At 71.9% G+C, this 57,671-nt stretch carries 38 protein-coding genes (2 of these 38 cut by a window edge); 8 read left to right on the top strand and 30 right to left on the bottom strand.

Annotation, left to right across the window (positions count from 1 at the left end):
- The 9 genes from ACIO1C_RS14990 to eccD all read right to left on the bottom strand — a co-directional run.
- A protein-coding gene (locus ACIO1C_RS14990; RefSeq protein WP_401862960.1) for a lonely Cys domain-containing protein crosses the window boundary here: on the bottom strand, window positions 1-1,840 show its beginning. It extends 17,039 nt beyond the left edge of the window; 1,840 of the gene's 18,879 nt are visible here — the first part of the coding sequence; it begins with the start codon at window positions 1,838-1,840; the stop codon falls past the left edge of the window.
- A gap of 148 nt (window positions 1,841-1,988) precedes the next feature.
- A complete protein-coding gene (locus tag ACIO1C_RS14985) occupies window positions 1,989-2,336 on the bottom strand; it encodes a hypothetical protein (RefSeq protein WP_401862958.1) in 348 nt (115 codons plus the stop codon).
- Window positions 2,337-2,338: 2 nt separating this feature from the next.
- Window positions 2,339-2,842, bottom strand: coding sequence for a YbaB/EbfC family nucleoid-associated protein (locus tag ACIO1C_RS14980; RefSeq protein WP_401862956.1), 504 nt, complete (start codon window positions 2,840-2,842; stop codon window positions 2,339-2,341).
- Window positions 2,843-2,885: 43 nt separating this feature from the next.
- Complete coding sequence (locus tag ACIO1C_RS14975) at window positions 2,886-6,284, bottom strand: AAWKG family protein (RefSeq protein ID WP_401862953.1); 3,399 nt, start codon at window positions 6,282-6,284, stop codon at window positions 2,886-2,888.
- A gap of 68 nt (window positions 6,285-6,352) precedes the next feature.
- On the bottom strand, window positions 6,353-6,787 hold the full coding sequence (locus tag ACIO1C_RS14970; RefSeq protein ID WP_401862952.1) for a type VII secretion system-associated protein: 435 nt from the start codon (window positions 6,785-6,787) through the stop codon (window positions 6,353-6,355).
- A 50-nt stretch (window positions 6,788-6,837) separates the two neighbouring features.
- Window positions 6,838-7,158 (bottom strand): WXG100 family type VII secretion target, encoded by a 321-nt coding sequence (locus tag ACIO1C_RS14965; RefSeq protein WP_401862949.1) that lies wholly within the window; start codon window positions 7,156-7,158, stop codon window positions 6,838-6,840.
- 79 nt (window positions 7,159-7,237) lie between these two features.
- Entirely contained in the window at window positions 7,238-7,618 is a 381-nt protein-coding gene (locus ACIO1C_RS14960; protein ID WP_401862947.1) for a hypothetical protein, read from the bottom strand.
- Between the two features lie 376 nt (window positions 7,619-7,994).
- Window positions 7,995-9,473 carry a type VII secretion protein EccB gene (eccB, locus tag ACIO1C_RS14955; RefSeq protein WP_401862944.1) on the bottom strand — a complete coding sequence of 493 codons (1,479 nt, stop codon included), beginning with the start codon at window positions 9,471-9,473 and terminating at the stop codon, window positions 7,995-7,997.
- Between the two features lie 27 nt (window positions 9,474-9,500).
- A complete protein-coding gene (eccD, locus tag ACIO1C_RS14950) occupies window positions 9,501-10,898 on the bottom strand; it encodes a type VII secretion integral membrane protein EccD (protein ID WP_401862941.1) in 1,398 nt (465 codons plus the stop codon).
- A gap of 271 nt (window positions 10,899-11,169) precedes the next feature.
- Between eccD and eccCa the strand changes: the two genes are divergently transcribed.
- Window positions 11,170-15,138, top strand: a complete 3,969-nt coding sequence (gene eccCa, locus ACIO1C_RS14945; RefSeq protein ID WP_401863208.1) for a type VII secretion protein EccCa — start codon at window positions 11,170-11,172, stop codon at window positions 15,136-15,138.
- Between the two features lie 74 nt (window positions 15,139-15,212).
- Here eccCa and ACIO1C_RS14940 read toward each other — a convergent pair whose 3' ends face one another.
- A complete protein-coding gene (locus ACIO1C_RS14940; RefSeq protein WP_401862939.1) occupies window positions 15,213-16,451 on the bottom strand; it encodes a S8 family serine peptidase in 1,239 nt (412 codons plus the stop codon).
- A gap of 95 nt (window positions 16,452-16,546) precedes the next feature.
- On the opposite strand from ACIO1C_RS14940, the gene ACIO1C_RS14935 reads away from it, so the two are divergent.
- A complete protein-coding gene (locus ACIO1C_RS14935; RefSeq protein ID WP_401862937.1) occupies window positions 16,547-19,882 on the top strand; it encodes a right-handed parallel beta-helix repeat-containing protein in 3,336 nt (1,111 codons plus the stop codon).
- Between the two features lie 134 nt (window positions 19,883-20,016).
- On the opposite strand, the gene ACIO1C_RS14930 is transcribed toward ACIO1C_RS14935, so the two are convergent.
- The 3 genes from ACIO1C_RS14930 to ACIO1C_RS14920 all read right to left on the bottom strand — a co-directional run bounded on the left by ACIO1C_RS14930 (window position 20,017) and on the right by ACIO1C_RS14920 (window position 26,183).
- Window positions 20,017-21,228, bottom strand: a complete 1,212-nt coding sequence (locus tag ACIO1C_RS14930) for a hypothetical protein (RefSeq protein WP_401862934.1) — start codon at window positions 21,226-21,228, stop codon at window positions 20,017-20,019.
- A 209-nt stretch (window positions 21,229-21,437) separates the two neighbouring features.
- Window positions 21,438-24,881 (bottom strand): hypothetical protein, encoded by a 3,444-nt coding sequence (locus tag ACIO1C_RS14925; protein ID WP_401862933.1) that lies wholly within the window; start codon window positions 24,879-24,881, stop codon window positions 21,438-21,440.
- A 252-nt stretch (window positions 24,882-25,133) separates the two neighbouring features.
- The gene (locus ACIO1C_RS14920; protein ID WP_401862930.1) at window positions 25,134-26,183 is read right to left on the bottom strand and encodes a sugar-binding transcriptional regulator; all 1,050 of its coding nucleotides are present in this window, start codon (window positions 26,181-26,183) and stop codon (window positions 25,134-25,136) included.
- A 592-nt stretch (window positions 26,184-26,775) separates the two neighbouring features.
- Between ACIO1C_RS14920 and ACIO1C_RS14915 the strand changes: the two genes are divergently transcribed.
- Window positions 26,776-28,911: an SMI1/KNR4 family protein gene (locus ACIO1C_RS14915; protein ID WP_401862928.1), complete on the top strand. Its 2,136-nt coding sequence runs from the start codon at window positions 26,776-26,778 to the stop codon at window positions 28,909-28,911.
- Window positions 28,912-28,938: 27 nt separating this feature from the next.
- Here ACIO1C_RS14915 and ACIO1C_RS14910 read toward each other — a convergent pair whose 3' ends face one another.
- Window positions 28,939-29,505, bottom strand: coding sequence for a TetR family transcriptional regulator (locus tag ACIO1C_RS14910; protein ID WP_401862925.1), 567 nt, complete (start codon window positions 29,503-29,505; stop codon window positions 28,939-28,941).
- A 100-nt stretch (window positions 29,506-29,605) separates the two neighbouring features.
- Here ACIO1C_RS14910 and ACIO1C_RS14905 point away from each other — a divergent pair, with 100 nt between their 5' ends.
- Window positions 29,606-31,039 carry an aldehyde dehydrogenase gene (locus ACIO1C_RS14905; protein WP_401862922.1) on the top strand — a complete coding sequence of 478 codons (1,434 nt, stop codon included), beginning with the start codon at window positions 29,606-29,608 and terminating at the stop codon, window positions 31,037-31,039.
- A 41-nt stretch (window positions 31,040-31,080) separates the two neighbouring features.
- Here the strand turns inward: ACIO1C_RS14905 and ACIO1C_RS14900 are convergent, their stop codons facing one another.
- On the bottom strand, window positions 31,081-31,845 hold the full coding sequence (locus ACIO1C_RS14900) for an enoyl-CoA hydratase/isomerase family protein (protein ID WP_401862920.1): 765 nt from the start codon (window positions 31,843-31,845) through the stop codon (window positions 31,081-31,083).
- 255 nt (window positions 31,846-32,100) lie between these two features.
- Between ACIO1C_RS14900 and ACIO1C_RS14895 the strand changes: the two genes are divergently transcribed.
- A complete protein-coding gene (locus ACIO1C_RS14895; RefSeq protein WP_401862917.1) occupies window positions 32,101-33,570 on the top strand; it encodes a dihydrolipoyl dehydrogenase family protein in 1,470 nt (489 codons plus the stop codon).
- A gap of 9 nt (window positions 33,571-33,579) precedes the next feature.
- Here ACIO1C_RS14895 and hppD read toward each other — a convergent pair whose 3' ends face one another.
- From hppD to ACIO1C_RS14865, 6 genes are all read right to left on the bottom strand, one after another.
- Window positions 33,580-34,680: a 4-hydroxyphenylpyruvate dioxygenase gene (hppD, locus tag ACIO1C_RS14890; RefSeq protein ID WP_401862914.1), complete on the bottom strand. Its 1,101-nt coding sequence runs from the start codon at window positions 34,678-34,680 to the stop codon at window positions 33,580-33,582.
- A complete protein-coding gene (locus tag ACIO1C_RS14885; RefSeq protein WP_401862912.1) occupies window positions 34,677-36,002 on the bottom strand; it encodes a cytochrome P450 in 1,326 nt (441 codons plus the stop codon). The genes hppD and ACIO1C_RS14885 overlap by 4 nt, the downstream gene beginning before the upstream one ends.
- 98 nt (window positions 36,003-36,100) lie before the next feature.
- Window positions 36,101-37,051, bottom strand: a complete 951-nt coding sequence (locus tag ACIO1C_RS14880) for an aromatic prenyltransferase (protein WP_401862909.1) — start codon at window positions 37,049-37,051, stop codon at window positions 36,101-36,103.
- A gap of 74 nt (window positions 37,052-37,125) precedes the next feature.
- Window positions 37,126-38,136, bottom strand: a complete 1,011-nt coding sequence (locus ACIO1C_RS14875) for a methyltransferase (RefSeq protein ID WP_401862907.1) — start codon at window positions 38,134-38,136, stop codon at window positions 37,126-37,128.
- A 144-nt stretch (window positions 38,137-38,280) separates the two neighbouring features.
- Complete coding sequence (locus ACIO1C_RS14870; RefSeq protein ID WP_401863207.1) at window positions 38,281-39,456, bottom strand: cytochrome P450; 1,176 nt, start codon at window positions 39,454-39,456, stop codon at window positions 38,281-38,283.
- 139 nt (window positions 39,457-39,595) lie between these two features.
- Entirely contained in the window at window positions 39,596-41,248 is a 1,653-nt protein-coding gene (locus tag ACIO1C_RS14865) for a GMC family oxidoreductase (RefSeq protein WP_401862904.1), read from the bottom strand.
- A 214-nt stretch (window positions 41,249-41,462) separates the two neighbouring features.
- Here ACIO1C_RS14865 and ACIO1C_RS14860 point away from each other — a divergent pair, with 214 nt between their 5' ends.
- On the top strand, window positions 41,463-42,014 hold the full coding sequence (locus ACIO1C_RS14860) for an EF-hand domain-containing protein (protein ID WP_401862901.1): 552 nt from the start codon (window positions 41,463-41,465) through the stop codon (window positions 42,012-42,014).
- Window positions 42,015-42,063: 49 nt separating this feature from the next.
- Here ACIO1C_RS14860 and ACIO1C_RS14855 read toward each other — a convergent pair whose 3' ends face one another.
- From ACIO1C_RS14855 to ACIO1C_RS14840, 4 genes are all read right to left on the bottom strand, one after another.
- Window positions 42,064-44,868: an ATP-binding protein gene (locus ACIO1C_RS14855; RefSeq protein ID WP_401862899.1), complete on the bottom strand. Its 2,805-nt coding sequence runs from the start codon at window positions 44,866-44,868 to the stop codon at window positions 42,064-42,066.
- A 166-nt stretch (window positions 44,869-45,034) separates the two neighbouring features.
- Entirely contained in the window at window positions 45,035-47,821 is a 2,787-nt protein-coding gene (locus tag ACIO1C_RS14850; RefSeq protein WP_401862896.1) for an ATP-binding protein, read from the bottom strand.
- Between the two features lie 221 nt (window positions 47,822-48,042).
- On the bottom strand, window positions 48,043-49,551 hold the full coding sequence (locus ACIO1C_RS14845) for a GMC family oxidoreductase (protein ID WP_401862893.1): 1,509 nt from the start codon (window positions 49,549-49,551) through the stop codon (window positions 48,043-48,045).
- A 14-nt stretch (window positions 49,552-49,565) separates the two neighbouring features.
- Window positions 49,566-50,435, bottom strand: coding sequence for an alpha/beta fold hydrolase (locus ACIO1C_RS14840; protein WP_401862890.1), 870 nt, complete (start codon window positions 50,433-50,435; stop codon window positions 49,566-49,568).
- A 252-nt stretch (window positions 50,436-50,687) separates the two neighbouring features.
- Between ACIO1C_RS14840 and ACIO1C_RS14835 the strand changes: the two genes are divergently transcribed.
- Window positions 50,688-51,449 (top strand): SDR family NAD(P)-dependent oxidoreductase, encoded by a 762-nt coding sequence (locus ACIO1C_RS14835; RefSeq protein WP_401862887.1) that lies wholly within the window; start codon window positions 50,688-50,690, stop codon window positions 51,447-51,449.
- A gap of 101 nt (window positions 51,450-51,550) precedes the next feature.
- On the opposite strand, the gene ACIO1C_RS14830 is transcribed toward ACIO1C_RS14835, so the two are convergent.
- On the bottom strand, window positions 51,551-52,381 hold the full coding sequence (locus tag ACIO1C_RS14830) for an alpha/beta hydrolase (RefSeq protein ID WP_401862885.1): 831 nt from the start codon (window positions 52,379-52,381) through the stop codon (window positions 51,551-51,553).
- A gap of 195 nt (window positions 52,382-52,576) precedes the next feature.
- A complete protein-coding gene (locus ACIO1C_RS14825; RefSeq protein WP_401862883.1) occupies window positions 52,577-53,371 on the bottom strand; it encodes an SDR family NAD(P)-dependent oxidoreductase in 795 nt (264 codons plus the stop codon).
- Between the two features lie 124 nt (window positions 53,372-53,495).
- On the opposite strand from ACIO1C_RS14825, the gene ACIO1C_RS14820 reads away from it, so the two are divergent.
- Window positions 53,496-53,972, top strand: coding sequence for a winged helix-turn-helix transcriptional regulator (locus tag ACIO1C_RS14820; protein ID WP_401862880.1), 477 nt, complete (start codon window positions 53,496-53,498; stop codon window positions 53,970-53,972).
- Between the two features lie 18 nt (window positions 53,973-53,990).
- On the opposite strand, the gene ACIO1C_RS14815 is transcribed toward ACIO1C_RS14820, so the two are convergent.
- The 3 genes from ACIO1C_RS14815 to ACIO1C_RS14805 form a co-directional block, all read right to left on the bottom strand.
- Window positions 53,991-54,845, bottom strand: coding sequence for an alpha/beta fold hydrolase (locus tag ACIO1C_RS14815; protein ID WP_401862878.1), 855 nt, complete (start codon window positions 54,843-54,845; stop codon window positions 53,991-53,993).
- A 224-nt stretch (window positions 54,846-55,069) separates the two neighbouring features.
- Window positions 55,070-56,497: a pyridoxal phosphate-dependent decarboxylase family protein gene (locus ACIO1C_RS14810; RefSeq protein WP_401862876.1), complete on the bottom strand. Its 1,428-nt coding sequence runs from the start codon at window positions 56,495-56,497 to the stop codon at window positions 55,070-55,072.
- A 177-nt stretch (window positions 56,498-56,674) separates the two neighbouring features.
- A protein-coding gene (locus tag ACIO1C_RS14805; RefSeq protein WP_401862873.1) for a hypothetical protein crosses the window boundary here: on the bottom strand, window positions 56,675-57,671 show its 3' portion. 926 nt of this gene lie beyond the right edge of the window; 997 of the gene's 1,923 nt are visible here — the last part of the coding sequence; its start codon lies beyond the right edge, outside the window; it ends in the stop codon at window positions 56,675-56,677.

Raw genomic sequence — 57,671 nt, 5'->3', positions numbered from 1 at the left:
CCCGGAACGGCGGCGGGGCATCCGCACCGGTCCGCGGCGGCGTCGAACGCTGCGCCGATTCCTCCGGGGACGGAGGGGTACGGGAGTCGGAGGCGTCGTGCTGCGCGGGCAACGGCGACACCTCGGCGGTGTCGGGCGGCCCGTCGGTGGCGGGGACATCGGCGTGGGCGGCGGGCGCGAGGGGAGCCGCCGGTGTGGTGCCGCCGGTGCCCCCTTCCTCGTCGGCGATGAACCTCTCGGCGTCCTGGTCGTCGGGAACGGCCTGCCGGCCCGCCGGAGTGAACGCGGGCAGGGGAGCGGAAGCACCCGCCGGGGGCGGGAGGGTGGGCAGCGCGCCGATGCCCAGGTCCCCGGGCGTCCCGCTCCCCTGCGGGTTGAGCGTGGAGAAGACGGAATCGGCGTTCAGGTCCACCGGTAAGGGCAGCGCGCTCTCCCCGGTGACGGGTTCCGGGTCGGCGATCTCGTGGTCCGGACGCACGGGGGTGCTGTACGGGTACGGCGGCTTCGCCACGTGGCCCGTGCCCGCGCCGATCGGCGGCCCCTGCTGCTCGTACTCGTCGAGGCCGTAGTCCGAGACGGACGAGACATCGTCAAAGTCGCCGCCGTCACTGAAAACTGACGAGACATCACTGAAGTCGCCGACCGACGACGCGTAGTCTTCGGGGTCGGAATCGAGGTCGGGGCCACGGCCGGGGTCGTACGGCGGTACGTAGGCGTCGTCGGCGGAAGCCGTGGAGGGGCGCGGCACGGGGTCGAGGCCGTAGTCGGCCGGGGGGTCGTACAGATCGACACTCCCGTCAGGACCGGTGTCGGCGGTCCTCCAGGGAGGCGGTGTGTCATCGCCGGCCCCACTCCCCCCACGGCCGCCCGGCCGCAGGTCGTTGACGCCCTGGCCGAAGTCGAGATCCTGGAAGAACTTGTGGTTCAGCCACTTCCCCCCGTACTCGACGACGGTGGAAGCGGCCTCGGTGAGAAGCCCACTCGTTCCGGCGTTCACGAACGTGCCGGGGTTGATGGTGAACGTGCCCTGGTAGATGAGCTTGGTGAAGGCCTCCGCGAAGGTCTCGGCCTGTCCTTCGTTGACAAAGGCGGCCGGAAGCTCGAACAGGTCCTTCCACGGCGAGTTCTTCTTGAAGAGGTCGCGGAAGAACGGCGCCGTCACACTGGAGAAGATCCCGCTGAAGGCGCCCGCCAGCGCGCCCGCGACCGCCGACTGCCCGATGTCGCCCCAGTCGAAGTCCGGACGCCGACGCCTCGGATCGTCCGGCGTGACCATCGAGATCACCTGGGACGCGAACGTGACGAACGCTTCCTGGATCGCTTCGAGCAACGCCGACAGCGGAGTCGGCACCGCGTGCCCCAACCGCTGGAGGATCAGCAGGATCGACAGCGCGGTACGTGACCTCACCGCCGCGATCTCGGCCAGCGACGTACCGCCGGTGAACACGGCGAGCGCCGCGATCAGGGCGAGTTCGAGATTCATCAGGATGAACTCGAGAAGAATCTGGTACTTCGCTTCACTGAGCTTGATCGACCGGTCCACCTGCCGGTCACCGATCGTCCGGACCTCCTTGGCGAAGTCCGCGAGATGGTTCCGCCCGCCGTCGTCCACGAACAGCTTCAGCGCGGCGACGAACTCCGTGGCCACCGCGGGCGGAAGTGAGTCCCCCGACGTCAGGATCGCCGACTTCATCGCGTCGGACATCGTCCCGATGTCGTCCGACAACCGGTAATAGGGCCCGCTGCTGTCGAACCCCTCACGCGCGTTGCCGCTCGCGACGCTCGCACCGACCCAGACCTGGAGGAACTCCCGCAGAGCGGGAGGGAAGTTGATGTCCATCTCTGCGGCCAGTCCACCCCGGCCAGATGACAAGCGCGGGGCGCGGCCGGGTGGCCATCAGATGACAAACAGAAGAAGGAAGGGGAGAACCCCCCAAGTTCCCTGTCAGGGATGGGGGGTTCGGGCGCTGGCTACGCCTCGTCCGCGCCTACCGCCTGGTCTCGCTCTCGGCGCCGTACGTCTGGATGTCGTCCATGGCGAGCGTCTGCGGCCTTCGTACGTTCTCCGCCTCCGCGTCGACCGCGTCCACCAGGGCCCGGTAGCCGCTCGTGATGCTGAGGAGCGTCTCGAGGACCATCTCCCGCTCCTTCCGGGCCTGAGGGCCGACCTGGTTGGCGAATTCGTCGTCGCCGCCCTCCTCGCCCCAGCAGTTCTCGTACGCGCCGCTGGCGGCGTCGAACCTCGGCCCGAGCTCCTCGCCCGTCCTGGAGGCGTCCGCGATATGCCTCGAAAGGCCCCGGATGCCCTCGTAGTTGCCCGAATACGAACCCGACATCGCTAGACGCCCCCCTGCCGCTCGTTCCCCGCGCCACGACCGCCGGGCGGCGGGGCGGCCGGGGCCGGTTCGTCCTCATGGATCTCGTCACGCAGCCGGCTCATCGCCGTCGGCCCCCGGTCTACGGAGGTTTCTTCGAGCAGCGATCCGAAGAGCGAGCCCCAGTCGACGCCCGCCCGTTCCGGCGCGGGGCCCCGCGCGGTCATCCGGGTGAGGGGGTCCAGCAGGTCGACGACCCGGCGCGCCATCTCGGCGCGCGCCGTGTTCGCGGCCTCCAGCACCGAGGCGGAGAGCTGCGAGGCGGCCATGGAGCGGTACTTGCCGTCGAGGAACTCCACACTGGTCAGCTCCCCCTTCGAGCCGACGGCCACCCGCACCGACCTGTCCGCGGAACGCGCGGTCGCCGACGCCGCGTCCAGCTCGCCCCGCGCCTTCGCCGCCGCCTCTTCCGTCGCCTTCAGGTGGGCCATCGCCTGGGCCACCCGGTCATCCATCGACTGACTCAAGCCGGTCTCCTCACTGGGTAACGCGCTTACGCGCGGCGGGCGGTCATCGTCCCAGGGCCTGGGGCGCGCCCCCCTCGTCGGTGCCCCAGACGTCCTCGTCCTCCACCACCCACGTGGTGCGCTCGCGGTCGCCGCTCTCCGTCTGCTGCCCTCCCCCGCCGCCGGGCGCGCCGCCACCCATCGGCGGCATGAACGGCGTCTGGCTGCTGGTCTGCGTGCCGCGCGGGACGACGCGGTGTTCCTCGTCCTCGACGGTCGACACACCGCCGCCCGCCCTGGCGGAGCGGCCGAGGCCGGGCTCGATGACGTTACGGGTGCGCTCGCCGGAGGACCCGGACTCGCCGCCGCCACCGGCGCCCCGCATCATCGGCGGGGACATCCCCGGCGAACCGGCCGCCCCACTGGAGCCGTCGGCGGCGGCCGCCATGGCGCCGCTCCCCTCGGGGCGTCCCAGCGCGGACGTCAGATCGTCCTGGTTGTAGAGGTTGTCGTTGAACACGGAGGAGTACGCCGAGCCCGCGCCGGCCGACGCGAGGTCGGACGCGAAGTCGGGGGGCTGCGGGAGATCCGCGATGCGCTGGCGGATCTGCTCCTCGATGTCCTTGTCGCCGGCCCCGATGCGGTCCTGCTCGGCCTGGATGTCGCCCATGCGCCGGTCGTACTCGGCCCTGGCGTCCCGCCGCGCCTGCTGCGCGTCCTCGCGGGCCTCCTCCCGGACGTCCTGGGCGGCCTCCTTCTGCTGCTCGTACTCCTTCTTCGCGTCCGCCTCGGCGGCGTTGGCGTCCTGGACGGCGTCCCGCTCGGTGGCGTCGATCTCGGCGATCCGGCGGTCGTACTCCTCGCGGGCCTTCTGCTCGTCGCCACCGCCCGCCACCTCGCGGTCGTAGTCGCGCCGTGCCTCCGCCCGGTCCTGGTCCGCCTCCTGCTTGGCCTCGTCGCGCTGCTCCTGCGCCTCGGCCTTCTCGTGCTCGTACTCCTGCTTCGCCGCCGCCTCCTGGCGATCGGCCTGCTGCTCAGTGGCCTCGCGCTCCGCGCGCGCGTCGGCCTTGTCCCGCTCATAGTCAGCTTGTGCTTCGGTCTTGGCCTGCTCGGCCTCCAGCCGGGCCTGCTGCTTCTCCCGTACGGCCTCGCTCCGGGCCTGCTCCTGCGCGTTCCCCGCCTCGCCCCGGGCGGCGGCCTGCTCCTCCTTGACGGCGGCCTTCTCGGCGTCCGCCTCCTTCTTGGCCTCCTCCTGGGCCTTCTCCGCCTCGGCCCTCGCCGCGGCCTGCTCCGCCTTCGCGGCGGCCTTCTCCTCGTCGGCCTCCTTCTTGGCCTCCTCCTGAGCCTGCTCGGCCTTCGCGCGGTCTTCGGCGTTCTGGGCCTTGACCTCGTCCCTCTCCTTGTCCGCCTCGGCCTTCGCCGCGGCCTGCTCCGCCTTCGCCTCCTCCTTCTCCTGTCGCGCTTCTGCCTTCGCCTGTTCCTGCTCGGCCTTGGCCTCGGCCTTCTCGGCGGCCTGTTCCGCCTTCGCGGCGGCCTTCTCCTCGTCGGCCTCCTTCTTGGCCTCGTCCTGAGCCTGCTTGGCCTCGGCCCGCTGCCTCTCCGCCAGGGCGAGGGCGACCCCCTGCTGCGCCGCCGCCTCGGCCTTCGCCTCTTCCTGCGCCTTCTTGGCCTCGGCGCGGTCCTCGGCGTTCTGGGCCTTGACCTCTTCCCTGTCCTTGTCGGCCTCCGCCTTCGCGGCGGCCTGTTCCGTCTTGGCCTCCTGCTTCTCCTTGTCCGCCTCGGCCTTGGCTTCTTCCTTCTCCTTGTCCGCCTCGGCCTTTTCCGCGTCCCGCTCGGCTTTCGCCTCTTCTTTCTCCTTCGCGGCCTCGGCTTTCGCCTCTTCCTTCTCCTTCGCGGCCTCGACCTTGGCCTCTTCCCTGTCCTTGTCGGCCTCCGCCTTCTCCGCGTCCCGCTCCTTCTTGGCCTCCTCCTTGTCCTTGTCGGCCTCCGCCTTCTCGGCGTCCCGCTCCTTCTTCGCTTCTTCCTTGTCCTTGTCGGCCTCCGCCTTCTCGGCGTCCCGCTCCTTCTTCGCTTCTTCCTTGTCCTTGTCAGCTTCCGCCTTGTCGGCGTCCCGCTCTTTCTTCGCGTCCTCCTTCTCCTTCTCGGCGTCAGCCTTCTCCGCGTTCGACTCCTCCTTCGCGGCGATGTCCGAGAGGGACTTCTTGTCCTTGTCCGTAATGGTGGGGTCGAAAGCCTTCTCAGCCGCGGCGAACGCCTTTTCGATGGCGAGGATCGCCTCGGCTCCTGCCGGACCGAGCCAATTCTTCACCCCCAGTTCCCAGCGGTGTATGGCCTCCTCGCCTATCTTCTTCCACGTCGTCATCTCGGTGGGCGGACCGTACTTCACACCGTTGATCGTGATCTCGCCCGAGAAAGCCTTGCCGGCGACCATGTTGCTCGAGTAGTCGTAACGGTTGGTGGACGCCTGGTATTCGACCTGGTGGAACTGATTGTCGAGGATGTCCATCCGGGCGTCCCCCAACAAGTCGAACAGATGCTGCTGCGGACTGCTGTCGGGCCTCCACGCGTCCCAGGCCGCGATGAGATTCTGTGCCTGGGTTGCCAGAACCCACTGGACATCCGCGAGGGCACGCGCGGGCTCGGAGGACACCGGGTCACCCTCGATGGTGACGTAGCTGGTCGCCTCCCCGCCCTCTTCCCCCGCGATCTGCTCGGCGTATCCCTCGTAATTTCTCGCCAGTTTGTGGATGAGCCCCTTGAAAATGGCCGCCGAGGTGCCGTCCCAGGATTTACTGCCCTCGCCGATGTCCTCGTTGTCCCATTTCCCGACGGCGGCGGCACTTTCCTTGAAGAAGTTGACCACCCGGTCGAACGCCCTGGCCGTGACCGAGAAGGATTTGAGGTCGACATAGAGGGAGTCCGTCACCTCGACGTCGCTGTGCTTGAACCCGTGGGTGGAATACGGGGGCAGCGCGATCAGCTCGAGGGCGGCCCTGGTGCCATGGATGTACGCGGCGAGTTTTGTGGTGTCCCAGGAAACGGCCTTGCCGTCCTTGTTCCAGCCGCCCTCGTCCTTCAGCACCTTGCTCGTGTACTCAAATGCCCCGATCACGTCCATTCCGCTCGGCGGCGCGTCGCCGACGGTCGCCAGGATGGTGATGTACGCCCGGTACTGATCGAGCTTCGTTCCCTCCGACGTTTTGTCCGCGTCGTGGTAGGACCGCAGGAACGGAATGGTGTAGTCGGTGTTCTTGGTGTGCCAACCGCCCGAGCTGACGAAGCCGGACGAGTAGGAACTGCCCACGTGGTCCAGCCGGACATGCATCAGCGGGATGCCGTCGTTGCCCTTCATCTTCTCGAACAACATGGAACGCGGGTCCACCGCGTACCCGGTGAGCCTCTTGACCGCCGTGGCCCAGTCGTCGTCGTTGTTGTCCTTGGGGCTGGCCTCGGACTCTGCCATCACCGTGCTCCGGGAGGTAGTTGTTGTCGTGGAGGGGCAACTGAGGGAGAGAGCTGGGGGAAGGAGCCCTAGTCCTCCTCGCCACCGGATCCACCGAGGTCACTGTCGACGTCTTCGAACACGTCCATGAACTCTTCCGGGGTGATGCCTTGCAGGGTGGAACCCTGGTTCTTCTCCAGCTCTTTGATCGTTTCCCGCAGCGCTTCCTCGAAGTCCTTGAAGAGCACGGTCTGCTCTTCGATGATGCGCGCGATCTCGGCCGCCTCCGCCTGGATGGCCGCGTTGACCTTGCCCCCGGCGGCCTTCTCTCCGGCCATGTTGCCGATGATGAGCGGTATCGTGGTGCTGAGCGAGGTCGTCTCCCTTTCGACGACGTCCGAGATCGCCTCACCGTCGGTCGGGCTGTACTTGACGATCTCCTCCAGGGTCCCCGCGAACGGCTCGATGTGGTCGCTGATGAACTTCTTCAGAAACGCGGTGTCAAGGACCGTGACCTCGGCCATGTCGCCCTTCCCCTCCCCTTGTCCCTACCTGCCGTCCGGTCGGCGACCGGTCAGCGACCGCCGATCCTGATGTCCGACCACCTCTGCGAGAGGTTCTGCTCGGTGTGCCGGTAGCTGCCGGAGATGTCCGTGAGCAGGGTGGAGTGATTGGCGAGCAGCGTCCGGATGTTCGTGACGGCCGCGTCCCACTTCGCCTGCACGTCCTGGTAGACCTCCCGGTCGTCACCGATCCAGCTGTTCTTCAGCTCGGTCAGCTCCGCTTCCAGGTTCTCGAGGACGCTCATGATCGACTGGGACTGGGTGACCATGTTGTCCGCCGCGCCCTCGGCGTGGTTGTAGTCGATGTAGATGTAACCGTCGGTGAAATCCATCAGAAACCCTCGATTCGCCGTGTGTACGGTGAGTGTGCGGTGCGTGTGCGATCACGGCCGGTGGGCCGGCCCGTGACGGTCAGGCGTTGGGGTTGGTGCCGCCCGCGACGCCGTTCGGGCCGCTGTTGTACCCGTTGAGCTCGTCGAACACGGCCGTGGACCGGGAGTACTCCTGGTCGATCGCCTCGCTCGAAGAGCCCTGCGCCAGGCCGTGTTCCGTGAGGGTGGAGTTGAGCTCGTCCACCATCCGGTCCAGATTGAGCAGGATCGTGTCGACGTGCCCGTCCCACTGTTCGAGCAACCGCTTGAAGCCTCCGCCGTCCGAACCACCGTAGTTGGAGGCGAGCGTGCCCGCCGTGGTCTGGACGTCCTGCTGACACCGCTGGACACCACTGAACGCCGTCTCCAGCGCCATGATTCCGTTGCGTGTCGCGTGCTCTTCCGACTGCTGCATGGCCATGAGAGAACTTCCTTCCGGCGAAATTCACCGACGGTGGGCCCCCACACCTGTGGGCAGACAAGGCGGCCCCGTGAACACACCCCGGTTCACAGGGACATGGGGTGGCCCGATGCTAAGCAGGCGGCAAGTTGTTTGGCAATTGCCTCCCAACCCGCCACGGCGGCCCGGCCCTTGCCCCCGAATGCTCGATTGAGCAAGGGACCGGAATGGGGGCCGCTCACCTGAGCGACGGCGGGATTCCGGCCGGAGATAACGGTCATTGCCGCCGTTTCCGCGACGCGGCCGGACACCCGGACTTCACACGGGACCACTGCGGAGAATCCAAAAGTTTGCCCGTACGAACAGTCGCTTCGGGGCGACTTTTCCGCTATAGCCCCTACATCTCCGGACACCGCAGTGTCACGCGTCCTTCTCCCGAGGAAGCCGCCTCAGGAGTGAGGTCGGGGCCGCTCGGCAGCATGGCCAGCAGCGGCGACGGCATCGTCCGCTCCTCGGCGCCCTCGTACCCGAGCGCCTTCACCCCTTCCTGGGACAGCAGCCGGTACTTCACGCCCTCGTCCGTCACCAGGTACGTGGTGTCGCCCAGCGCGCTGCCGCCCGCGCCCACCACCCTGACCAGCGCACCCTTTCCGGCCCGTACGGCGATGGCGTCGACCTCCAGGCAGGCGGGCACGATCTCGGGGGCCGGTGGCTGCACGACCTGCGGCAGCGCGTGCTCGGGCAGGACGGACGTACCCACCCGTACGCCGCCCGGGGTGGAGTCGACGTCCGCGCACGCGACGGACCCGACGGCGATCTCGACCGTCTCCGGCGGCTTCTCTGGCAGCCGCGCCGGGTTCACGACGGCGTCCTCGGAGCGCGGGGCGAGGTTCCCGGTCAGCGCGTCGGCCCCGAGCGTCGCGACCCGTACGGCGTTGCCTTCGTACGCCTTCGCGCGGGTCTCCGGGTCACCCATGAGAAGCGCGGCGCCGGTGGCCGTGAGCGGGACCAGGCCGTCCTTCTGGAGCAGGTGGTAGCGGGCGGCGGAGCCCGGTACGTCGACGAGGAAGAGCTGCCCGATCCTGGTGGCGCGGCCCGCCAGATCGGGCCCCTTGGCGCCCCTGTCCGGCACCTCGGCGGCCGCCAGATCGGGTCCCTGGGGGAAGGCGTCGAGGAACGCGGCGGCGACCGGGCGGGGCGTGACGTTCCCGTACCCGAGAGCCTGCGCCGCGTGTCCCCGGCCGTCGAGGCGCAGCCGGCTTCCCTGCCACAGCAGGTAGGTGGTGGAGCCGGGCCCGGCGACCAACAGGCCGTCGTGGTCGGCCAGCCGGCGCCCGCCCGGTACGTCCCCGGGCTCGTCGGTGCCGACGGCGAGCGTGGTGGTCGCCGTGGTGCCGCCCGTCGTGCCCGGGAGGAGGCCGGAACACACCAGCCACGGCTTGGTGTCCAGGTCGCCGGTTCCGGGCAGCGCCTCGGGGCCCTCCGGGATGCCGATGGGCGTGCCGTGCGGGGTGCCGGCGAGGGAGCCGGTGCCGACGGTCGTGACGGTGAGACCGCCGCCGGTGATCAGCTGGGCGGACGCGTAGTTCCGTACGGGACGGAGCCGTCCGTCCAGGTACAGGTAGCGGGCGCCCGTCTGCTTGTCGACGATCAGGTTCTGCGCGGTGCGCCAGGAGTCGTTCCCGCCCGGCTTGATGAGCCCGAAGACAAAGGCCCCGGCACACACCAGCAGGGCGATGAGCACGCCTATCGCGGCGCCGCGGTTGGTCCGGCCCAGGGGGCTCTCCGGATCGTCGGGTTCGGCCCGCAGCATGGCCGAGGCGAGCCTGCCCATCACGAAGAGATGCGCCTGTACTTGGTCCCGTTTGCTGTGCATGGTTGCCCGTTCTTCCGATCAGCCGGATCAGCCGTTGATGCCGCGCAGCGTGCCGTACACGCCCATCGCCCAGAGCATCAGCGGCAGCATGCTGATGGCGGCGAGTGAGTGCAGCAGCTCGGCCGCGCGTCCCCAGTACGGCAGGAGGCGCCGCCCGGGCACGGTCCAGGAGGCGATGGTGATCGTGGCCGCCAGGGCCAGCAGACCGGCCGTCAGGGTCAGCCGGTCCGCCGGGCCGAGGGCCTGGGCCGCCCCGTACAGCAGCAGGGCCGCGCCCCAGGCACCGGCGGTGGTCAGCGCGAGCCGCTGCCAGACGTTGCCCAGACCCCTGCTGTGGAGCAGCAACAGCAGTGACAGGGCGACGACGGTGAGGATTCCCGGGAGGTCGGGATCGGCCACGAGCATCGCGAGGCACGGCAGGCAGATCAGGCCGATGGCCGCGTAGAAGGCGGTCATCCAGCCGTCCGCGAGGGTGGCGCGGGTCTCCACGTCGGAGGCGGGGTAGGGGTCGATGCCCTGCTGCAACTGCTGGACGTTGGTGGGCAGCGGGGGCATCCGCATGCCGGAGAGCCGGAACGACAGCGAGGGGACGAAGCCGCCGAACAGCACCACCACGACGGCCACCACACTGGCCGCCTGGTCCGGCGCCAGGTCCATGATGATCAGGGTGGCCCCGAGCGCGCCCGCGACGGCGACGGAGGCCGTGCCGAGGAACAGCGCCGGGTACACGCCGACCGCCGCCAGCGCGAGCACGACCGCGCCACCACCGGCGGCGGAGGCCGCCAACAGCCGTGCGCCCAGCACCGCGTCACCCCCGGCCCCGCCCAGCTCCCCGCCGGGCAGCAGCCAGCCGGCCAGCGCGAAGTACGGGGCCGCCATGAGGCCGAGCACCGAGCCCGCCCCGGAGTCGCCGACGGCCCGGGCGGCCGAGCCGGCCCCGGCGATCAGCAGCAGCCCCGCGGCCCCGGCCGCCAGCGCCCGCAGCCAGCCGGGGGAGCCCGGCAGGCCCAGGAGCACGAGGCCCAGCGTGAGGGTGGCGACGGCCAGGGCGAGCAGCAGGCGCCGTCCCGCCGCCGGGCTCCACCCGTGCGGGCGGTTCTGCATGGTGGTGGATATGCCGTCGACCAGGTCGTCGAGGTGGACCTCGGGGAGCGCCTCGGCGCGCGGCCGCAGACTGAGTACCTCACCGTCACGCAGGCCGAGGGAGTCCAAGGTACTCTCGGGGTCGAGCGGTGGGCCGCCGAGTCGTTGCAGCACCCAACCGCCGTGCTCCAGGCCGGATTCCTCCAGGTCCTCGCCTCCGTAACTGATGACTGTGGGCAGCAGGTCGGCTACGGAGACGTCGGAGGGCACCGCCAGGTCGATGATCCTCGTCGGAGCGCGTACGGTGACGCGGCACAGATTCGCCGTCTGGGTTTCTGTCATGGGCTTGGGTTTCACGCTTTCCGCTGAATGTGACGGGAAGTCGGGCGTGTGGGTGCCGACGAGCCCATTGGGGAAACCGGCGGCATCGCGCGAGACTCTACTTCATCCGCATTGCGAGGCAACTCGCCCTTCCGGCAGCCGACTTCGAATGCCTTAGGGGCGGCCGTTGTTCCGGTGAACCCCGGTATCGGGTGAACTCCGGTAAAGGCGGGCCGTCCCGCACTGTTGTCATGGAATTGTTCGGAATCGCACAGGAGGCCATTCGTTGAGCGTGATCCTGTTCCGCAGGCCGGCACGCCGTAGAGGTCCGGAATCGCCGTCGGGAGACCTGAGCCTTCAGGAGCCGCCGACCCTTCCCGAAGTGGTCCCGGACAGTTCCGCGGTGTGGACCTACTTGCCGATGGCCCTGATGTCCGTCTCCATGATGCTGATGTTCATGCGGCCGGGCATGGCCAAGTCGAGCGGCGGATTCATCTATATCGCGCTCGGTGTGATGGTGGTCGCCTCCGCGGGCATGATGATCGGTCAGGTGATGAAGCGCAACGCCGACCGCAAGCAGCGGATGAAGGGCGAACGCCGCGACTACCTGCGTTATCTGCGGCAGACGCGGCGCAAGGTGCGCGCCTCCATCGTCGATCAGCAGCACGCCCTCGCCTGGCGTCATCCCGAGCCCGACGCGCTGTCCTCCTTCGTGCGCACGTCGCGGCTGTGGGAGCGCCGGACGTCCGACGAGGACTTCGCGGAGGTCCGGATGGCCGTCGGTGACCAGCGGCTGGCGATGAAGCTGATCCCGCTGTCCACCAAGCCCGTCGAGGATCTGGAACCGCTGTCCGCGCACGCGCTGCGCAGTTTCACCCGGGCCTATTCGACCGTACGGGACCAGCCCATCGCGATCTATCTGCGCGCCTGGTCGAAGGTGCTCTTCCGGGGTGACGAGGAGCGGATACGCGGCCTGGTGCGCGGCCTGCTCGGCCAGTTGGCGGTCTTCCACTCCCCCGACGACCTGTGGATAGCGCTGTGCGTGTCCGACGAGCGGCGGTCGGAGTGGGAGTGGGCGAAGTGGCTCCCGCACAGCCTGCACCGGTACGAGGAGGACGGCGCGGGCCCGACCCGTATGATCACCTCCGCCTTCAACGAGCTGGAGAACCTGCTCGGCGTCGAGTTCCAGGAGCGTCCGGGCGCCGACCCCGACGCGGCCCCGGGGCGGGAGGAGCCGTACACGGTCATCGTGATCGACGGCTGCGCCCTGCCGGCGGGCCACCGATTCGACGGCCCCGGGTTCCGCAACGCCGTCGTCCTCGACCTCACGGGGGCCCTCACCTGGAAGCCCGGGCGCACCACACTGCGCCTGGAGGTGGAGGAGGACAGCGTCGCGCTGGTACGCACCGACCGCGACCGCAAGGAGCAGTCGACGGTGCTGGGCAGGCCCGACAAGTTCGGGCCCGTGGGAGCGCGGGCGCTCGCCCGGCTGCTCGCCCCCTACCGGATGAGCATGGGCGGCGACGACTCCAAGCCGTTCTCCGACGACGTCGAGCTGACCGCGCTGCTGAACATCCCCGACCTGCACCAGCACGAGCCGTCGACCCTCTGGGAGCGGTACACGGGCAGCGCCCGGCTCCGCGTCCCCATCGCGGTCAGTGGCGAGGGCAGGCCCGTGGAGCTGGACATCAAGGAGTCCGCGCAGGGCGGTACGGGCCCCCACGGCATGCTCATCGGCGCCACGGGTTCCGGCAAGAGCGAGCTGCTGCGCACCCTGGTCCTGTCCCTCGCCCTCACCAACTCCTCGGAGACACTGAACTTCATCCTGGTCGACTTCAAGGGTGGCGCCACCTTCCTCGGTCTGGACGAACTGCCGCACACCTCCGCGGTCATCACCAACCTCGCCGACGAGGTGTCACTGGTCGCCCGCATGCAGGACGCCCTGCACGGTGAGCTGATACGCCGTCAGGAGCTGCTGCGCGCCGCCGGGAACTACACCTCGGCCCTGGAGTACGAGAAGGCGCGGCAGTCCGGTGTGCCGCTGGCGCCGCTGCCGAGCCTGTTCGTCGTGGTGGACGAGTTCAGCGAACTGCTGTCCGCGCACCGCGACTTCATGGAGCTGTTTGTCATGATCGGCCGCCTCGGGCGCTCGCTCGGGGTGCACCTGCTGCTCGCGTCGCAGCGGCTGGACGAGGGCCGCATGCACCAGTTGGAGAGCCATCTCTCGTACCGGATCGGCCTGCGTACCTTCTCCGCGATGGAGAGCCGGGGTGTGCTGGGTGTGCCGGACGCCTACGAACTGCCGGCCCAGCCCGGCGCCGGTTTCCTGAAGAGCGGTGTGGACGCGCTGACGCGGTTCCGTGCCGCGTACGTCTCGGGGCCGTACCAGCGGCGCCGGGCCGTCGTCCAGGCGCAGGTGGCCCGTCAGGTGGTGCCGTGGACGGCGGAGTGGGTGGTGCCGCGCGCGCCCGCGGACCCGGACGTCTCGGGTGGCGAGGAGGAGCCGGAGGGCGACGAGGAGAACGGCGAGACGCTGTTGTCGGTGGCGCTGGACCGGCTGCGCGGTTCGGGGCCGCCCGCCCACCAGGTGTGGCTGCCGCCGCTGTCGGCGCCGGCCAGCCTGGACCAGATCCTGCCTCCGCTGGCGCCCGACCCGCGCTTCGGCCTCACCACGGCCGACTGGCCGCAGCGGGGCCGGCTCACCGTCCCGGTGGGTGTGGTGGACCGTCCGTTCGACCAGCTCCGTGATCTGCTGACGGTGGACCTGTCGGCGGCCGGGGGCCATGTGGCCATCGCGGGCGGGCCGCAGAGCGGCAAGAGCACCCTGCTGAGGACCCTCATCACCGCCCTCGCCCTCACCCACACTCCGAGGGAAGTGCAGTTCTACTGCCTGGACTTCGGTGGTGGCACCCTCGCCGCCCTGGACGAACTGCCGCACATGGGCGGGGTGGCGGCGCGGGTGGACGCCGAGCGGGTGGGCCGGACGATCGCCGAGGTCAGCACACTGCTCAGCAAGCGGGAGCGGTTCTTCCTCGAACAGGGCATCGACTCCATGCCCACGTACCGCAGGCGGCGGGCGGCGGGCGAGTTCCCCGACGAGCCGCACGGCGACATCTTCCTGGTGGTCGACGGCTGGTCCACGGTCCGCCAGGACTTCGACCGGCACCTTCCCACCTTCAACGCGCTGGCCGCCCGCGGCCTCAACTACGGTGTCCACCTGATGATCACCACGGGCCGGTGGGTGGAGCTGTCGTCGTCCGTACGGGACCAGACCGGCACCCGTCTTGAACTGCGCATGGGTGACGCGATGGACTCCCAGATCGACTCCCGCAAGGCGGCGACGATCCCGCGCAGCCCCGGCCGGGGCCTGACCCCCGACAAGCTGCACTACCTGTCGGCGCTGCCGCGCGTCGACGGGGTCGAGGACGCCGACGACCTCGCCGACGGTGTCTCCGGCCTGGTCGCCGCGATCAGCGAGAACTGGACGGGCCCGCCGGCGCCCCGGGTACGGATGCTGCCGACCGCCCTGCCCGTCGCCGACCTCCCGGCGCCCGTGGGCGAGAACGGGCTGCGGATCGCCATCGGCCTGGACGAGAACGAACTCGCCCCGGTGTGGCACGACTTCTCCGAGAATCCGCACATGATCGTGGTGGGCGACAGCGAGTGCGGCAAGACCAACCTGCTGCGGGTGATCGCCAAGGGCATCACCGAGCGGTACACACCGGCCGAGGCCCGCATCATGACGGTGGACTACCGGCGGGAGCTGGTGGAGGCCGTTCCGGAGGCGTACCGCCTCGGTCACGCGGTGTCCATGGACATCCTCAAGGACCTCGTGGACGGGGTGGCGAGGGCGGTCAGGCAGCGCGTTCCGGGGGAGGACATCGCCCCGTCGCGGATGAGGCTGGCCGACTGGTGGTCGGGGCCTCGGCTGTTCATCCTGGTCGACGACTACGACATGATCGGCAGCGGTCCCATGGCCCAGCCGTTCGCCCCGCTGCTCGACCATCTCGCGCTCGGCCACGAGGTGGGCCTGCACATGGTGGTGGCACGCTCCTCGGCCGGCGCGGGGCGCGGCCTCAACGAGGCTTTGCTGCGGCGGCTGTTGGAGGTCAACACACCGGGCCTGCTGATGTCGTGCCCGCCGAGCGAGGGGTATCTCTTCGGCAGTGTGAAGGGGCGGGAGCTGATCCCCGGCCGGGCCGTGCGCATCGCGCGGCGCAAGACGCTCCAGATCCAGACCCCGCTGGGGGACGAGCGCTGATGTCCCCCAGACGGGTCGCGGCGGCCGGCGGCCGGCTCCCTTCGGGGGGCCGGGCCGCCGGAGCCGTACGGACGTTACTGTCCCGGCGGGGTGCTGTCCGGGCGGCGGCCGGGCGGCAGCCAACTCCTGGCCCTGCCACGGGGGATCACCGCGGCCGCGCCTCCCACCAGCAGGACGAGCGCCAGTCCCCCGCCCGCGATCGCCAGCGCGCGGTTCCGGGGGCCCGGGTCCGCGGGCTCGGGCAGCCGCGCGAGCACGGCCTTCGCCGGGGCTGCCTCCGCGGAGGTGCCCTGTTCCTGTACGAGGGACAGGGCGGCGTAGGGGTCGAGCCGGGGGGTGTCCGACGGATAGGCGGTCGCGAGCAGGCGGCGCGCGACCTCCTGGGCGGTCAACTCCGGCCGGTAGGCCCGTACGAGAGCGGCGGCCCCCGCCGTACCCGCCGCGGCGAGCGAGGCGCCGGACCCGATGTAGTGGCCCGGTCCGCCCGGCCCGGCGCTGACCATGGAACTGCCCGGCGCCGACAGGTCCGGCTCGTGGGCGGGCGGCGCGTTCTCCTGCCGTACGCCAGTGGGCCCGAAGTCCACCACGGCCAGCACGCCCGGCGCGGCGGCCGGCCAATAGGGGCCCCGCGGCATCGCGTTGTCGGGCCCCCGCTCCTCCTTGGGCACGGCGTCCGGGGCGGCGGGGGCGACCACCAGCGCGTCGTGCTCCGTGGCGTAGGCGACGGCGTCGGTGATCTCCTCGCTTCCGGTCCGCAGGGCGTGCCCGACGTAGATGACGCGCGCGTCCCGGTCCACGGCCGTACGGATGCCGAGGGCGACCAGCTCCGCCGACGGCACCCCCCGGTCGTCGGTCCCCAGCAGCGCGAGGAGGTCGGCCTTCGGGGCAACTCCCGTGATTCCGCTGCCCTTTTGCGGGGCGGCGGCGATGAGACCGGCGACGAAGGTGCCGTGTCCCACGCAGTCCTCCCCCGCGCCGTCGACCGCCGTCACCCGTCCGGACAGGCTGGGCACACCGGAGGCGACCCCGGTGTCGACCACCGCGACGGTCACCCCGGCCCCCTCGGAGATCCGCTGGGCCCTCGGCAGCCCGAGCGCCTTCTGCGACCAGGCCGCCCCGGCGGCGGTCTCCTTGGACGGCTCGGTGCAGGGGTTGCCCTCGCCGAGGCGCAGCGGCAGCGGGGGCAGCAGCGTGGCGACCGGCTCGTCTGCGCCGGGACCGAACGACCCGCCCGGCGCGGCGAAGGCGGGCCCGCAGGTGACTGGCAGGATGACCGCGACAGCCAGCACAAGGCCCGCATACCTGTATTTCATGGTGCTTCGCATTATCACATGGTATGCGCATGCCATACTCAGGCGCACGCACAGGGCAGGCCAAAGACCCAGCAATACCAGGAGGTTCGAGGCGCGTGGCACGGCACATACTCACGGTCTGCCCGGAACGGCCGGACTGTTTCCCGACGATCGGTGAGGCACTGGCCCAGGCGCGCACCGGGGCGGTGATCCATGTGCGCCCCGGGCGGTACGCCGAGAACCTGGTCATCAGGAACCGGGTGACGATCGTCGCCGAGGGCGAGCCGGGAACGGTCGAGATCTGCCCGCGCGCGGGCAGCGCCGTCAGCCTCATGGCGGACGCCGTCATGCTCAGCGGTCTGACCCTGCGCGGACGGGACAAGGAACTGCCCGTCGTGGACATACCGGCCGGGCAGGCAGCTCTCGACGGCTGCACCGTGAGCGGCGCGGGATGGGCGGCGCTGCTGGTCCGCGGCAAGGGCTCGCTGGCCGCCCGCGGCTGCCGGGTGAGCAATCCCGGCGGCGCCGGGGTGGTCGACTCCTCGGAGACCGAAAGCATCATCGAGGACTGCGTGTTCGAGAACTTCGGCACTTCCGCCGTGGTGATCGGCGAGAGCGCGCGGCCCCTCGTCCGCGACTGCCGGATCCGCGGGGCACGCGCCAACGGGATCCTCGCCAGCGGCGAGGCCGGCGGCACCGTCGACAGCTGTGACATCTCCGGCACCGACAAGCCCGCCATCGCCCTGGAGGGCCACAGCTCGACCCGGGTCCTGCGCTCCACCGTGCACCACACCTCGGTGGGCCTGCTCGTGAGCAGCCTGTCCCGGCCCGAGATCGAGGACACGGCCTTTGAATCGATCACCCAGAGCGCCATCGTCATCTCCGGCGGCGCCGACCCCCTGCTGCGGCGGTGTGTCACCCGGCGTACCAAGCACAGCGGACTCCTCGTCCTCGACCGCTCGCGCGGAAACCTGGAGGGGTGCGCGTTCCACACCTCGACGCAGTCCGCCGTGCGGGTCGTGGAGGGAAGCTCCCCGCTGCTCAGGGACACGGTGGTGAGCGACTGCGCCGACACCTCCGGAGCGGTGTTCCTCAGCGACAACTCCACGGCCGAGTTCGAGCGCCTGGACGTCCTGGACGCGGCCGGGGTCGGCATCCACGTCCGCGCTTCCGCCAACCCCCTGCTGCGGCACACCCGGGTCATCGGCGCGGGCGGCAACGGCATCGAGATCACCGACGACGGCCGGGGCCGTCTGGAGCACTGCGAGGTGGAGTCCGCGGGCGGCTCCGGGCTGAGCGTGGACGACGACGCCGACCCCGAGATCAGCGACACCGCGCTGCGCTCCTCCGCCCGCTCGGGGGTGGTCATCGGCGAGCGCGGGCGCGGAACCCTGCGCGACTGCGAGATCAGCAACAGCGCCGACGCGGGGATCACCGTGGGGGACGAGGGCGAACTCGCCCTGGACCGGGTGCGGGTGAGCGGTTCGAAGGCCCACGGCGTCCAGGTGGCGCACGGCGGCCGGGCCTCGCTCACCTCCTGCGAGATCACCGGGAACACGGGCGACGGCATACGGGTCGACAGCGCCGAGCCCGTCCAGCTCAACCGGTGTGTGGTGCGCGACAACCGCGGGGCGGGCCTGCGGCAGAGCCGGGGCAGCGAGCGCCTCTCGGTCGAGTACCTGACCAGCGCGGACAACGGAACGGCGGACAGCTGGGGCGAGACCGCCGAGGTGACGGGCGAGAGCGGGGCCCCGGGCGGGTCCGAGAAGGGGGCTGCGCCGCGCACCCCGATGGACGACCTGGAGGCGCTCATCGGCCTGGAGAACGTCAAGCACCAGGTCAACACCCTGGTCAACCTCAACCAGCTCGCCGAACGCCGCCGCAAGCTCGGCATGCCGGTCCCCTCGATGAGCCGGCACCTGATCTTCTCCGGACCGCCCGGCACCGGAAAGACCACCGTGGCCCGGCTGTACGGGAGCATCCTCGCCGACCTGGGAATCCTGCGCAGCGGCCATCTGGTCGAGGTCGCCCGGGCCGATCTGGTGGCCCAGATCATCGGTGGTACGGCCATCAAGACCACCGAGGCCTTCACCAGCGCGCTGGGCGGGGTGCTGTTCATCGACGAGGCGTACACCCTCACCCCCGAGGGATCCTCCAACGACTTCGGACGGGAGGCCGTCGACACCCTCCTCAAGCTCATGGAGGACCACCGCGACGACGTGGTCGTGGTCGCGGCCGGCTACTCCGAGCAGATGGAGTCGTTCCTGTCCGCCAACCCGGGGATGGCCTCCCGGTTCACCCGTACCATCGAGTTCGGCAACTACGCGGTGGAAGAACTGGTCACCATCACCGAATCCATGTGCAACCGGCACCAGTTCGAGCTGGGACCGCTGACGCGCGAGGCGCTGGCCGTACGGTTCGAGGGGATGACGCGCGACGCGTCCTTCGGCAACGGCCGGGCGGCGCGCGGGGTGTTCGAGGACATGGTGGACCGTCAGTCCTTCCGTCTCGCGTCCATGGCCGACCCGGACGAGAGCGACCTGACGCTGCTGCTGCCGCAGGACGTCGGGGACGCGGAGGCGGCGGCGGTCGACGGCACCCCGCGCGGCGGGGACGACGCGCCCGACCCGATGGCCGAGCTGACGGCCATGGTGGGCCTCGGGGCGGTGAAGCGCGAAGTGACCGATCTGGTCAGCCTGTTGTCCAACGCCCGGCAGCGGGTCGCCGCCGGGCTGCCCAGCCCCAGGATCAGCAACCACCTGGTCTTCACCGGGCCACCCGGCACCGGAAAGACGACCGTTGCCCGGCTGTACGCCAAACTCCTGCACTCGCTGGGGGTGTTGCCCCGCGCCGGCCTGGTCGAGGTGGCCAGGGCCGACCTGGTGGGCCAGTACGTCGGACACACCGCCCAGCGCACCAAGGAGGTCTTCACCAGCGCGCTGGGAGGGGTGCTGTTCATCGACGAGGCGTACACCCTCACCCCCGAGGGGTCCTCCAACGACTTCGGGCGCGAGGCCGTCGACACGATCCTCAAGCTCATGGAGGACCACCGCGACGAGGTCGTGGTCATCGTCGCCGGGTACACCGAGGAGATGGAGCGCTTCCTCGCCTCCAACCCCGGACTGGCCTCGCGGTTCTCCAAATACGTGCAGTTCGAGGACTACAGCACGGACGAACTGGTCACCATCGTCTCCCGGCACGCCACCGCGTCCGGCTACGAGTGCGGCCCCGACACCCTCGCGATGCTGCGCGCCCATGTGGACGCGATCCCCCGGGACCGGTCCTTCGGCAACGCCCGGCTCGCCCGCCAGCTGCTGGAGACCATGATGACCAGCCAGGCGCGCCGGCTCGGCGGACTCCGGTCCCCCAGCCTCGCCGACCTGACCACACTGCTGCCCGAGGACCTGCCGTACGGGGGCCGCCCGGCGCGGCACGAAGAAGCGGCCCGCTGAGTCGCCGTACCGCTTCGAAAAGAGCCGTACCGCTGTGAAAAGAAGCGCCCGCCGGGGAGGTTCACCCGGCGGGCGCTTCCTTCGCGGTCACGTGCGCGGCGTTCCGCCACACGCCCGCCGGGTGGCGGTCCGCCTCACACGGTGAGCCTGATGGCCTGGAGCGCGAGGGTCTTCTCCAGGGTCCCGGCGAAGATGAGATTCTCGCCGCCGGGGTTGTCGCACCTCAGACCCAGCCATGCGCGGTCGGTGACAAACGCGTTCACGCACACCAGGGGCTGACCGATGTTGATCCCGAAGCCGCCCAGGGCCGGGGCGCTGCTCGACGCGACCCCGATGTACAGGTCGCCGCCGTCGGCCGCGCCCTTCCAGGGCGCCTTGTAGCCCTCCCCCATGGTCCAGGGGGTGGCGTTCACGCCGTTGGTCGAGGACACGGCGATGTTGAGGGCGGTGATGGGCCGGTTCTGCCCCTGCGTGCCCGCCTCCGCTCCGTCACACACCGGGGCCTGCCAGCCGATGCCCTTGACGTAGGCCCGGTAGCAGATGTGCCGGCCCGCGTTCTGGGTGGCCAGCTTCATGACGGCGAGCGACGCGGTGTTGGCCGGCGGCTTGGCCTTGACCACCGCCTTCTTCTTCGGCGCCTTCGTCGCCGCCGCGGACTTCTCCGCCGTCGGCGACGGCAGCGGTGGCGGACTCAGCGGCTCGGCCGGGGTCTTGGCCTTCGCCTTGGCCTTGACGGAGGGCTTCGCGGTCGTCGGCTTCGCCGTGGGCGAGGCCGGCGCGTAGTCGCCCGGCGGCGCGTTCAGCGCCTGGTCGTCGAGGATGGTGTCGGACTCGGCGACCACCGACGTCTTGTCCGTCTTCTTGTCGGAGTCGTCCGTGGCCCAGATCAGCAGCGGCACCGCCAGGAGGATCACACCCGCGAGGCCCGCGGCCGCGAGGAGGGGCTTCTTCGGGTTCCCGGAGGGCGGCTCGCCGTCCCCCCGCCCGGCTCCCTCACCGGAGGCCTCACCCGAGGCCGCGGCGGAGGCGGAGGCGGAGGCGGAGGCGTCCGGAACGGTCGCGGACGCGGCCGATCCCGTACGGGCCGCCTGGGTCCGCCTGCCCGTGCCGGCCGACGCCTCCGGCCCGGACTGCTGCCGCGTGGCCGCCGCGCCGGTGGCCGCACCCGCTGCCGCCTCCGCTTCGGCCGTACCGCTCGTGGTGCTCGGCTGTACGGGAGCGGTCGCCGCCCCGTCCGGCGAGGCACCCGGTCGCGGCGCCGCCGCGGCCTCCTCGTCCGCGCCCCGCCCGGCGGGGGCGGACGGCGACGCGGCGGGCGTCGGCAGCCTGCCCGGGTCCGCTCCCACGGACCGCAGGGTGACGGCCCGGCGGATGGACGGGCCGCCCGTGGCGGCTGACGGGTCCCCGTTGCCGGCGGCGGAGGACCCTCGCGATGGTTCGTCCGGTGACGATCGATTTTGACGATTTGTCATATTCTTCCTTTGCTGTCGTACGTGATCGGTGGTGCGGACCCCGGAGACCGGGGTGGTCTTGGAGCGCCCCTGGAACGCACGCCCTACCCGGCGTGGCCCACGGGGCCGGCGCAGCGCTCCGGCCAGCCCCGGCCCTCACCGACGGGCAGTTCGGTGGCGAGCGCCGCTTCGAGGTGCGCGAGCGCCTTGAGGTCCAGCCCGCTCAGTTCCTCCGCCCCGTCCATGTAGGCGGTCGCGTTGCCGGGGAGTTCCCGCAGCAGCACGACGGAGGAACCGGCGGGCACGGTCCGTACGCCCAGCACCCGGAAACCGGTCCCCGGCACGAAGACGATCTCGTCGTACGCCTCCGGGGATCCGGCCGGCCGGTCCAGCAGCTGACGCACCTTGCGCCCGGTGATGGACCAGATCGCGTACCGCACGACGGCCCCGGCCGGAAGCGCGGACGGCTTGGCCAGCGCGCTGATCGGCCCCGGCTCCTGCAACAGCGCGCCCACGGTGAGTTCGGAGGGGCCGGGCGCGGCCACGTCCCCGCCGCGCAGCGCCACGCCGCGGTAGGAGGGCAGCCGCCGCAGCGCGGACGCCAGGCACCCGGCGTAGGGCAGCAGGCGCCCTTCGCCGGTGCGCAGGTCCCGGATCAGCTCGCGCGGGTGCAACGGCCCTTCCTCGGTGGTCAGATACGCGTGCGCGGCGATGAGGTCGGTCCGCGCGGCGTCCAGTTCGTGACCGCGCAGCGCGGGCATCCGGGTGAGCACCCGGGAGACGGCGGCCGCGTGCACTTCCCAGGCGGACGCGGCGAAGTCACGGAACGCGGCGCGTTCGCCGACGGCGCTGACGTGCCCCGGGGAGAAGGGCATGGGCACGGCGGATCGCGCCGGGGCGGTCGCGGCCGGTGCCGCGCGGATCGGTGCCGGTGGGGCCGCCGTTACGGGATCCGGGGCGGCCGGAACCGAATGGTCCGGTCCCGGGTCGGCCGGGCCGGACGCGGTCGGAGCCGACGTGGTCCGAGCCGGTGCGGCCGGGGCCACCGGATCCGGCGCCCGCACCCGCGCCGGTGGAACCGGAACATCGGGTCCCGGTACGGCGGGTCCCACTGCGGCCGGGTCGGGTGCGACCGGACCGGACGCCACCGGAGCCGAGGGGGTCCGAGCCGGTGCGGCCGGGATGACGGGATCCGGCGCCTGGGGCCATGCCGGTGGAACCGGAACGTCCCGGCCCGGTGTGGCGGGTCCTGGTGTGGCCGGGTCGGACGCGGCCAGACCCGGACCCGCCGGACCCGTACCCGCCGGAGCCGGTGCGGCCGGGACCGCGGAGGGCCGCTCGCCCGCGGGCGCCTCACGTTCGGGGCGCTCCCGCCCGCCGCCTTCGGCGCGTGCGGGGTCCCCACCGGCCGTACCGGCGACCGACCCGCCGGGTACGTGCCCCAACGCCCCCACAACCGCCTCGCCGTCGCCGGATCCGGCGACGGGTTCCGTGCCCGCCCGTGGTGTGGCGGCGTGCCCTTCCCGACGACCGCCACCGGCGGGGTCCGCCCGCTCACCGGCCGATGCGCCGGAGAGCGGGGGACGGCCGGGCAAGGGCCGGCCGGGTGGCGTAGGACCTGTCGAGGTGTCCCCCGGCGCCCGCGTCGTCGCGCCGACGACCGGGCCATGTCCCGGCGTCCGGTCACGTCCTTCGCCGGCCTCCGCGCCACGCGGCGGCGAGGGACGGCCCGGCGGGGTGCCTCCGGCGCCCCGCGCCGTCACGCCCGCGAGCGTTCCGCCGGGCGCTCCGCCCCCCGCCGCGCCTTCAGCCGACGCACCGGCGACCGCGCCGGTACGGCGCCCGGCCGGCGTGCCGCCACCGGTGGCCGCTACCCCCTCAGCCGCGCTCCGGACCACCGGTCCGGCAGGCTCGCCGGACGGGCCGCTCCCGGCACCCACCGCCTGTCCCGCCGGCCCGGACGAGGAGGAGACCCGTACAGGAGGCGCCGGTGGTCCGGCCCACGCCGGCGTCCCGCCCTCCGGCCGGGCCGGCACCTCCGGCCGGGCCGGCACGGGAGCCGCGCCCGCCACCGGGCGCGGCGCGGGAGCGGGCCGCCGCGCGGGCCCGGGGACCCGGGGCGGCCCCGCGGTGACGTAACGGATGCCCGGTACGCCGTGTTCGGCGGCCAGGCGGCGCAGTTCACCCTCCCCGTTCATGAGCTTGCCGCGCACCAACAGCGTCGTCCTCGCGCGGAGGTCGGACCCCAGGCCGGCCAGCAGCCGGGAGAGGGCGGGCAGGACGGAGTTGTCCAACGGCCTGCCCGGCGCGCCCAGTTCGACGGCGCACCGGTCCGGGTCCACGGCCAGCGCCGCCAACGGCGGCCGGGGGCCGTCCCGTTCCCACAGGGCCAGCCCGGCCCGGGTCACCGTGGCCTGCCAGCGGTCCGTCAGCAGGACGGTCCCCGGCTGGGTGCCGCGCGGGATCCACGCGGGCGGATGGCTTCCCATCAGGCGCGGGGCGGGCACCTTCCCCTCCGCGTCGGCGGGCCCACACGTCACGGAGGACACGAACGGCTGCCAGCTCGGCCTGCCGTCGGCGCCCACCAGGGTCGGCCGGGGAGCCGTTCCCGGCGGCGCGTGGTCGGCGAGCAGCGGCAGACCGGTGAGGACTTCCACCTCGCCGCCCAGCAGACCGGCGACCGCGTGGCCGAGCCGCAGCAGATCGCGCCGGCCGCCCGGCGCGAGGCGGACGCGGGACCGCTGCCCCACGGGCAACGCCGAGAGCACGGCGGCCACTTCGTCGGCCGCCACGTCCTCCGCGTGGGGAGCGCCGACCACCACGGTGGGGCGCTCGAAGTCGGCGGGCACCGCGAAGCACAGGTCGTCGAGGTCCGGCAGGGGGGCGCCCGCCGGGCGCATCACCACGCCCGCCGGTATCTGCTCCACCACACAGCCGCCCGTCGTGCGCACCGGCACCCGGCCGAGCGCCTCCTGCCACGCGGGGGCCGGAGCGCGCGGGCCCAGTTTCCTGGGCGCCTCGCCGGGCACGAAGCTCCACCACCCGCCGCCGCTCCGGGAGTCGCCGTGGACGAAGAGCCCGCCCCCGGGGGTGATCAGGACGGACCCGTCGGGCGCCAGCACCTCCAGCTCCCAGGCGTCGGCGATCCTGCGGGCCACGGACGGGCGGCCCGGCTGGTCGTCACCGGCACCGGACATGACGAGCCGGACCCGGCCGACACCCCTCGACCGGAGGGAGTCGAGGAGGGCGCCCAGCCGGGACCAGAGGTCGTCGTCCGCGGGGCCGCCGCCGGGGGCGGAGCCGACCATCACCGTGACGATGTCCGCGTCCACGCCCACGGCATGGGCGACTTCGGCCAGGGTGGCGAGCGGGAACGAGTCGTCCTCGACGGAACGCACCAGCAGGAGACCGTCGATGTCCTCGACGGGCGGGGCGCCGACGGCCCCCTGGCGCCCGGCGCCACTCGGCTCCGCGGCCGGATTCCGGGGAGCGCGCTCCGGGGCGGACCTGCCGCGCCGGCGGTGGATGGCGGATGACCAACGGCTCACGCTTCCGTCCCCCGTGACCGAGGGCCGGCCTCGCGGATCTCGGCGGGAACGGGGGGAAGCCCGTCGTCCGGGCCGTCGCTCTGGGGCATCGCTGTCCTTACTCGTTGGTTCGGCGGTGGGTCGGTCACACGACGTGGGCGGCGGCCGTCGTACGGCGGGAGGAGCGAAGGCGGAGGCCCCCGCGGCGGGTCTCCCCGGGGGGCGGCTCGCGAACGGCCGTACGCGAGAACCCGGTTGTCCGGTACGGCGTTCTCATGTGGCCGTCTCCACCACGCGGGCGTCCTTCGTCCGCGCCGGGCCGTCCGGGCCGTCGGCCCACAGGAGGCGGCGCGCGGTGGCCGCGTCCGTGACCACGCGGGTGAGAAGCCCGGATTTCAGGACGGCGCGAATGGCCTCGGCCCTCCGCACCCCGCCCGAGACCCCGATCAGCTCGGGGATCTCCCGGAGCTGGCCGGCGCTCAGGGCGATCGTGCGGGCGTCCAGCTCCTGGGGAAGCGGGTGGCCGTCCCGGTCGAAGAGGTGGCCGGCCACCTCGGCGCACGCCCCGAGTGTGCGGTACGTGTCACGCTCCCGCTCCGTCAGGGCGTCGTACACCGCCGAGAGCGAGGCGTCCCACGCACCGATGCCGACCACGGCCTTGGTGACCCGGCCGAACCGGCCCAGCGTCTCGGCCGTGTCCGGCTGGCTCCTGAGGAGGGCGGCCGTCGGGGCGTTGGGCAGGACGAACGGGGCGTGGAGCGCAAAGGCCCTGCCCCGGCCGGCCGCGGCGGTACGGTGGACCGCCGCGATCGCGGCGTCGTGGGCCAGGTCAGGACCGCGCACCCCGGTCAACTGGACGACCTCGCGGGAGCGCAGCCGCCCGACCGCCTCGCTGAGCGCCTCCACCGAGCGGCTCGCGTCCAGCCCGAGGACATCGCCCTCCTCGCTGATCTCCGAGATCAGCCGGGCCGCCGCCGTCCCCAGCCAGCGGCCGGCGCGGCGCGTGTCCCCCGGGGCCACCTCGTCGCCCTCGCTCCGGGTCAGATCGACCACCACGGCCTGGCGGAGCCCGAAGCGCTCGGCCAGGGCGTGCGAGAGCGGGGCGTCGATCTCGGCGGGGACGGTGATGTCGATCCTGACGATGTCGTGGGCCACCGCGGCATCGAGGAGACGCGCCACTTTGAACCGGCTGATCCTGAATTCCTTTGCGATGTCGACCTTCGACTGGTTCTCGAGATAGAAACGCCGGGCGACGGACGCGGCGAGCAGTTTGTCGACCGCGGCGAAGGGGGCCTCCGCCTCGCGGTCTTCGCCCAGGCTCATGAGGTGCCGACCGCCGTCCGTGACAAGCCCGGGCGGATCGCCGCCGGCGGCGCGTGCCGCGTCCCGTGCCACGGCTCACGGGCGTGCGCGCCTGGCGTACTGTCCGCTGCTAACACGTCTCTCCTCCTCCGGGAATGCCGTATTCCGCGGGACGCGCCGCACCGGAGAACGGTTCCGGGGCTCGGCACGGACGACTCCCCGCCTTCGGACCGGCACGCGGAGCGGTGGTCACGACGGGGGCGGGCGCGTCCTCGGCGGGCCTGTGCGGGCCTGTGCGGGCAGACTTCCGGGACCCGGAGGTCCGGGTCCGTCTCCCGCCCCGTGCGATCCACAGACAACTCCCGCCCCACGGTCACCAGTTCGATGCTACGCACCCGGTGTTACGCCAGGGGTACAGGGGCACCACATGAGGCGGAAATCTCGCCGTCGGGGGGACGTCTTCGGCGCGACGGCCCCGCCGCCGCGCCGCGCACCCCGTTGTCAGTGGGCCTGTCTAGCATCGGTGAAGGCAGGTCGGCGGCTCAACTCCGCCGCCATTCATCCCACTTCGACACTGCGACGGCCGTTCTGGCCGTCATCCCGGGAGCACAGCGTGCGAGCGACCTTCGCGGACTTCACCACCGATCCGCCCCGGCCGGGCCCCGGCACGGCCCGGTTCGACCACTGCCACCCCGCGCCGGACCATCTCGCGGTCGACGCGGGCGGCGGCGTGACGTTCGACTTCGTGCCGGCCGACGTCTTCCCGCCGGGCGAGGGCGGGACGCCCGGGGAGCTGACCCTCACGGTCACCGCGCTGGTTCCCCCGACCGGCGGGTCCCCGGGGGACACGCCGTTCGAGATCACCGTCAACGGCCGTGCTGTCGTGGGCGACTTCGCCGTGCCGGACGGAGTCCTGCCCGGGGAGACGGTGTTCGCGGTGCCCGGCGCGCTTCTGGTGCCGCACACCAACACCCTGCGCCTGCGCCACCCCGCCGGGGCGCGGGGCGGCCTCCGGCTGTACCGGATCGCCCTGGACCCGTCCCGTACGACCGGCGACCCGTCCCGTACGACCAGCGGCGCGGATCGTACGACCGGCGGCGCGGATCGCACGACGGCGGAAGTGGCCGCCGGAGAGGCGGTGTTCACCTTCCGCACCGAGCGGCGCGCCCACCCGTCCGCGAGCTGGCGGCCCGCTCCACGGCTGACCGTCCTCCTCGACCGGGACGAGCGCGCACTCCCGGAACAGCTCGCCTGGCGCGGCGGGGACGGCGCGGAGGCGGCGGTCGCCTTCCCGCCGGCGAGGACGGAGTTCTACGGACACCACCGCGCCGCCGACGGCTCGCTCACGGAGTACCGCGGGGTGCGGGAGGAGCACGGGGCGCTCCCCGGGGGCACGTACGCGCGCACGTACCCCGGCCCGTACGCGGGCACGGCCCCGCACCGGTTCCGGACGGAGGAGGACCGGGGCGAGGGCGACTGGCACGCCTCCGGCGAGCTTCGGCTGCTGATCGAGGACGGGGGCGCACCCGTCGAGCGGGTGACGTGGCACGACCGGGCGGGCGATTCGGGCTCGCTGGCGCTGCGGGCGGCCGGGCCCGACCCACGGGAGGAGGTCACCGATCTGGTGACCGGCGTCCGGGCGAGTGATGAGTTCACGGAGGCCGACGAGGTCGCCCGGAACCTCCTCGACACCACCTGGCACAAGTGGCTGGGCGATGGGCACACCGCCTGGCTGGAGTTCTCCCTGAGCCGGCCGGTCGCCGTCCTCCACTACGTGCTGGCCTCGGCGAACGACTGCGACGACCGTGACCCCGAGGAGTGGACCCTCCAGGGTTCGCACGACGGCGAGCGGTGGGTCACGCTCGACACCCGCGCCGGGGAGCGCTTCCCCGAACGCCACCAGTCGCGGGGCTTCACCGTGTCCGCGGGTACGGCCGCGGCCTACGGTCACTACCGCCTTGAGATCACCCGCAACGCGGGGGCCTGCCACGTCCAGCTCTCCCAGGTGCGCTTCTTCGCGTCCGCCCCCGGACCGCGGGGGTTTGTCGGCTACCACCAGCCCGTGAACGAGGGACCGGCCGGCTACCGGGGCACCTCGGTGTCCGCCGCCCCGGAGCGGGAGCCGGCGCCCGGGCACCGGCCCCCCACCGACCCGGACCCTGACCCGGACCCGGAGCCACGGCCCACGTCCGGCCCGGCGGCGGCACTGCGTACCGTCGAGAAGTGGCGGGGCTACCTCGCCGAGCACAGCGCCGCCCTGATGCACGTGCCGGACGACGAGGAGCCGGACGGCGTCGCCGCCCAGCGGCGAGCCGTCGGCCGGCTCCTCTACGGAGGCGCCGACGACGAGCGGATAGCGGCCCTGGAGGAACGGCTCGGCATCCGGCTCCCGCCGAGCTATCGGGCGTTCCTCGCCACCTCGGACGTCCGGCTGAACATCAGTCCGTTCATGTGGGAGATGCGGACGACCGAGACCGTCGACTGGTTCCGCGCCGAGTCCGGCCTGTGGGAGATGCTCCGGATGGGCGGCGAGGAAGACTTCGAGGAGCAGACCGCGATGATGGACCGCGCGCTGCTGATCTCCGAGGACGGCGACGCCCAGTACTGGCTGCTGGACCCGGGGGACGTGTCCGAGGACGGCGAGTGGGCCGCGTACATCTGGGCGAGCTGGTACCCGGGCCTGGGCGAGAGGTACACGTCCTTCGCCGAGTTGGTCATCGAGGAGCACACCGGGTCCGAGGACGAGTGACCTGAGGCCTCGGGACACCCCCGGCGCTCAGCCGGAAGGACCGGACCGGGCTTCCAGGAGGGCGCGGGCCGCCGCCACGACGGTCGCGCGCCGCAGGGCGGGGTCGCCGCCCAGGGCCGGGGCCAGCGGCCCGTTGGAGAGGGACAGGAGGACCATCAGATCGCGCAGTTCCTCGGCGGGGAGGTCCCCGGGGATCCGCCCTTCCTTCTGGGCCCGGGCGATCCTCTCGGCCTTCTGGGCCTGCGCGTCGTGCACGGTCTGGGGGGGCGTGTGATCGGGCCGCTCCAGCTGGTGCCAGGCCGCCAGGCGTACGACGTGGGGGTGCGCCTGGTAGTAGTCGTAGAGCCGCCCGACGTATCCGGGCAGGTCGTCGGGGTCCAGGTCCACGGCCTCGACGATCTCGACGACATGGCGGCTGTACACGACGTCGAACAGCTCCAGCTTGCCGCCGAAGTAGCGGTACAGCAGGGCGTTGTTGACGCCCGCCGTGGTGGTGATGCGGTCGACGCGCGCCCCGGCGATGCCGTACCGGGCGAATTCGTCCGCCGCGGCGTCCAGGATCTTGCGCCGGGTCTCTTCCGCGCTGCGTGCCATGGACCCAGGATATGTAGGTAAACACCTACTTGACAAGCCTGCGGGGGCGTCCTAGCGTCGAAGTAGGTAACTACCTACCTTCCCGTGGACCGGAGAGATCATGATCGTCTACGACAAGCTCTACATCGGCGGCCACTGGGCGCCCTCGTCTCTCGACGAGCGGATAGAGGTCCTTTCCCCGCACGACCAGTCCCCCGTCGGCCACGCCGCCCAGGCCGCGCCCGCCGACGTGGACGCGGCCGTGGCCCTCGCGCGTGAGGCCTTCGACCACGGACCGTGGCCCCGGCTGACCCCCGGGGAGCGCCGGGCCACGGTGGCCCGGTTCAACGCCCTGCACGCCGCGCGGGCCGAGGAGATCGCCGACCTCATCACGGCCGAGAACGGCTCGGCGAGCTGGTTCACCCGCAGCCTCCAGACCGCCCTGGCGGGGCAGACCGACGCGTATCTGCGCGCCTCCGAGGCCCTGCCGTGGGAGGAGGAGGTACGGTCCCCCGCGGGCGCCCGTTCCCTGGTGCGCCGCGAGCCCGTCGGAGTGGTCGCGGCGGTCATCCCCTGGAACGCGCCGCACCAGTCCGCCCTGGCCAAGATGGTTCCCGCGCTCCTCGCGGGCTGCGCGGTCATCCTGAAGGCCTCGCCCGAGACCGCCCTGGACGCGCTCCTGCTGGCCGGGGTCTTCGACGAGGCCGGATTCCCCGAGGGCGTGGTCTCCGTGCTGCCCGCCGGCCGGGAGACCAGCGAGTACCTCGTCTCCCACCCGGGCGTCGACAAGATCGCCTTCACCGGCTCGACCGCCGCGGGCCGCCGTATCGCCTCGATCGCCGGGGAGCAGCTCAAGCGGGTCAGCCTGGAGCTGGGCGGGAAGTCCGCCGCGATCGTGCTGGACGACGCCGATCTGGAATCGGTGACCGAGGGGCTGCGGTACGCGTCGTACGGGAACAACGGCGAGTCCTGCGTCAGCCTCACCCGCGTCCTCGCCCCGCGCGCCCGCTACGAGGAGGTCGTCGCCGCCGTGGCCGCGCTGACCGAGAGCCTGACCGTGGGCGATCCGGCCGCCCCGGACACGTTCATCGGCCCGATGGTGCGCCGGGGCCAGCAGGAACGGATCCAGTCGTACATCAGGACCGGCGTCGAGGAGGGCGCGCGGCTGGTCGTCGGCGGCCCCGACACCCCCGCCGGGCTGGAGGGCGGCAACTACGTCCGCCCGACCGTCTTCGCCGACGTCGACAACTCCATGCGGATCGCGCAGGAAGAGATCTTCGGCCCCGTTCTCGTCGTCATCCCCTACGACGACGACAACGACGCGGTACGCATCGCCAACGACTCGCCGTACGGCCTCTCCGGCGGCGTGTGGACGGCGGACACGGAACGCGGCGTGGAGATCGCCCGCCGCGTCCGTACCGGCACGTTCTCCGTGAACGGCGCCGCGCCCGCCTTCGACACCCCGTTCGGCGGCTACAAGGCGAGCGGGGTCGGCCGGGAGTTCGGCGCGGCGGGCCTGGGCCAGTACCTGGAGCTCAAGTCCATAGCCCTCTGAGGCCGGCTCCCCTGGTAGCCGGCTCAGCCCTGATGGGCGGCTCAGCCCTGGTAGGCGAGGTCCGCCGCCGTCAGGCCCTCCAGGGCCATGCCGAGCTGGGTGCCCTCGGCAATGCGGCGGCTGATGCGCTGACGCAACGTCACCGCGAGATAGCGGGTCAGCAACTGCGGCTTCGCGGCCAGCGTTTCGGCGAGTTCGTATGCGCGGGCGAGGACCTTGTCGTGGGGCAGCACCTCGGCCACGGCGCCCCAGCGTTCGGCCTGCTCTGCGGTGAACGACCCCTGCGTGAGGGTGAGGTAGCGGGCCCGGTTGAGGCCCAGGGCCTCCTCCCAGACGATCTGGAGGCCGTCGCCGGGGACGATCCCGAAGGTCAGGTGGGGGAAGTCCGAGAAGACGGTGGTGTCCGAGGCGATGACGATGTCGGCGATCAGGGCGTACTCACTGTGGACGGTCGCCGGGCCGTTCACGGCCGCGACGACCGGCATCTCCAGGTCGGCCAGCCGCTGCATGATGCGGCGGCCCTCGGCGATCGTACGGTCCCAGTGGGCGGGCTTGGTGATGTCGCCGAGGCTGGGGCCGTCGATGTCCGTCATGAAACGGTCACCGGTCCCGGTCAGGACGAGCACCCGGTTGTCGCGGTCCTCACCGATCTCGTACAGGGCACGCGGCAGCTCGCTGTGCAGGCGCCCCGTGAAGGTCGCCGGGCCGTCGTCGGTGTGGAAACGCAGGGTGAGGACTCCGGAGGGGGTGCGTTCCAGGGCGAGGTTCTCGAAGGCGGTGAAGTAGGCGGGCTCGTGGGCGGTCATGGGACGGGCTCCTTGAATCGGCCAAGTACTGCTCTCCCTGTCCAGGGAACCTCGCGGGGACCGGTATCCCCAGCATCCGGCCGGGCGAACGGCCGAGGGCGGCCATAAGCCATCCTTCTGGCCGCTGCGGCACCGGGGTCCGGGACCCTCACGGAGGGGGAGTGACAGGGCCCGCACGGAGCGCCACGCCGCGCCATCGGCCGCGCCTCTGCCGAGAGCCTGGAAGTCGGAACCGAAACATGGTCCGATGACGGCATGAGCGAATCGCCAGAAAAGCTACAAACAGGACAGACCCCGGGCTCGGACCTCACGTACGACGCCGTGGTCGTCGGCGCCGGTCCGGTCGGCCAGAACGTCGCCGAGCGGGCGCGCGCCGCCGGGCTGAGTGTGGCGGTGGTGGAGCGGGAACTGGTCGGCGGGGAGTGTTCGTACTGGGCGTGTGTACCCAGCAAGGCGCTGCTGCGTCCGGTGCTCGCCGTAGCCGACGCGCGCAAGGTGGACGGGGCACGCGAAGCGGTCAGCGGAACGATCTCCACGGACGGCGTCTTCGGCCGGCGCGACCGCTACGTCACCGACTGGGACGACACGGGCCAGGCCGACTGGGTCCGGGGCATCGGCGCCGACCTCCTGCGCGGCGACGCGCGGCTGGACGGCGGGCGCCGCGTCGTGGTCCGTACCCCCGACGGCGGGGAGACGGTCCTCACCGCCCGGCACGCGGTGGCTCTGTGCACCGGCAGCGACGCCGTCGTCCCCGACCTGCCCGGACTCGCCGAGGCGCGCCCCTGGACCAACCGCGAGGCCACGGACTCCCGTACCGTCCCCGGCCGGCTCGTCGTGGTCGGCGGGGGCGGGGTCGGCGTCGAGATGGCCACCGCCTGGCAGGGGCTCGGCGCGGAGGTCACTCTGCTGGCCCGCGGTCCGCTGCTCCCCCGGATGGAACCCTTCGTCGGCGGGATGGTCGCCGACGGGCTCAAGGACGGCGGCGTGGACGTACGGATCGGCGTGTCCGCCACCGCGCTGCACCGCCCCGACCCGGACGGCCCCGTCGGCGTCGTCCTGGACGACGGCACCCGCCTGGAGGCCGACGAGATCCTCTTCGCCACCGGCCGCTCGCCCCGCACCAAGGACGTCGGTCTTGAGACGGTGGGCCTGACCCCCGGGACCTGGCTGGACGTGGACGAGACCTGCGCGGTCCGCGGCGTCGACGGGCACTGGCTGTACGCGGTCGGCGACATCAACCACCACGCCCTCCTCACCCACCAGGGCAAGTACCAGGCCCGGATCACCGGCGACGCGATCGGCGCCCGCGCGGCCGGGGAACCGGTGGACACCGCGCCGTGGGGCGCCCACGCCACCACCGCCGACCAGCACGCGGTCCCCCAGATCTTCTTCACGGACCCCGAGGCCGCCGCGGTGGGCCTGTCCACGGAGGAGGCCACCCGCGCCGGCCACCGCGTGCGGGCCGTCGACGTCGACTTCGCGACCGTCCCCGGCGCCCTGCTCCACGCCGACGGCTACCGGGGCCGGGCCCGCATCGTCGTGGACCTCGACCGGGAAACGCTGCTCGGCGCGACCTTCGTCGGCCCGGGCGTCAGCGAACTGCTCCACTCGGCCACGATCGCCGTCGCCGGCGAGGTACCCGTCCCCCGCCTGTGGCACGCCGTGTCCTGTTTCCCGACCGTCAGCGAGATCTGGCTGTACCTGCTGAAGGCGTACCGGGACTGACCGGCGCGTTCACCTGCCGCGCGCGGCGGCCGCGTTCTCGTCCAGCCGGACCGACTCGTACAGGGCGGTGATGTTGCCGCCGCCGAACGTCCGGCCGCCCTGGCGCTCGATGATCTCGAAGAAGAGGGTGTTCCTCGGGTGCACCGACTTCGAGAAGATCTGGAACAGCTGCCCGCCGTGGTCGACGTCCACCAGGACGCCCAGCTCCTTGAGGCCGTCGACCGTGTAGCGGGCCGGTGCCAGCCGCCGGGTGAGCAGCTCGTAGTACGTGTCCGGTGTACGGAGGAACTCGACGCCGCCCAGGGTCAGGAACCGCACGGTCTCCGCGATGTTCTCCGTGGAGAAGGCGACGTGCTGGACACCCGCCCCGCCGTGGTCGTGGAGGAAGCGGTTGATCTGCCCGGGGTCCCGGGTGATGTCGGGCTCGATCAACGTCAGCGTCACCCCGCCCGAGCGGCTCTGGACCGCCGAGGTCCTGACGGCCTGGTTGCCGATGACGATGCGTTCGGTGAACGTCGTCTCGAAGTCGAGGACCCGCTCGTAGAAGGCGGCCAACGGCTCCAGGCCGCCGGGCCGCACGCAGACGGCCAGGTGATCGATGTGGGTCAGTCCGGGCTTCCGGGGCGAGGGCGAGCCGCCCACGGGCACCGCCGCGTGCGGGAGGGTGGCGTGGAGATCGTCCACGCGCAGGTCGTCCACGCGCAGGTCGTCCGCGCGCTGGACGAACGTGTGCGTCACGTCGTCGAATCCGGCGATCGTGGCGGTGACGACGTCACCCCGCCCCACCGGTTCGCGGACCGGGCGGGCTCCCCGCCGTACCGCCTCGTGGAACGCCGCCGCGGCGTCCGGCACACCCAGCGCGATGTCGCCGACACCGTCACCGTGCAGCTCGGTGAACGCGCTCCCGGCCGGGTCGTCCGCCCCCGGCCGGACCAGTTCGAGCCGGATCCGGTCGGCCAGGAGCAGCGCCGACCGGCCGTCCGTACCCGTACGGGCGGTGAATCCGCAGGCGTCGGTGAACCACGCCGCGCTCTCGGCGAGGTCGGTGACGTACATCCTGAGATGGTCGACGCACATGTCCTGGAAGACGCCCGTGTCCTTCGTGGTCACGCTCGTTCACTCTCCTTCGACTTCGACGGGTGGGGGGTGAGGCGGTGGGACGACGTCCGGCCGCCGGGCAGCGCGACCGTCAGGCTGTCGAACGACCGCTGTGTCGCCAGCCTCCGCCGGACGGGAGTGCCCGCCGGCGCGAGGCCCGGCAGGTGGGCGTGGAGCCGGGAGAGGAACACCGTGATCTCCATCCGGGCCAGCCCCGCTCCCACACACCGGTGGATGCCCTCGCCGAACGTGAGGTAGCCGGGCACCCCCCTGGCCGGGTCGAAGCGGTCGGGATCCGGGAAGACCGCGGGGTCCCGGTTCACCGACCCGATCAGCACGTGGACCCCGGCGCCGCGCGGGATGACCGTCCCGGCGACCTCCACGTCCCGTACCGGCACGAGTTGGGAAGCGGCCATCCAGATCGGCGGTTCGTGGCGCAGGCACTCCTCCACGAACCCGGCGGCCGCCTCCGGGTCCGGGTCCGCCAGAGCGGCCCGTGCGGCCCGGGGAAAGCGGATGACCTCAAGCACGGTGTGGTCCATGGCCGCGGTGGTGCTGTCGGAGCCCGCCATCCACAGTCCCCAGAGCATATTGATCAGTTCGGCCTGGTCCAGGGCCGGCCCGCCGTCCTCACCGCCGCCGTTCGCGAGGGCGGACACCGCGTCCGTACGAGGGCGCGAACGCCGCTCCGCCACCAGGCCGGTGAAGTACTCCTCGATCGCGAGGGTCGCCTCGTCCGCCTCCCTCAACGCGGCCTCGTCCGCCGTGGGATGGGCCGCCCGGAGCGTACGGGAGACCAGCGGCGCGATCGAGGACCGGTCCGCCTCGGGCACACCGATCAGGTCCGCGATGACGTGCATGGCCAGCGGCGCGGTCACCTCGGTGTGGAGGTCCACACTCTCCCCGTCGCGCAGGCGCTCGACCACCGGCGCGAAGAGCGCGTCACACCGCTGCCGCGCGCCGCGCCGCAGCGTCTCCACCGCCTGAGGTGTGAAGAACGGGGCCATCGCCCGGCGCAGTCTGGTGTGTTCGGGCCGGTTGGTGTTGGTGATGCCCACCAGGAAGTTCCGCAACGTACGGGAACGGCCGATCCGGGGCTGTTTGGCCCGCAGTTCCTCCTGGGTGAGGCTGCGGAAGGCCGGATCCCGCATCACCAGTCGCGCCTCCTGGTGGCGGCTGACGAAGTACACCCCACCCGTCGGGTTGGGGTGCACGGGCGAGTGCTCGCGCAGCCACGCGTACAGGGGGTACGGGTCCTCCATGGTCGCCGGGTCCTGCATGCGGACCAGGACGTCGACCGGCCCACCGCCGACGTCGACGGGAAGCGCTGACACGGAACCTCCGGGGGGAGAGAGAAGAAACGGAAGGAGGTGGGGAAGGGGCGGATCCGGGGAGGGGACGCCGGGTCCGCGGGTCCGCGGGTCCGCTGATGTCATACGGGCAGGGCGGAGTCCCGCTCCCGGCCGCCGCTGAAGTGACAGCTCCACCGTTCGAAGGCGGAGATCATGTCGCCGTAGCAGCTGCGCTCCGCCTTGACGTAGGTGCCGTTGCCGGGGCCGTACGACCAGCCGATCACCGTGCACCCCTCGGCGTCGTAGGACGGGGCGGCGGCGAGGAAGGTGGCGATGCGTTCCGGGATGCGGGGAAGCCGGCCGTCGGGCACGTTGAGGGCGTAGAAACACACGCGTGCCACGTCTCCCGTGGTGAGGGAGACGGTGACCGAGATTCCGTAGTCCCGCGGCATGAGGGCCCCCATCTCCGCGACGTCCTCGGCGCTCGGGGGTGTGACGCCGACGAGCGAGACGATGTCGGCGCACCGCGCCGCCGTGACGGGGCCCCGCACGCGGAAGTAGAGGTTGACCGAGTGGTGGCGGTGGTCGACCGCGAGGAAGCGGATGTGCGCGAGACCCGCGCGGGCGAAGGCGGGCAGGTTGCGCCGCAGGGCGTCCGGGACCGCCTCGGCGTCGAGGACCTCCGCGGCCGGGCGGGTGCCGCCGAGCCACACCCACGTCTTGTCCAGTCCGGTACGGGCGGTGAAGTCGCAGGACTGCTCGGGCGCGCCGTCGTAGAGGTCGCTCCAGAACGCGATCAGGGGCGCGAGGGGTGTGTCGGGCGGGAGCAGGCCGGCGGCCGTGGCCGTGCTGAGGGTGTCGGTCCGGGTCCGGGTGTAGAAGCGGTAGCTGAGGTCGTCCCCCGGGCGGCCGGTCGTCTTCCACACCACGGCGCTGTCGAGGAAGTGGCCGGCGTAGGCGGCCAGCGCCTTCCGGGTGACCTCTTCGTCGAAGGGGGCGCCGACGGCGGCGGCGGTCGAGCGGATGTCCTCCAGGAAGTGGAGCGGGGTGGGGCGGGTGGTCGGTGCGGTTGTGGTGGTCGGTGTGGCCATCGTGGCTCCAAGACGGTGCTGGCGTGGGGTAGGGAGGGGGAGGTACGGGGTACGGAAGGGGCGGAAGGCGGCCCTCAGGCGCGGCGCGCGACAACGACGCCGTTGGCCCCGGCCGCGTCGAACCGGACGATCTCGGTGTCGGCGAAGCCCGCGGCGTGCAGCCACTCCACGTACTCGTCCTCGCCGTAGTTACGGCCCGCCGCGGTCTCCACCAGCATGTTCACGCCCATGAGGGCGGCGTCGAGGGGCCCGGTGCGCCCGGCGTCGACGAGCAGCTCGCAGACCAGCAGGACACCGCCCGGCGCGAGGGCGTCGTGACACTTGCGTACCAGAGCCCGGCCGTCGCGCTCGTCCCAGTCGTGCAGGATCATGCTGAGCACGATCAGGTCGTGCCCGCCGGGCAGTTCCGCCTCGCGCCGGAAGTCGCCGGGCGTGATCCGGACGCGCTCCGCCAGGCCCGCGGACGCGATCCGGTCCTGGGCGAGGGCGCAGACGTGCGGCAGGTCGTACAGGGTCGCGGTCAGGTGCGGGTGCCGGCGGCACAGCTCGATCACAAAGGCCCCGGAGCCGCCGCCGACGTCCAACAGGCGCTGATGCGGGCCGAAGTCGTACGTCTGCGCCAGGACGCGGGCGGTCGCGGCGGACAGCGAGTGCATGCCGTTCCAGAACGCCTCCGTGAAGGCGGGGTCGCCGGACGAGAAGAGCGTGCTCTGGGTGTCGGGGTCCCAGGTGAGCGGACGGTTGGAGCGGACGGCGGCGCCGAGGTCGTGCCAGGCCGGGTAGGCGCGGTCGTTGAAGCGCACGACGCCACCGAAGTAGCACTCCCCGCCTTCCACGAGGAACTGCTCGGCGAGCGGCGCGTTCCGGTAGGTGTCGCCGTTCTTCTCCAGGAGGCCGAGTGCCGTGCACGCGGTCAGCAGCAGGTCGGCCGGCCGGTCCTCGATGCCCAGTGCGGCGGCGAGTTCGGTCCTGGTGCGGTCCGGGTGGCCGGACAGCCGGGTGAAGAGGGCCAGTTCGACGGCGACGGCCAGTGTCTTGAACTGCCAGAAGCCCGTGGCCATACGCATCAGAGGGGCGGCCGACATCACGGGAGCGTCTGCCGGGCCCGCCGTACCCCTCTCCTCGTGATCCTGCCCGTGCTCGTGTTCATGCTCGTGTACGAGCGTCATGCTGATGTTCCTTTCCGGCGAACGAAAGAGTGGGGGTCGGGGAGGGGGCCGAGGGGGGGGTCAGTGCCAGCGGACGGGCAGGCTGCGGGGACCTCTCGGCATCGTGCCGGGCCGCCAGGCCAGGGCGGCCGGGTGCGCGTCCAGTTCCAGCGTGGGGAAGGTCTCCAGAAGCGCGCGCACGGCGGTACGCACCTCCTGGCGGGCCAGTGAGGCCCCCAGGCAGAAGTGGCTGCCGTGGCCGAAGGCCACATGGCCGCGCGCGTCGCGGGTGATGTCGAAGTCGCCCGGCCGGTCGAAGCGCGCCGGGTCGCGCCCGGCGTCGGAGATCACCGGCAGCACGATCTCGCCGCCGCCGGGGATGCGGGTGCCGGCGATCTCGACCGGGTCGACGGTGAAGCGGAACGTGGCGACTTCCAGCGGGCCTTCGTAGCGGAGCATCTCCTCGACCGCCGCGTCGATGAGCGACGGGTCGGCGCGCAGCGCGGCCAGTTGCCCGGGGTAGGTGAGCAGGGCCAGGACTCCGTTGGAGATGAGGTTGGCGGTGGTTTCGTACCCGGCGATCAGCAACACCTGTGCCATGCCGAGGAGTTCCTGCTCGCTGAGCCGGTCGCCGTCCTCCTCGCCCAGGGCGATGAGGTCGCTGAGCAGGTCGTCACCGGGCCGGGCGCGCTTGGTCTCCACCAGGCCGGCGAGGTAGCGCGTCATGTCGGCCAGGGCGTCCCGGGTGCGGGGGGTGGCGGCGCCCACGACGAGGAGGTCGGACCAGGCACGGAAGGCGTCGCGTTCGAGGAAGGGAACGCCGAGGAGTTCGCAGATGACCGTCATGGGCAGGGGGAACGACAGGGCCTCGACCAGATCGGCGCGCCCCTCGGGCGCCGCCCGCATCGCCTCCAGCAGGTCCGTGGTGACCTGCTGGATCCGCGGGGCCAGGGAGGACACCCGGCGCGCGGTGAAGGCGCGGGTGACCAGAGCGCGCAGCCGGGTGTGCCGCGGGGCGTTGGCGCGGAGCATGGACACCCCGGACGTCACGGTCTGCACCCGCTGGGCGGGCGAGGCGTGGCGCCACTCCTTGGACAGCCGTGTGTCGGCGAGCGCGGCGCGCACCTCGTCGTACCCGAGGACCAGCCAGACGACGGTCCCCTCGGGGAGGCGTACGTGGTGGACGGGTCCCTGTGCGCGCAGCCACGCGTACACCGGGTAGGGGTCGCGGGTGAAGTCGCCCCCGAGGGAGGCCAGTTCGACCGGCCCGGTCGTGTCGGCCGTGCCTTCGGGTACGGCCGTCCCGGCAGCCTCGACCGGCACCTGTGTTCCCGCTGTCACGTGCTCCTGCTCCCGCTGTACTCGGTAGGGGGTGGGTGGGTGTGCGCGATCCCGGCTACGTCACGGCGACGCGCGGGGCGCCCGCCGTCACGGGGCCGGCGCCGGCGCCCTGCCGGAAGACACTCCCCCGCCCCCCACCGCCCCGGATGAGGTCGGACGCCTTCTCCGCCACGGCGATGGTCGGGGCGTTGGTGTTGCCCCGTGGCACGGTCGGCATCACCGAGGCGTCCACCACGCGCAGCCCCTCGACACCACGCACGCGCAGGTCGAGGTCCACGACGGACGCGGCGTCCGCCCCCATGGCGCAGGTCCCCACCGGGTGGTACGCGGTCTGGGCGCGGGCGCGGATGAACGCGATCACGTCCTCCTCGGCGTCCGACTCGGGCGCGTACAACGGTCCGGCGAGCCGTTCCGCGAGCGGTCGCGCCGCCGCCCACCGGGACGTCAGCCGCACCCCTTCGACCTGGGCCCGCAGATCCTCCGGCGCGGTGAGGTAGCGATGCCTGACGAGGGGCTTGGCGGTGGGGTCGGGGGAGGCCAGCGCGACGCGTCCCCGGCTGACGGGCTTGAGTACGGACGCCCCCATCGAGAGCGCGTGGCGGGGTACGGGCACCAGCCCCTCGCCCGCGAACCCCACGGGGATGACGTACAGCTGGAGGTCGGGGGCCGTGAGCCCGGCGCGGCTGCGGACGAATCCCCCGGCCTCCACCAGGTTGGACGTGAGAGGTCCCCTGCCCTCGGCGAACTCCCTGGCGCTGTCGGGGCAGCCGTGGATCCCGTGGAGGCTTTCGGGCGAGGCGGTCGCGTAGACCTGCGGGACGACGGTGTGGTCGCTGAGGTTGCGCCCGACGCGGGGCGACTCGACGCGCGGGGTGATGCCCAGCGCCGCGAGGGCATCGGGATCGCCGACGCCGGACAGCAGGAGCAGGTGGGGTGATCCGTACGTACCGGCGCTGAGGATCACCTCCCGCTCGGCGGTGTAGGTGACCGGGCGGCCCAGCCGTGTGCCGTGGACGCCGGTGGCCCGGCCGCGGTCGATCCGTACGCCGGTGGCCTGGACGTGGGTGACGACGGACAGGTTGGGGCGGTCCGTGACGGGGTGGAGGTAGCAGGCGGCGGCGCTCGCGCGGCGGCCGTCGCGCTGGGTGAGCTGGTACCGGCCGACGCCGTCCTGCCGGGCACCGTTGAAGTCGTCGTTCGCCGGGAACCCGCAGCCGAGCGCCGCCTGTAACGCGAGGTCGACGAGGGGGGTCGGGTGCCTCTGGTCGGAGACGGCCAGCGGGCCGCCGACGGCGTGGAAGGGGCCGGCCCCGCGTGCGTTGTCCTCCGCGCGCAGGAACATGGGCAGCAGGTCCGACCAGCCCCAGCCGGCACAGCCGAGAGCACGCCACTCGTCGTAGTCCGCGGGGTTGCCCCTGACGTAGACCATGAAGTTGGTCGAGGACGATCCGCCCAACAGCCGCCCCCGGGGCAGGTAGACGCGTCGGCCGTTCAGTTCCGGCTCGTAGTGGGTGCTGTGGTCCCAGTCCATGTGGGTACGGAACAACGCGGGGAAGGCGGCGGGCGTGTGCACCAGCGGCGCGGTGTCCGCGCCGCCCGCCTCCAGCAGCAGTACGCGTACGCCGGGGTCCTCGCTGAGGCGGTGGGCGAGGACACATCCGGCCGATCCCGCGCCCACGACGACGTAGTCGAAAGAGTCCCCAGGCACGAAATCGAACCCTCTCGAATTGTTCTCTGTCTGCCCCGGGTCTTCCCCGAGTGCGTTCCGGACACGTCTGCGCCAGAGCTTACTGATCATGAAGCGCCGACTCGCACTCCAGCCGCTGTTCACCACTCGAACGAGTGGATATCCGCGCGTGCGGCCTGGGTAATTCACCCCGGGACCGGCCAACCGCGCCTCGTGAGTGAGAGAGAGACCTCTGATGCCTGAGCGCTCCGTCCTGGACATCAAGCTCGACCGGTTCTTCGAATTGCTCGACACCGACAACGACGGCGGCATCCGGGAGAGCGACGTCGTCTCGCTGGCGACGACCCTGAGCACGGCGGTCGGCGCCCAGGACCCCGCCACCGAAGCCCGCCTGCACGCCGCGCTGGGCGCCATCTGGTCCACCGATCTCAAGGCGATGGACACCGACGGCAACGGGGCCATCGACGCCGGGGAATACCGCCTGGGAGTCCGCCGCTCCTTACAAACCGACCCTCACGGATTCCTCGGCCGCATGGGCACGCTGATGCAGGCCTGGACGACGCTCTGCGACACCGATGGGGACGGTGTCATCAGCCGCGACGAATACGCGGCGATGTACGGAAACACGTTCGGTGTCCCCCGGCAAAGCCTCGACGAGGCATTCACCAAGCTCGACCGCGACGGGGACGGAGTCCTCAGCCGGGAGGAAATCAACGCCGCGGTCCTGGACTACTTCACCAGCGACGATCCGAACGCCCCGGGGAACTGGATTTTCGGCCCCGCCTGACAGGGAGTTGATGCGAATAGTTGATACGAAGGGGCGGCCCCGGGTGGTGTCAGTCCGGGCGTCGGTCCTCTTCCATGAGCTTGTGGACCAGTTGGACGCGCGAACTCACCTCCAGCTTGCGGAAGATGGCGCGCAGATGGGCCGCGACCGTGTTGGGTGAGAGCGTCAGCTCGGTGGCGGCGGAGCGGTTGGAGCGGCCTTCTCCGACCAGGCGGGCGACGCGGCGTTCCATGGTGGTGAGGGCCTGCCAGCCGGAGACGGGACGGGCGGAGGCGCTGTTCCACTGGCGGCGCCGGAAGCCCGCCGCCTGCATCGTGTACTGGATCCGGCGGGCGTCTCCCGAGGCGCCCAGGTCCTGGAACGTGTTCCAGGCCGAGTCCAGCAGCTCCGCCGCTTCCGTCCGGTCGCCGTGGCGCAGCAGTGCCTGCCCGACCCGCTCCGCCGCCCCGGCCTCAAGGAGCCTGCGGGGATGGGACCGGAGGGATGCGAGGCCCTGTCGCAGCAGATCGATGTTGTCGGTGGCCATCCCTTCGGCCTGTTCCGCCAGGCCTCTGAACGACACGACGTCCGGGTTGTTCTCGGCGTAGCGCCGCGCCAGCCGGGCCGCCCGGACGGCGATGTCGTGACGGCCGCTCGCGGCCGCCGCGTCCGTGACGTCCATGACCCAGTCGGGAATGCCGGCCGCCCGTTCCGCCCATCGGAAGCCGGCCCGGGGGTGGTCCAGGACGCGGTGCCGGAGGAGGAGGTCGACCGCCCCCTCGGGGTTGCCTTCGGCGGTGAGGAGGCGGGCCCACATGATCACCTGGCGCGGCTGCGTGCGGGGGTCGGTGGTGTCCCAGCTCACCGCTCCGCAGTACGCGCGAGCGGCCCGTACGTCGCCCCGGTGCAGGGCGATCCGGGCCATGATGACCTTTCCCGCCCGCTGGGCGTAGTGCTCGAGACCGTCTCCCAGCTCGGACAGCGCGACGAGCCCCGCGTCGGCCTCGTCGAGGCGGCCGAGGCGGAAGTCGTACAGGGCCTGCGCGAACAGGAGGTCCGGGATCTGCGAGGAAACGCCCTCGTCGTCGGCGCTGCGCCGGCTCAGCAGGATCAGGCGGCGGGCGGACTCGTACGCGTCCACGAAGAGCTGGGCCACGATCTCGTCCAGATCGAGGGAGCGGCCGGCGGAGCGGAGGGCCGCGAAGTGCCCCAGCGCCGTTCTGACATGACCGTCGTTCAGGGCGATCTCGGCCAGCGCGCGCCGGGCGAGCGCCTCGGCGGTCTCGTCGGCCCCGTCGGCGCCTTCCTTGAGAGCGCGCTCGCCGACCTGTGCGGCCCGGACCATGTCGTCGCCGTGCGACAGCGCGAGCGCCTGGAGACCGAGCAGCCGCCGGTGGGTCTCCGCCGACAGGCCGTCCAGTTCGAGGGCGGTCTCGATCCGCTCGCGCATCTCGTCGGGCCTGGCCAGGCCCCACAGCACCCACGCCAGTCTGCCCTGGATCCGCCCGATGTCGTCGTGACCGGGCAGCGTCTCCAGGATGTCCTCACCCAGCTCCATCGCCTCCCGTGGGCGGTGGGCCTTGCCGAGGAGGGTGACGGCGTCCTCACCGACGCGCGGCCACACGGTGTCGCCCCGTGACAGCAGGGCGAAGGCGGCGACCACGAGGTCGGCCGCCGTCGCGGGGGCGAGGGTCCGTACGGCGGCGGCCGCCCGGCGCAGGATGTCCACCGCGCCGCGGTCGTTCTTCACCGCGCTCGCCAACAGGTGCGGGGCCGCTTCGACGGGGTCGCCGCCGGCCGACAGGAGCAGCTCGGCCGCGTCCCGGTGGAGCAGCGTACGGATCGGACGGGGCACGTCCGCGTAGACCGCCTGCCGGACCAGGTCGTGCCGGAAGGCGACGCGCTCCTGTCCGGCGTCGAGGACGCCGGCGCGTACGGCCTGTTCGAGCCGTTGGATGAGGTCCTCCGTGGACGCGCCACCCAACAGGGCCGCGGCGTCCTCGACGCGGAAGGACTGTCCCAGCACCGCGCCGACCGACAGGAAGCGCCGGACGTCCTCGGGGAGCGCGTTCAGCCTGCCGCGCAGTCCTGCCACGAAGGAGCCGGGCAGAGAGCCGGGAAGAGAGGCGGGAAGGCCCTGGTCGGCGGAGGCCGCACCGGCCGGCGCGTCTCCGGCGTTCCTGGCGATCGCGTCGATCAGCTCGACCGCGAGGTACGGCACCCCGTTCGCGCCCTCCAGGAGACGCAGCAGGCGCTCGTCCGGGGCCACGCCCAACCGGTCGCGGGCGACCAGGGCGACGTCGGAGGCGGTGAGCGGCCCCAGCTCGACGGCCTCCACGGGGACACTCCCCCGTACGACGTCCTGGAGTTCGTCCGCCGTACCGCCGGGGTCCGTACGGGAGCTGAGGATCCACACCACCGGTACGCCGGCCAGCCGGACGGGCAGGGTGCGCAGGGCGAACACACTGAGGCGGTCGGCCCATTGGACGTCGTCCACCGCGACGAGGAGGGGGGAGCGCATCGCGTGCTCCTCCAGCATCCCGGCGAGCCGGTCCACGAGCCAGAGCTGCTGGCGGTAGAGGGGCGCGAGGTCCGCGAACGCCTCGGCCGACAGGAGAGGACGGCTCCCGAAGCGCAGCGCCGCCAGGAGGGGGGCCATCGGGGCGATCTGCTGGAGTTCCTCGGCCTTGGCCCGGCTGATGGTGAATCCCTGCCCGGAGGCCTGTCCGACCAGTGTGTCCAGGAGGGCGGTCTTGCCGATCCCGGGCTCGCCCCGGACGAACACCACGGCTCCCTGGCCGGTCCTCGCCACCTTTTTCAGCACCGCCAGAACGTGGCCGACGGCGTCGGCACGCCCTCTGAGAACCGGTTTCACGGTCGTGTCCCCATCCGGGTGCGCTCCGACGTCGTATGTCCTCGGACGAGACCATCCTCGCACCATGAAGGAGCCCTGTCCTTGGACAGCGATCCGGCCGCCCGCGCCCCGGGCGGTGTGCTCACTCCAGACGCGCTCACTCCAGATGCGCTCACTCCGGGTCGGCTCACTCCAGGTCCGCGAGCGCGTCGCGCAGCCCGGCCCGGGAGGTGATGCCGAGCTTCGGGAAGATCTGGTAGAGATGCGCGCCGACGGTCCGGTGCGAGAGGTAGAGCCGTTCCGCGATCTGTTTGTTGCTCAGTCCCGAGGCCGCGAGATCCGCGATCTCCCGCTCCTGCGGGGTGAGGCCCTTCCCGCCGGGGGTGGTGGCGCGTGCCGCGCCCCACCCGGTGGCGCGCAGTTCCTTGGACGCGCGCTCCGCCCAGGGCGTGGCACCGAGCAGGACGAAGGCGTCGTACGCCAGGCTCAGCGGCCCTCGGGCCTCGGCGTTCGCCCGGGCCCTGCGGAGCCGTTCCCCGTACGCCAGCCGCACGCGCGCCAGGTCGAACGGCCACCGCTCGACCGTCGGCACGGCCAGCGCCTCCTCGAAGAGCCGGACCGCCTCCTCGTCGTCGGTGGCGCACAGCGCCGCCGCGCCCCCGGCCAGCAGGGCGAGCCGGGGGGAGAGCGCCGCGATGCCGGTCTCCCGGACGGCACGCACGTGGGCGGCGGCCTCCGCGGGACGGTTGGTGCGCATCGCGGCCTCGACGACGTCCATCGCGACCCACAGCGCGTGCGGGACGTGGGAAGCGAGGTCACCCGCGGCGCTGATGGCCGTCGCGTTCTGGTACGCGGCCTCGAAGTCGCCTCGTCCGAGAGCGGCGACGGTCCGGACGTGCCGGGCGTAGTGCAGCGCGGTCACCACCCCCCGGGGCGTGGCCCAGCGGGTGATCCGGTCGGCCAGTTCGCCGGCTGTGGCGTCGTCGCCGCGGGACGCGGCCACCACGGCCCGGCAGTACCAGAAGTACCAGGTGAAGAAGTGGTAACCGGAGTCCTCGCAGAGCTGGACCCCTTCATCCGCCAGCCGCACGCACTCGTCCCACCGGCCGGTCAGGCCGTCGTCCAGGCACAGGTGCATCAGCGCACCGATGTACCGGCGCGCGGGACCGCCGTCGCGCCCCTGGAGGACCACCCTCCAGGAGGGCTCGCGCACGTCGGCCAGCCGGTCGGCGTAGAGCGACGCGGTCCCGATCCGGACGATACGGCCGGGGTCGGTCTCCTCCCGGAGCCCCCCGAGCAGGGACTCCAGCTGGTCGAGCGCCGCGACTCCCGTACGGGCCGGGTCGGAGAAGGTCCTGCCGATCACGGAGAGGAGCACGGGCGGGTCGGGCCGCAGCCGGGCCATCGCCGCGTAGAAGGGCTTCCACAGCTCCGCGCGGCCACTGAAGAAGCAGAGGAGCAGCAGCAGGTGCAGGGCGTCGACCAGCGCGCTGTCCTTCGCGTCGTAGCGGTGGGAACCGGACTCGATGGCCCCCACCAGCAGGCGGTGGGCGGTGTCGAGGTCCCCGTCGCCGTTGATGATCAGGAAGACGACGGCGGCGGCGGAGCGCAGGGACCACATCAGGTCCGGGTCCGCCCGGCGGGCCTGGTCGAGCAGCTCCGACGCGCCGCGCAGCTCCCCGGTCGCGTCGGCGCCGATGTACGCGGCCTCCGCCAGGCGGCGCGCGCGGTCAGGACCGAGGGGGCTGAGATCGCCCGCCCGTACCAGCGCCGCCACCGCCCCGACGGCGTCACCGCGCGCCGCGATCCGGTGCGCGGCCTCTTCCAGCAGGGCGGCCACGTGCTCGTCGGGTTCGACGGCCGCCTCTCCGAGGTGCCAGGCCCGGCGCTCGGGCTCGTCCGCCAGCACCCCGGCCAGGGCGCGGTGGGCGAAGTGACGCTCCGCGCCGGTACAGGCCTCCACCACCGCCGAGCGGATCAGGGGGTGGCGGAAGACGAGCCGCCTGCCGCCCTCGTCGAACCGCACCAGCCGGTCCCGCTCGGCCGGGGCGAGATCGTCGAGGCCGGCGCCGTATCCGGCCTGCCGCGCGGACGCCTGGAGGACCCCGAGGTCGCCGGTTCCGTCCATCGTGGCAAGCAGCAGCAGCCGCCGCGCGCCCACGGGGAGCGAGGCCACCCGGGAGACGAAGAGCGCCTGGAGCCGCTGGCTGAGCGGCAGCACCTCGGGGAGGCCCTCCGCCGCCACGCGCTGCTGCCCGCTCAGGGCCGTCGGCAGTTCCAGGAGCGCCAGCGGGTTTCCCTCGGAGACCGCCAGCAGGCGCCGGCGGACCCGCTCGGCGAGATGGGGGAAGCGCGCGTCGAGCAGGGCTCGCGCCGAGTCGCCGTCCAGCGGCGGGACTTCGTACTCGGGAAAGCCCGCGTGTTGGAAGAGGCAGTCGCTTCCCGAGCGCAGAGCGCCGAGGAAGCCGACCCGGCTGCCGGCGAGCCGGCGCGCGACGAAGCCCAGAACGGCGGCGCTGGCCCGGTCGAGCCACGGCAGGTCGTCGACCACCAGGAGGAGGGGATCCTTGGCGGCCACCTGACGCAGCAGTGTGAGGGTGGCGGTCGACATCACCAGCCGGTCGGGAGGCGGTCCGCTGCCGTAGCCGAGCGCCACCCGCAGGGCCTCGCTGTGCACACCGTCCAGGTCGCCGAACGACTCGGTCAGCGGGAAGAGGACCTGGTTCAGTCCCGAGTAGCTGACGTCGGCCTCGAACTCGATCCCGGCGGCGCGCAGGACCTGCGAGCCTCCCGCCGACGCCGCTTGTGCCACGGCGTCGAGCACCGCCGTCTTGCCGACTCCCGCCTGCCCCGACAGCAGCAGTGCTCCGCCGCGGTCGGGGCGGGCGAAGAAGTCGCCGATACGTCCGAGCTCCGCGTCCCGCCCCACCAGAGGGGCGGCGGAACCGTACTCGAACAGGTCGCCGTAGCTCACCAGGTCACACTCCCTCCCTGGCCAACTCGCGTTTTCCGTCCAGAAGGGGAGACAACCACGCGCCGTGCCGCCCGGGCATCACCTGATCCGACGTGATCGGCCGGCCACGGCCGGCGGCAAGCGCCCGGGAGGTAGTCAGGACGGACGAGCCGGTGCGCCGCCGCCCAGGGAGCATGGGAAGGAGCGGGGAAGGCGGCGGAGGAGGAAGCGGAGGAAAAGGTTCAGAATTCCTCCCCCCGGATCAGGGCGGCGGCCCTCTCCGCGATCGCGTAGACGGTCGCGTTGGTGTTGGCCGACACGATGGAGGGCATGACCGAGGCGTCGGCCACACGCAGTCCGCCGATTCCCTGGACCCGCAGGTGGGTGTCGACCACGGCGTTGTCGTCCACGCCGATGCGGCAGGTCCCCACGGGATGCATGTAGGTGAGGAGACTGCGGCGCGCGTACTCACGCAGCGACGCCGCGTCCCGGACCTCGGGTCCCGGGGCGATCTCCTTGCCCCGCCAGGGCGCCAGGGCCTTCGCGCCGCCGATCTCCCGCGCGACGCGCAGGCCCGCCACGACCACGTCCAGGTCGCGGGGGTCGTCGTAGTAGTGCGGGTCGATGCGCGGCCGGTCGGCGGGGTTGTCGCTGCGCAGCAGCAGCGACCCGCGGCTGTGCGGCAGCATCGCGGAGACGAGGACGGCGTAGCCCTGGGGACCGGGCAGTGCGGGTCCGTACAGCGCGATGTCGGAGAACACGAGCTGGAGGTCCGGCGCTTCCGCGCCCGGCCCGCTCCTGAGGAGTCCGATGGCGCCCGCGTGGTTGTGCTCCATCGGCGGCAGGGGCCGCGCCGGCTCGTAGGCGACCTGGGACAGGGCGTGGTCGTGCAGGTTGGCGCCCACACCGGGGACGTCGCGCACGAGATCGATGCCCAGGTCGGTCAGGTGGGCCCTGGGTCCGATGCCGGACAGCAGCAGGAGTTTCGCGGACCCGACGGTACCGGCGGTGAGGATGATCTCCTCGCGGCCCCGCGCCCGGTGCGGTGTGTCGCCGATACGGTAATCCACGCCGGTGGCACGGCCGTTGGTGACGGTGACCCGGGACACCGTCGCGTCCGTCACGACAGTGAGGTTGGGGCGCGCGAGCGCCGGTGCGAGGTAGGCGTCGGCGGCGCTCTGCCGCTTCCCGTTCACGATGGACAGGTCGGTGGGGCCGAAGCCCGTTTGCACACCGCCGCTGATGTCGGCGGCGAAGGGGTGGCCCACCTCCAGCGCGGCGGCCAGTTGTGCGGCGATGACCGGATGCAGGGGGTCGGCGGGGGCGGGCCGCAGCGGCCCTTCCGTACCGCGTATCGCGGGGTCGCGCCCTTCGGTGCGTTCGCTGCGCTTGAAGTACGGGAGGAGGTCGTCGTATCCCCAGCCCTTCGCGCCCGCGGCCACCCAGGCGTCGTAGCTGGACCTGTGCCCCCGTACGAAGAACATCGCGTTGGTGGAGGAGGACCCGCCCAGGCCGCGTCCCCGGGGCAGGTGCATCGGCAGGCCGTTGGTCTGCACCTCGGTGGAATCGGACCAGTCCACCGAGGAGCCGAGGAGCATCGGCCACGCGGGAGGCACGGAGGTGAGGTCCGGCAGCCGCGCGCTGCCGGCCTCGATCAGGAGAACACTGCTGTCGGGATGCTCGGACAGCCGTGACGCCACCACACATCCCGCGCTGCCCGCGCCCACCACTATGTAGTCGTAATCGTTCATGTCGGCTCCCGTTCTCAGGACTCGGACCGGGATCGGCCGAGGAAGGTGTTGACGTCGGTGGCGTAGCGCTCGGGGTACTGGAACAGCGAGGCGTGGGAGGCGTCCTCGTAGATATGAAGTTCGGCGCCGGGGATCAGACCCGCCATCAGATGGCTGTTGGGGGTCGGGATCATCAGGTCGTTGTCGCCCTGGGTGATCAGTGTGGGCTGGGTGATGGCCCGCAGCCGCGACAGAGCGGCGTGGTCCGGGACACCCCATTCGACGATGGCGTCGTACTGCGCGTCGCGGGCGGCGAGTGTGGTGAAGATGTCGCGCTCCTCGGTCCTGGCGAGGAAACGCCCCAGGTACTCCATGCCCTTGGCCTGGCTGGAGTCGGTGTGGGCGAAGAAGATGTAGAGCAGGTCCTCGCCCCCGAGGTCGGGGTTACGGGCGTGGTCGGCGATGTCCTTCCGCCAGCCGTGCATGTCGACCCCGCCTCTGGGCCCGGTGCCGGTGAGGACGAGCCTGCGTACCAGTGGCGGACGGATCAGCGCGACCTCCTGGGCCACGAAGCCGCCCAGGGAGAAGCCGAGCAGGTCGACGGTCTCCAGGCCGAGCGCGTCGGTGAACGCGATGACGTCACGGGCCATCTCGGTCACGGTGGCCGGCACCGTACCGCTGGACAGTCCCACACCCCGGTTGTCCAGCAGGATCACCTCACGCTCGGCGGCGATCGCGTCGACCACCGCGGGGTCCCAGTTGTCGATGTCACCGCGGAAGTGCTGGAGGAACAGCACCGGTGTCCCGGACTCCCGGCCGAAGCGCCGGTAGGCGAAACGCACTCCGTTGGGAGCGTCGACGAATTGATTCTTCGCGGTGTGCTGCGTGACGGACGTGACGGACATGAGGTCTCATCTCTCTTGTCTCTTCGGGCAGGAATTCCGCGGCCCTCGGCTGAACTCTCGCCGCGCTCGCCCCCCGCGCGCATCAGTCAAATGGCCACGAGAGATTCGCTCGCCGCCCCGGCCCGGGAGAGGAAACCGCAGTCTCCCGGGCAGTCGTTCGACCTATGCGGACCGAGCCCGGTCGCGCCGAGGCTGGACGTGTGGTCAAGTGCGCGTCGTACTCCTCGCCGCGCCCACGGTCCGCGGAGGAGCATGATGTCGAAGATCGTCCTGGTGACCGGAGCCTCCGGTGCCCTCGGGGGAGCGACCGCCGAGGCGCTGGCCGACGCCGGTCACGTCGTCTACGCCGGAATCGGGTACGCCGACACCTGGCCGGCGCCGGACGGCGGGCGGCTGCGCCCGGTGACCGTCGACGTGGCCGACCAGCGCTCGGTCACCGCCGCGGTCGGCGGCATCGTGAAGGAGGCCGGGCGGATCGACGTCGTCGTCCACACCATGGGCCCCGTGCCCAGAGGCCCCGTCGAGTCCTTCACCCCGTACCAGCTGGCGCGGATCTACGACGCGCACGTGCTGTCCGCCCAGCGGGTGAACCGGGCGGTGCTGCCGCAGATGCGTGAGCGCCGGGACGGTGTGCTGGTCTGGATCCTCACGTCCGGGAACGCGGGCGACACCCCCTATCTGGCGCTGCACTCCGGGGCCGTCGCCGTGACCGGTCACCTCGCCGAGAGCTACGCGAAGGAGCTGGCCGGCTTCGGGGTGGGGAGCGCGATCATCGTGTCCGGCTCCCTGGTGCCCGACACCGGCGAGCGGTTCCGGCCGGTGTGTCCTGACGACCTGGAGACCGCCGAGGCGTACGAGGCCCGGTGTCCCGGCCTGGTCGCCCGGGTGGACGCGCGGCTGGCCGCGCAGGCCGTCACCGGCGCGGAAGCGGAGCGGGTGGCGCAGGCCGTTGTCGCCGTGGTGGGCGGCCCGGAGGGCGGTTTTCCGCTCCGCGTCGTGATCGGTACGGCGTGACCGAGGGCACCCGGTGAGAGACCGGTACGCCGTGGGAGACCGCGGCCCCGCCACCGGCAGGGGGGCCGGGCGGGTCTCCCGTCCGGCCCCCGTCCCGGGTGTCAGTCGTTCCGTACGGCCCTGAGGATCACGTCCGTGACCGCGTCCGGGTCGGAGACCATCGACAGGTGCGGAGCCTTCACACTGACGGTGTGGGAGTGGGCCCGTGCGGTCATGAACCGCTGCTCCGCCGGGGGGATGACCTCGTCCTCGGTGCCGATGAGGGCCCAGGAGGGGATCTTCTTCCAGGCCGGCTTTCCCGAGGGCTCGTCGAGGGTGCTCGCCGCGAGCGGGCGCTGCCCGGCCGCCAGCACCGCGGCCTTGTTGAGCGGGACGCCGCCGGCGAAGATCTGCGGGAACAGGTTCTGCTTCACGTACAGATCGGCGTCGCCGTCGCTGCCCGGGATCGGCACGGCGTCGAAGACGGTGCTGGGATCGGGAACGGCCAGCGCCGATCCCGGCTCGGCCGCGCTCAGCTCGCCCGCCGTCTCCCCCTCGGCGGGGATGAAGGCGTCGATGAAGACCAGGGACTTGATGTTCTTGATGCCCGTCGCGGCGTTCGAGATGACAAACCCACCGTAGGAGTGGCCGGCCAGCACCACAGGGCCCGTGAGCGTCTCCAGGTACGCCCGCAGGTTGGCGGAGTCCGTGGCGACTCCCCGCAGGGTGTTGGGCGGAGCCTTGACGGTGAAGCCCCGGTCCTGGAGGCGTTCGGTGACGGCGGCCCAGCTGGAGGCGTCCGCCCATGCTCCGTGGACCAGGACGATGGTGGGCGTACGACCGTGCGAAGGGCCGGCGGACTCGGCGTTGCCGGTGGTCGCGGAACCCAGGGTCAGAGTGACCGCGGCGGCCGCTGCCAGCACACTGAGGGCGATTTTTCGCTTTTCCTTCATGGGCGACTCTCTTTTCGTGAAGTTCGACTACCGAATGTCCCCGCCCGTGATCGACGGCGTCAGATTACTTTCACCATCCGGAAAACCGCCCGCCCGGCTGGGGAGTTCACCCAAGTTCAGTCGAACGGCCGCGCGAGCGAGCCCCGGACCGTTTGTCGGTCCGGGGCTCACGGGCAGTCGGTGTCGGTCGCGGTGTCAGTCGCGGTAGCGCTCCGCGGGAACGTCGCGCGACATGATGGGGGCGACGGCGTCCCGCGCCTCTTCGTAGGCGTTCCAGGCCGCGACGTCCACCAGGGACGGGATGGTGACGTCCTCCCCCGCGTCGAGTCCAGCCAGCGCGGCGTCCACGGCGTCCTCGGGCGTCATGACGTTCGCGGCGGGGAAGTTGGACAGCTCGACACCGGATCCGTCCCAGAACCCGGTGGACATCGCGCCGGGGACGACCACCTGCACCCGGACGCCCGTACCGGACAGCTCCTGCTGGAGGGCCTGGCTGAAGGTCAGCACATAGCTCTTCGTGGCGCTGTAGACCGAGCTGACCGGCTGGATCCAGAACGCCATGGCGGAGGAGATGTTCACGATCGTCCCCTGTCCGCGCCGCGTCATGCCGCTCAGCGCGGCCACCGCGAGGCGGGTGGTGGCGGTGACGTTGAGGGCCACCTGCTCGTTGATCGCGTTCACGTCGAAGCCCGGGGTGGGCGCGAACGTGGCCGCCCCCGCCGCGTTGACCAGCAGGTCGAGCGACTCGTCGGTACGCAGCCGCTCCTCGACCTTCGCCAGCTGGGCCGCGTCGCCCAGATCCGCGACCAGGGTCCGCACGTCCACGTCGCTGTGCTCGGCGATGCTCGCGGCCACGTTCTTGATCTTTCCTTCGTTACGGCCCACCAGCACCAGGTCGTACCCGCGCTCGGCGAGCCTTCGGGCGTAGGCCTCACCGAACGGGGAGGAGGCTCCTGTGATGACAGCGGTCTTGGAGGCGTGTGCGGACATGATCGATTCCCATCTGGTGATGTCGTATGGTTGATATGGTTTGATTTCCAAACCGCAAGCCGATGATCGAACGCTAGCACGCCCTGGTCCGACTTTCAAACCACATTCGAGGTAGAGTGCGCTCATGCCCGTGATACGCATCGACCCGACCACCCTCGCCGGCCGCCCGTGCAGCCTCGCCTCCGCGCTCGAACTCGTAGGAGACCGCTGGTCGCTGCTCGTGGTGCGCGAGGTGTCCTTCGGCAACCACCGGTTCAGCCAGATCGCACGGAACACCGGAGCGCCGCGCGACCGCCTCTCGGCACGGCTGAAGGCCCTGGTCGAGGGAGGCATCCTCGAACGCAGGGCCGACCCCGAGGGCTCCCGTTATGAGGGGTACTACCTCACCGAGGCCGGCGAGGACCTCGGCCCCGCCGTCCTGATGCTGATGTCGTGGGGCGCCAAGTGGACCGTGACCTCGCCGCCGATGCGCCAGACGCACGACGACCACCCCCTGGCCCTCACCGCGACCTGCGCGACCTGCGGCCGTCTGGGCGGCGCCGACGAGGTCACCCACGACATGGCCGTCCCCCACTGGAACCTCGCCGGACCCGAGAAGTAGCGGACCCGCCCGCAGGGGTCAGCGGGTGCCGTTGGCCGCGCTTTCGATGAGGCCGGTGACCACGCCCGGGTCGGTGACCTGTGCGGCGTGCGGGGTGTTGGCCTCGACGGTGTGGGAATGGGCGCGGGCGGCCATGAAGCGTTCGGCGGCCGGCGGTATGAGGTGGTCGTCCTTGGAGACGAGGTACCAGGACGGGATGGTCTTCCAGGCAGGCGCGCCGGACGGCTCGCCCAGGGCCTGGGGGGTGGCGGGCCTCTGGGTGGCGGCGAGTTCGGCCGCCGCCCCGGCGCCCAGGTGGTCGCCGAAGAAGAGGTCGCGGTACTGGTCGGCCTTGACGTAGAGGTCGACTCCGCCGGTGCCGTCGGCGAGCGTGAAGGGCACCGGGTTGAGCGCGGTCGGGAGCGGGGCGGCGGGGTCGTCGGTGATGTGGGTGCCGGGGAACTTGGCCGTCAGGTCCGCCGCGCTCTCGCCCTTGTCGGGCGCGAAGGCGGAGATGTAGACGAGGGCCTTGACGTTGGTGTTGCCGGTGGCGGCGTCCGTGATGACCGATCCGCCGTAGGACTGGCCGACCAGGATGACCGGGCCCTGGATCGTCTTGAGGTAGGACGCCAGGTACGCCGAGTCGTCCGAGAGCCCGCGCAGCGCGGTGGGGGTGGCGGTGACCGGGTAGCCCTTGGCCTGGAGGCGCTCGACCACACCGCTCCAGCTCGCCGAGTCCGACCAGGCACCATGAACGAGGACAACGGTCGGCTTGGGCGCCGGGGCCGGGTGGTGGCCGGGCGTGGCCGACGCGAGGGTGGTGACGCCCGCGGCGAGGACAACCCCCACCGCCGAGCCGAGCAGGGTGATACGGAACTTACGGTTGTGAAGCACTGTTCCTCCTTGTGAGACGGCGCATCACCACGGATCCGCCTCGCCGCCCCGCGTACACACCGAACACGGGTCCTGCGGCGTTCTCACAAGCTCCCACCGGCCCCGCCCCACCGGCATCGGTCGAATGGCTGCTCCCCACCACCTACCCGGGCCCCACCACTCACTGGATGCGCGCCCCACGCATGGTCGTCCGACCTAGGGCGTGTCCGCGAAGGTTTGCGGGCCTAGGCCGCGACCAGGGTGGAGATGCGGTCGAGCAGCCCGTCGATCCGGTCGGCGTGCGTACGGTGCACGACGACGCAGACCCGTATGGTCTGGCGGCCGTCGGCGACGGTGCTCGACAGCAGCACCCGCGGGTCGTCGTTGATGCGGTCGAGCAGGTGCCGGGTGGCCCGGTCCGCCTCCTCCACGGCGTCCGCGCCGCTGTCGCGGGGACGGACCCGGAAGGCCACCGTGCTCAGCTCGGGACGCCAGGGGACTTCGAGGGCCGGCAGGCCGGCCAGCCGGTCGTGGACGCGCTCGGCGAGGTCGAGCTTCTCGTCGAGGGCGTCCCGGAAGGCGGCCACCCCGTGCAGGTGGAGCGGTATCCACGCGCGCAGGCCGCGGACCTCGTGGGTGAGTTCCGGCCCCAGGTGGGCGTAGTTGGGCAGTCCGTCGGCCGAACCGAGGTCTTGCAGATAGTCCCCCGTGCCCTCGTGGGCGGCGTAGAGCGTGGCGGGGTCACGTACGACGAGGGCTCCGGTGCCGAAGGGCAGGAACAGGGTCTTGTGGGGGTCGAGGGTGACGGAGTCGGCGCGTTCCGTTCCGGCCAGTCGCCGGCGCCCGCGTTCGGTGAGGCGGAAGAAGCCGCCGTAGGCCGCGTCCACGTGGAACCAGAGATCTTCGCGCTCCGCCAGACCGGCCAGGGCCGGCAGCGGGTCGACCGCCCCGGTGCCGGTGGTACCGGCAGAACCGACGAGCAGGAAGGGACGGAGTCCCGCCGCCCGGTCGGCGCTGATCATCGCCGCCGCCGCTTCGGTGTCCATCCGCAGGTCCGCGGTGCAGGGCACCGTACGGACGTTCCGGGCGGCGATTCCGGCGAGCCGGGCCGCCTTCGCCACGGAGTGGTGGGCGTACGCCGTGACGTAGGCGGTACCGCCGGTGAGGTCCTCGCCGAGTCGTTGGTGCCGGGCCGCGACCACCGCGGAGAACGTGGCCATGGAACCGCCGGTGGTCAGGAGCCCCGTACTGCCCTCGGGAAGTCCGCACACGTCCCTGGCCATCCAGCGCAGCACACTCTCCTCCAGGGCCGTCAGCGCCGGGGCGACCATGGCGAGGCTGCCGTACCGGTTGACGGCCCGGGTGTAGAACTCGGCCAGCGCGGAGCTGTAGAGACCCCCGCCGGGGACGTACGCCAGGTACCCGGGCCCCGCCGTCTCCAGGGAGCACTCCACCGCGCGCTCCAGCCGGTCGAGCAGCGCCGTGAGGTCCCCCGCCTCCTCGGGTGGTTCGGCGAGGAACGACTTCACCAGGTCCGCGGTCTCCTGTGGATCGGTGGTGTTGCCGGTCGGGCGGTCCGGGAGGCTCTCGACGAAGTCCATGACACGGCCGAGAACGAGTCCGCCCATCTCCCCCATGGCGGCACGGTCCGGTTCCAGCGGAAAAGAGTCCATACCTCATACGATTACATATCAGCCATATTGGCCGGAAGCCGCCCGGTCGGCGATCTTCCACCGACCGGAAGACGACGGCGATCTCAGCGGCCACGGGATCGTCCGTCCCGTGACCGCCGAGGTCGCCTCACTCACTGACGCCAGGTACTCGGGCGCGCGAGCGCCGGGGTGTCCCGGTCAGCTGATCTTCTGGAGTGTGACGTCGTCGACCGTCTGCCACGTGCTCACGCCGGACGGGCCGTAGTACCCGGCGTACAGGGACAGTTGGGTCGCCGTCCCGGGCTTCACCGTGAGGACGTAACGGTTCCAGCCGGGGCTGGTGCCGTGGCTGATCTCGTTGACCACGGTGCCCGTGGTCGTCTTGGCGCCGAGCCAGGCGTGATCGATGTTCCCGGAGTTCCTCACCCAGACCGTGAGCCGGTACGTGGCGCCGGCGGTGACGTTGACGGTCTGCTTGACCCCGCCCCAGTCCGTCGTGCCGCCGGAGGAGATCCAGGCGTTGTCCTGACCGGTGTGCGCCTTGCCCTGGGCGACATCCACGCCGTACGGCAGGCTGCCGTCGCCCGCCCAGGGGGTACTGGTCGCCGTGAGGGCCGTCTGCTGTTCAAAGCCACCGTCGGTCACGGCGTTCGCCCCCGCGGCCGGCGCGTTCTGCGCCTCGACCGCGCCGATGTCGGTGCCGAGGCCCACACTGCTGTTGTTGCCGTAGATGTCGGTGGTGGCCGTCGCCGCCGTGCCGTTGTCCTTGGCCGGGCTCGTCGGACCGGGCCGGTAGTCGCCGCCCGCGGTGTTGGTGAACTGGGGGTCGGCCGCCATGTCGCCGACACCCGGGGAGTAGCCGAGCGCGCCGTGGACGAGGTTGTGGTGGTGCGGCCAGTTGTAGTCGTAGAGGACCACACCCGACGTCAGGTAGAAGATGTTGTTGGTGAGGGAGAGCCAGGAGTCGGCCGCCGGGGGGCCTTCTTCCCGGTAGAAGTAGATCGCGAACTGCGTCTGGTTGTCGCCCCGGGCCCGTACGACCGTGTTGTGGTCGACCGTGTAGCCGGAGGGGTGCGTGGTGGTGTCGAAGGCCACGAACTGCTGGTAGTCGTCGCTGATGTTGTAGAGCAGGCTGACGTGGGAGCTGTTGGTCTCGGTCACCTCCAGGAACCCCTGCGAACCGGACGAAAAGTTG

It is taken from the genome of Streptomyces sp. NPDC087420 (assembly GCF_044744165.1).
Taxonomy (GTDB): Bacteria; Actinomycetota; Actinomycetes; order Streptomycetales; family Streptomycetaceae; genus Streptomyces.
Note: the sequence above shows the minus strand (reverse complement) of the source record. Positions and strands in the feature narration are given on the sequence as shown.

Bases quoted from the DNA above. Each gene is read 5' to 3' on its own strand.
- eccD (WP_401862941.1), bottom strand. From the start codon at position 10,898: ATGACAGAAACCCAGACGGCGAATCTGTGCCGCGTCACCGTACGCGCT.
- ACIO1C_RS14905 (WP_401862922.1), top strand. From the start codon at position 29,606: ATGATCGTCTACGACAAGCTCTACATCGGCGGCCACTGGGCGCCCTCG.
- ACIO1C_RS14880 (WP_401862909.1), bottom strand. From the start codon at position 37,051: ATGGCCACACCGACCACCACAACCGCACCGACCACCCGCCCCACCCCG.
- ACIO1C_RS14975 (WP_401862953.1), bottom strand. From the start codon at position 6,284: ATGGCAGAGTCCGAGGCCAGCCCCAAGGACAACAACGACGACGACTGG.
- ACIO1C_RS14940 (WP_401862939.1), bottom strand. From the start codon at position 16,451: ATGAAATACAGGTATGCGGGCCTTGTGCTGGCTGTCGCGGTCATCCTG.
- ACIO1C_RS14910 (WP_401862925.1), bottom strand. From the start codon at position 29,505: ATGGCACGCAGCGCGGAAGAGACCCGGCGCAAGATCCTGGACGCCGCG.
- ACIO1C_RS14970 (WP_401862952.1), bottom strand. From the start codon at position 6,787: ATGGCCGAGGTCACGGTCCTTGACACCGCGTTTCTGAAGAAGTTCATC.
- ACIO1C_RS14810 (WP_401862876.1), bottom strand. From the start codon at position 56,497: ATGGACTCTTTTCCGCTGGAACCGGACCGTGCCGCCATGGGGGAGATG.
- ACIO1C_RS14835 (WP_401862887.1), top strand. From the start codon at position 50,688: ATGATGTCGAAGATCGTCCTGGTGACCGGAGCCTCCGGTGCCCTCGGG.
- ACIO1C_RS14830 (WP_401862885.1), bottom strand. From the start codon at position 52,381: ATGAAGGAAAAGCGAAAAATCGCCCTCAGTGTGCTGGCAGCGGCCGCC.
- ACIO1C_RS14900 (WP_401862920.1), bottom strand. From the start codon at position 31,845: ATGACCGCCCACGAGCCCGCCTACTTCACCGCCTTCGAGAACCTCGCC.
- ACIO1C_RS14845 (WP_401862893.1), bottom strand. From the start codon at position 49,551: ATGAACGATTACGACTACATAGTGGTGGGCGCGGGCAGCGCGGGATGT.
- ACIO1C_RS14985 (WP_401862958.1), bottom strand. From the start codon at position 2,336: ATGTCGGGTTCGTATTCGGGCAACTACGAGGGCATCCGGGGCCTTTCG.
- ACIO1C_RS14860 (WP_401862901.1), top strand. From the start codon at position 41,463: ATGCCTGAGCGCTCCGTCCTGGACATCAAGCTCGACCGGTTCTTCGAA.
- ACIO1C_RS14825 (WP_401862883.1), bottom strand. From the start codon at position 53,371: ATGTCCGCACACGCCTCCAAGACCGCTGTCATCACAGGAGCCTCCTCC.
- eccB (WP_401862944.1), bottom strand. From the start codon at position 9,473: ATGCACAGCAAACGGGACCAAGTACAGGCGCATCTCTTCGTGATGGGC.
- ACIO1C_RS14965 (WP_401862949.1), bottom strand. From the start codon at position 7,158: ATGGATTTCACCGACGGTTACATCTACATCGACTACAACCACGCCGAG.
- ACIO1C_RS14920 (WP_401862930.1), bottom strand. From the start codon at position 26,183: ATGAGCCTGGGCGAAGACCGCGAGGCGGAGGCCCCCTTCGCCGCGGTC.
- ACIO1C_RS14820 (WP_401862880.1), top strand. From the start codon at position 53,496: ATGCCCGTGATACGCATCGACCCGACCACCCTCGCCGGCCGCCCGTGC.
- ACIO1C_RS14840 (WP_401862890.1), bottom strand. From the start codon at position 50,435: ATGTCCGTCACGTCCGTCACGCAGCACACCGCGAAGAATCAATTCGTC.
- ACIO1C_RS14895 (WP_401862917.1), top strand. From the start codon at position 32,101: ATGAGCGAATCGCCAGAAAAGCTACAAACAGGACAGACCCCGGGCTCG.
- ACIO1C_RS14875 (WP_401862907.1), bottom strand. From the start codon at position 38,136: ATGTCGGCCGCCCCTCTGATGCGTATGGCCACGGGCTTCTGGCAGTTC.
- ACIO1C_RS14960 (WP_401862947.1), bottom strand. From the start codon at position 7,618: ATGGCCATGCAGCAGTCGGAAGAGCACGCGACACGCAACGGAATCATG.